Origin of the sequence: Pseudomonas sp. URMO17WK12:I12, assembly GCF_000514395.1 — a bacterium.
GTDB classification, from domain to species: domain Bacteria; phylum Pseudomonadota; class Gammaproteobacteria; order Pseudomonadales; family Pseudomonadaceae; genus Aquipseudomonas; species Aquipseudomonas mucoides.
On record NZ_AZVV01000022.1, the window covers coordinates 1 to 54,830 of the forward strand.

At 59.9% G+C, this 54,830-nt stretch carries 39 protein-coding genes, 1 rRNA gene and 1 pseudogene; 10 read left to right on the forward strand and 31 right to left on the reverse strand.

The genetic code is table 11. The features are described 5' to 3' along the window. Positions 1–461: 461 nt before the first annotated feature. The 5 genes from D882_RS0126255 to D882_RS0126275 all read right to left on the reverse strand — a co-directional run bounded on the left by D882_RS0126255 (position 462) and on the right by D882_RS0126275 (position 4,229). The gene (locus tag D882_RS0126255; RefSeq protein ID WP_027925997.1) at positions 462–710 is read right to left on the reverse strand and encodes a hypothetical protein; all 249 of its coding nucleotides are present in this window, start codon (positions 708–710) and stop codon (positions 462–464) included. A gap of 20 nt (positions 711–730) precedes the next feature. Continuing rightward, the gene (locus D882_RS0126260; protein ID WP_027925998.1) at positions 731–1,312 is read right to left on the reverse strand and encodes a hypothetical protein; all 582 of its coding nucleotides are present in this window, start codon (positions 1,310–1,312) and stop codon (positions 731–733) included. Next, entirely contained in the window at positions 1,309–1,875 is a 567-nt protein-coding gene (locus D882_RS0126265) for an RNA polymerase sigma factor (RefSeq protein ID WP_027925999.1), read from the reverse strand. Before D882_RS0126265 ends, D882_RS0126260 begins: the two co-directional genes overlap by 4 nt. Position 1,876: 1 nt before the next feature. Continuing rightward, on the reverse strand, positions 1,877–3,580 hold the full coding sequence (locus D882_RS0126270) for a VWA domain-containing protein (protein WP_027926000.1): 1,704 nt from the start codon (positions 3,578–3,580) through the stop codon (positions 1,877–1,879). Between the two features lie 88 nt (positions 3,581–3,668). Continuing rightward, positions 3,669–4,229, reverse strand: coding sequence for a YbhB/YbcL family Raf kinase inhibitor-like protein (locus D882_RS0126275; RefSeq protein ID WP_027926001.1), 561 nt, complete (start codon positions 4,227–4,229; stop codon positions 3,669–3,671). Between the two features lie 138 nt (positions 4,230–4,367). On the opposite strand from D882_RS0126275, the gene D882_RS0126280 reads away from it, so the two are divergent. Continuing rightward, a complete protein-coding gene (locus tag D882_RS0126280) occupies positions 4,368–5,897 on the forward strand; it encodes an apoptosis inducing factor family protein (RefSeq protein WP_027926002.1) in 1,530 nt (509 codons plus the stop codon). Positions 5,898–5,972: 75 nt separating this feature from the next. Here the strand turns inward: D882_RS0126280 and D882_RS0126285 are convergent, their stop codons facing one another. The 10 genes from D882_RS0126285 to D882_RS0126330 all read right to left on the reverse strand — a co-directional run bounded on the left by D882_RS0126285 (position 5,973) and on the right by D882_RS0126330 (position 14,815). Next, entirely contained in the window at positions 5,973–7,481 is a 1,509-nt protein-coding gene (locus tag D882_RS0126285) for a YdgA family protein (protein ID WP_027926003.1), read from the reverse strand. Between the two features lie 293 nt (positions 7,482–7,774). Continuing rightward, positions 7,775–8,410 (reverse strand): hypothetical protein, encoded by a 636-nt coding sequence (locus D882_RS0126290; RefSeq protein ID WP_027926004.1) that lies wholly within the window; start codon positions 8,408–8,410, stop codon positions 7,775–7,777. An 82-nt stretch (positions 8,411–8,492) separates the two neighbouring features. Then, complete coding sequence (locus tag D882_RS0126295; RefSeq protein ID WP_027926005.1) at positions 8,493–9,941, reverse strand: efflux transporter outer membrane subunit; 1,449 nt, start codon at positions 9,939–9,941, stop codon at positions 8,493–8,495. After that, complete coding sequence (locus D882_RS0126300; RefSeq protein WP_027926006.1) at positions 9,938–10,825, reverse strand: HlyD family secretion protein; 888 nt, start codon at positions 10,823–10,825, stop codon at positions 9,938–9,940. The genes D882_RS0126295 and D882_RS0126300 overlap by 4 nt, the downstream gene beginning before the upstream one ends. Further along, positions 10,822–11,031, reverse strand: coding sequence for a DUF1656 domain-containing protein (locus tag D882_RS0126305; protein WP_027926007.1), 210 nt, complete (start codon positions 11,029–11,031; stop codon positions 10,822–10,824). The genes D882_RS0126300 and D882_RS0126305 overlap by 4 nt, the downstream gene beginning before the upstream one ends. Further along, positions 11,028–13,100, reverse strand: coding sequence for an FUSC family protein (locus tag D882_RS0126310; RefSeq protein ID WP_027926008.1), 2,073 nt, complete (start codon positions 13,098–13,100; stop codon positions 11,028–11,030). Before D882_RS0126310 ends, D882_RS0126305 begins: the two co-directional genes overlap by 4 nt. Beyond that, positions 13,097–13,525: a MarR family winged helix-turn-helix transcriptional regulator gene (locus D882_RS0126315; RefSeq protein WP_027926009.1), complete on the reverse strand. Its 429-nt coding sequence runs from the start codon at positions 13,523–13,525 to the stop codon at positions 13,097–13,099. The genes D882_RS0126310 and D882_RS0126315 overlap by 4 nt, the downstream gene beginning before the upstream one ends. A gap of 126 nt (positions 13,526–13,651) precedes the next feature. After that, entirely contained in the window at positions 13,652–13,897 is a 246-nt protein-coding gene (locus tag D882_RS0126320; RefSeq protein WP_027926010.1) for a prevent-host-death protein, read from the reverse strand. Between the two features lie 93 nt (positions 13,898–13,990). Beyond that, on the reverse strand, positions 13,991–14,236 hold the full coding sequence (locus D882_RS0126325; RefSeq protein WP_027926011.1) for a DUF2789 domain-containing protein: 246 nt from the start codon (positions 14,234–14,236) through the stop codon (positions 13,991–13,993). Positions 14,237–14,353: 117 nt separating this feature from the next. Continuing rightward, positions 14,354–14,815 carry an aminoacyl-tRNA deacylase gene (locus tag D882_RS0126330; protein WP_027926012.1) on the reverse strand — a complete coding sequence of 154 codons (462 nt, stop codon included), beginning with the start codon at positions 14,813–14,815 and terminating at the stop codon, positions 14,354–14,356. A gap of 198 nt (positions 14,816–15,013) precedes the next feature. Here D882_RS0126330 and D882_RS0126335 point away from each other — a divergent pair, with 198 nt between their 5' ends. Both D882_RS0126335 and D882_RS0126340 read left to right on the forward strand, forming a co-directional pair. Then, a complete protein-coding gene (locus tag D882_RS0126335) occupies positions 15,014–15,547 on the forward strand; it encodes an NfeD family protein (RefSeq protein WP_027926013.1) in 534 nt (177 codons plus the stop codon). Between the two features lie 2 nt (positions 15,548–15,549). Next, positions 15,550–16,308 (forward strand): slipin family protein, encoded by a 759-nt coding sequence (locus D882_RS0126340; protein ID WP_027926014.1) that lies wholly within the window; start codon positions 15,550–15,552, stop codon positions 16,306–16,308. A gap of 11 nt (positions 16,309–16,319) precedes the next feature. Here D882_RS0126340 and D882_RS0126345 read toward each other — a convergent pair whose 3' ends face one another. From D882_RS0126345 to D882_RS1000000132770, 12 genes are all read right to left on the reverse strand, one after another. Further along, a complete protein-coding gene (locus tag D882_RS0126345) occupies positions 16,320–17,891 on the reverse strand; it encodes a glycosyltransferase family 39 protein (protein ID WP_027926015.1) in 1,572 nt (523 codons plus the stop codon). Between the two features lie 124 nt (positions 17,892–18,015). Next, positions 18,016–19,473 carry an efflux transporter outer membrane subunit gene (locus D882_RS01000000131440; protein ID WP_050590244.1) on the reverse strand — a complete coding sequence of 486 codons (1,458 nt, stop codon included), beginning with the start codon at positions 19,471–19,473 and terminating at the stop codon, positions 18,016–18,018. After that, on the reverse strand, positions 19,470–20,534 hold the full coding sequence (locus D882_RS0126355) for an HlyD family secretion protein (protein ID WP_027926016.1): 1,065 nt from the start codon (positions 20,532–20,534) through the stop codon (positions 19,470–19,472). Before D882_RS0126355 ends, D882_RS01000000131440 begins: the two co-directional genes overlap by 4 nt. Before the next feature lie 26 nt (positions 20,535–20,560). After that, the gene (locus tag D882_RS0126360) at positions 20,561–22,096 is read right to left on the reverse strand and encodes an MFS transporter (protein WP_027926017.1); all 1,536 of its coding nucleotides are present in this window, start codon (positions 22,094–22,096) and stop codon (positions 20,561–20,563) included. A gap of 132 nt (positions 22,097–22,228) precedes the next feature. After that, positions 22,229–23,149 (reverse strand): LysR family transcriptional regulator, encoded by a 921-nt coding sequence (locus tag D882_RS0126365; protein ID WP_027926018.1) that lies wholly within the window; start codon positions 23,147–23,149, stop codon positions 22,229–22,231. 196 nt (positions 23,150–23,345) lie between these two features. Next, the gene (locus D882_RS0126370) at positions 23,346–24,212 is read right to left on the reverse strand and encodes an ABC transporter permease (RefSeq protein ID WP_027926019.1); all 867 of its coding nucleotides are present in this window, start codon (positions 24,210–24,212) and stop codon (positions 23,346–23,348) included. Between the two features lie 20 nt (positions 24,213–24,232). Next, complete coding sequence (locus D882_RS0126375; RefSeq protein WP_027926020.1) at positions 24,233–25,093, reverse strand: ABC transporter ATP-binding protein; 861 nt, start codon at positions 25,091–25,093, stop codon at positions 24,233–24,235. Between the two features lie 5 nt (positions 25,094–25,098). Next, complete coding sequence (locus tag D882_RS0126380; RefSeq protein ID WP_027926021.1) at positions 25,099–26,124, reverse strand: ABC transporter substrate-binding protein; 1,026 nt, start codon at positions 26,122–26,124, stop codon at positions 25,099–25,101. Positions 26,125–26,141: 17 nt separating this feature from the next. Beyond that, entirely contained in the window at positions 26,142–27,029 is an 888-nt protein-coding gene (locus D882_RS0126385) for a TauD/TfdA family dioxygenase (RefSeq protein ID WP_027926022.1), read from the reverse strand. A gap of 216 nt (positions 27,030–27,245) precedes the next feature. After that, on the reverse strand, positions 27,246–28,613 hold the full coding sequence (locus tag D882_RS0126390; protein ID WP_027926023.1) for an HlyD family type I secretion periplasmic adaptor subunit: 1,368 nt from the start codon (positions 28,611–28,613) through the stop codon (positions 27,246–27,248). Continuing rightward, positions 28,603–30,759: a type I secretion system permease/ATPase gene (locus tag D882_RS0126395; protein WP_027926024.1), complete on the reverse strand. Its 2,157-nt coding sequence runs from the start codon at positions 30,757–30,759 to the stop codon at positions 28,603–28,605. Before D882_RS0126395 ends, D882_RS0126390 begins: the two co-directional genes overlap by 11 nt. Beyond that, positions 30,722–31,219: a hypothetical protein gene (locus D882_RS1000000132770; RefSeq protein WP_155953752.1), complete on the reverse strand. Its 498-nt coding sequence runs from the start codon at positions 31,217–31,219 to the stop codon at positions 30,722–30,724. The genes D882_RS0126395 and D882_RS1000000132770 overlap by 38 nt, the downstream gene beginning before the upstream one ends. Before the next feature lie 451 nt (positions 31,220–31,670). Here D882_RS1000000132770 and D882_RS0126405 point away from each other — a divergent pair, with 451 nt between their 5' ends. After that, entirely contained in the window at positions 31,671–43,604 is an 11,934-nt protein-coding gene (locus D882_RS0126405) for a retention module-containing protein (RefSeq protein ID WP_027926025.1), read from the forward strand. 149 nt (positions 43,605–43,753) lie between these two features. Further along, on the forward strand, positions 43,754–44,092 hold the full coding sequence (locus D882_RS0126410; RefSeq protein ID WP_027926026.1) for a hypothetical protein: 339 nt from the start codon (positions 43,754–43,756) through the stop codon (positions 44,090–44,092). A 49-nt stretch (positions 44,093–44,141) separates the two neighbouring features. On the opposite strand, the pseudogene D882_RS1000000133295 reads toward D882_RS0126410, so the two are convergent. The 3 genes and pseudogenes from D882_RS1000000133295 to lapG form a co-directional block, all read right to left on the reverse strand. Next, positions 44,142–44,387: pseudogene (locus D882_RS1000000133295) on the reverse strand (DUF6124 family protein); the annotation flags it as partial. Between the two features lie 385 nt (positions 44,388–44,772). After that, positions 44,773–46,719, reverse strand: a complete 1,947-nt coding sequence (gene lapD / locus D882_RS0126415; RefSeq protein WP_027926027.1) for a cyclic di-GMP receptor LapD — start codon at positions 46,717–46,719, stop codon at positions 44,773–44,775. A 14-nt stretch (positions 46,720–46,733) separates the two neighbouring features. Beyond that, positions 46,734–47,426, reverse strand: a complete 693-nt coding sequence (gene lapG, locus D882_RS0126420; RefSeq protein WP_027926028.1) for a cysteine protease LapG — start codon at positions 47,424–47,426, stop codon at positions 46,734–46,736. Between the two features lie 218 nt (positions 47,427–47,644). Between lapG and D882_RS0126425 the strand changes: the two genes are divergently transcribed. The 5 genes from D882_RS0126425 to D882_RS0126445 all read left to right on the forward strand — a co-directional run bounded on the left by D882_RS0126425 (position 47,645) and on the right by D882_RS0126445 (position 54,659). Continuing rightward, positions 47,645–48,355: a GntR family transcriptional regulator gene (locus D882_RS0126425; protein WP_027926029.1), complete on the forward strand. Its 711-nt coding sequence runs from the start codon at positions 47,645–47,647 to the stop codon at positions 48,353–48,355. A 683-nt stretch (positions 48,356–49,038) separates the two neighbouring features. Then, on the forward strand, positions 49,039–49,815 hold the full coding sequence (locus D882_RS0126430) for a DUF3050 domain-containing protein (RefSeq protein ID WP_027926030.1): 777 nt from the start codon (positions 49,039–49,041) through the stop codon (positions 49,813–49,815). Then, positions 49,812–50,741, forward strand: coding sequence for a diiron oxygenase (locus D882_RS0126435; protein ID WP_027926031.1), 930 nt, complete (start codon positions 49,812–49,814; stop codon positions 50,739–50,741). The genes D882_RS0126430 and D882_RS0126435 overlap by 4 nt, the downstream gene beginning before the upstream one ends. Positions 50,742–50,755: 14 nt before the next feature. After that, a complete protein-coding gene (locus D882_RS0126440) occupies positions 50,756–54,169 on the forward strand; it encodes a non-ribosomal peptide synthetase (RefSeq protein WP_027926032.1) in 3,414 nt (1,137 codons plus the stop codon). A 22-nt stretch (positions 54,170–54,191) separates the two neighbouring features. Beyond that, positions 54,192–54,659: an SRPBCC family protein gene (locus tag D882_RS0126445; protein WP_027926033.1), complete on the forward strand. Its 468-nt coding sequence runs from the start codon at positions 54,192–54,194 to the stop codon at positions 54,657–54,659. Positions 54,660–54,737: 78 nt separating this feature from the next. On the opposite strand, the gene rrf is transcribed toward D882_RS0126445, so the two are convergent. Beyond that, positions 54,738–54,830 (reverse strand): 5S ribosomal RNA (gene rrf, locus D882_RS1000000131695); the annotation flags it as partial.

The following is a 54,830-nucleotide window of genomic DNA, read 5'->3' on the forward strand; positions in this document are numbered from 1 at the left end:
CAAACTCTTCAGTTCAAACATCTTTGGGTTTTTAAGAAACCCTAAACTTGGCTCAGCAATCGTTGGTTACATCTTTGATTTCTCGCGGAGTAACTTGTGATGCTGATAATCTTGTTGACTATCAGTCTGACTCCACAAGCACCCACACGAATTGCTTGATTCAGTTGTTAAAGAGCGGTTGGTTAAGATCTTTCGTCTCAACCGAGGCGCGCATTCTACAGCAGCCTCTGTTGCTGTCAAGCGGTTATTTTCAGAAGTTTTCAAAGTTTCGCTTGGAAATCTTTAACAACTTCAACCACTTGCGCTTCCGATCACTCGGTAGCGGGAGGCGAATTCTACAGCGTTCCAATACTACGTCAAGTCTCTTTTTGAACTTTCTTTCCCCGTCCGAACGCCTGTACTACAAGAGGCCTTTTCAGCCCCCTCCCAAGCCGCATTGGCTGGGTAAACCAGCGACGCGACTACTCGGTCGTCCAGTCGAGATCGTCGTCCCACTCCTCATCGTCCTCAAAGTCCTCCTCATCAACCTCCTCCGCTTCCGGTTGGTTAAGGAGGAAATCCTTACGACTCTCAGTAATTGCCCGTCTTAGTTCCTCCCCCTTCACGGGGCAGTTGAGCATTTGGGCGATGCGATCGATTTTTTTCGCCACGGCTTCCTCCAACGCATCGGCTACGACCCGATAGTGCGCGCTTTCGGGCACGGATGCCAAATGGCTGACCGTCTTGCAACTCAGTTTCTGGGCATTTCCTTGAGTCGGGCCTCGACGTTTTCGTCAGGAAAGCGTTTGTGCAATGCCTTCATTAATGTATCTGCCGCCTGTACCTGACCGGCATTCTGCAGGCGCACCACCTCACGCAGTTGCTCATCCAGCGCTATTGCCGGCGCCGCTGCACGTTTAGCAATTTTCGCCTCTTCGGCCCTCTCGGCATTAATCGGCTCGCTCTGCGCGGGCGCAGCAACATCGGCCATCGGCGCCGCCGGGGCAGCCAGAGAGCGCGCAGCTTCTTTTTTGACGACCGGGGCGGATGCCTTGGGCGCCGTGACGAAGTCATAGCCCGGCGATTGCTCCGGCGTACGCTGCGCCAACGCCAGCATCAACGCGACACCCACAAGGCTGGCAAACGCAACCTGCCAGCGAGGCTTCTGGCACGCCTGAATCCAGCGCTGCCACAGGTTTGGCTTCGGCACCGGAGCTTCCTTATGGGCCACGGCAAGGATCAATGAATCCAGATGAGCCGGCGGTTCACCCGTCGCGTGCTCACGAAAGTGCTTCACCACATCATCTTCAGGTGCAGGACGGGCGTCAGTCATATCAGTACCTCCTCGGCCAGCAGCCGACGCAGTTTTTGCTGGGCGTAACGCAAACGGCTTTTGACGGTTTCCAGCGGTGCTCCAATGAGCATGGCGATCTGCGCCAGATCGAGATTGCCATGGGCACGCAGGAGGAAGACCTCACGCTGGTCAGCAGGCAGATTTTGCAGCGCCGTTTCCAAGCGCTGACTGTCGCGACTCAGGCTTAGCAGTTGCTCCGGATCGGTCGCCTCATCAATGACTGCATGAGCCTGTTCGTCATAGCTGTCGTGCAAGGGGTTGTGGACTCCGTGCTTACGCCAGTGATCGATCAGTCGATTACGGGCGATCTGGTAAAGCCACGTACGAAAGTTCGCCCGACCTTGTGGCTGACTGGTACTGCGAATCAGGCTCAGCCAAGTGTCCTGGTAAACCTCTTCGGCCAGCTCGGGTTTACCGCTGAGGCCGAGCAGGAATCGATAGAGGCCCAAACGATGGCGAGCGTACAAGATCTCGAACGCTGGCCCGTCACCTGCTCGATAACGGGCCAGCAGCGCTTCGTCGCCCGGCTCAAGAGCTGACATGTCAGTTGTAGCCTCCTTTAATAAGCGGCTCACTGTTCGATGCCGTCGTGGTGCGCAGGCTTTGTGCTAACGCTACCAACTGCACGAACTCGGCACGCAGCCCGAATCGATCCTCTCCCCGCGCACCGCGAGCCAGTGCTTGCGTGTCCCTCAAACTGAAATCACCGGTATACCGCCCATCTTTAAGCTGCTGGGAAAACGCGGCGACGGCCGCCGCAAACCTCAGGTCATCGCTGGCTTTGCCGGATTGACTGTCAGTGATGGGTCGCTCGATCAAGCGACTATTCCCACCTTCGGGCAGCTGATACCTCACTCGCAGCATCGCCAGTTCTCCGGAACTCCCGGAAACGGACGACTCAGGTTTGCCATAGCGCAAAGGCTCCAGCCATCCCTTCTCACCCTTGGGCACAATTTCATACAGCGCCGTCACCGTGTGCCCTGCACCGATCTCGCCCGCATCGACTTTGTCGTTGCTGAAATCCTCGCGCTTCAACGTCCGATTTTCATACCCCAACAGTCGATACTCGCTGACCTGAGCCGGATTGAACTCCACTTGCAGCTTGACGTTCTTCGCCACGACCGCGAGCGTTGAGCCGAGCTGATCCACCAGCACCTTGCGCGCTTCACGCAGGTTGTCGATGTAGGCGTAGTTACCGTCCCCGGCGTCGGCCAGTTGCTCCATCAGGTGTTCATTGTAGTTATCCACCCCAAAACCCAGGGTCGTCAGGGAAACGCCAGTCTTGCGTTTATCCACAGCCAGTTGCTTGAGGCTATCGAAATCGCTGATGCCGACATTGAAGTCACCGTCGGTGGCCAGCAGGATGCGGTTGATTCCCTTGGGGATAAACGCCTGCTGCGCCATTTGATAGGCCAGTTCGATGCCCGACGCGCCAGCGGTCGAACCGCCGGCGGTCAATTGATCGATTGCTGTACGAATTTTCGCCTTTTCGCGTCCGGAAGTTGGCTCGAGCACCACACGCGAATCGCCAGCGTAGACCACCAACGAAACACGATCCTGTTCGCGCAATTGATCAACCAGCAATTTCAGGGTGCTTTTGACCAGCGGCAGACCTTCGCGGCGGTCCATTGAACCGGACACGTCCACCAGAAACACCAGGTTCGCCGGGGCCAGTTCCGCTACCGCGCGGTCAGACGCCTTGATGCCGATGCGCAGCACGCGCGTATGCGGGTTCCAGGGTGACGATGCCACTTCAGTGGTCACGCCGAATGGCGAGCCGTCGGTGGGTAACGCATAGTCGTAGGGGAAGTAATTGACCATTTCCTCCAGGTGCACAGCGCCGTCGGGAGGCAAGCGCCCCTGATTCAGTAACCGTCGGACGTTGGCGTAAGCGCCAGTATCCACATCGGCACTGAAGGTCGAGACCGGCGCCTCGGCCACGCTGTGGATGGGGTTGTCCGCCAGCGCCTGGTATTGCTCTCGCTGTTCATCCCGATACCCCGGTGGGAATGACTCAGGTGCAACACTTGCGACCGTTGCCGGACGTGCGCTGCGCTTGGCCATCGACCTATCCGCCAGCGGCGCTTCACTGCGCACCACCCCAGCCGCCTTCATCTCGCTTTGAGCCGGTGGCGACACTTGCGCGGAATCGGGTGCGGAGGAAACGCCGCAACCGGCGATGGCCAGCAGCAACCCGGTGGTGAATCCCTGGGCGGCCGGGCGGAGGAAATGCAGAGGGAGGGACATGGGGGCTGACCTCAGGAGGAAATTGATCCATTCATCCTCTGAGACGAGCTCCCGTTCAGGTTCGGGTTAAACCGGCTGAAAATTAAACTCAGCGGTGGTAACGGCGCACCACGCTGCTGTTCCTCAGCACATGACCTTTGATTTTTTCCAGCAGTTGCGCACGCGTCAGGCCGGCAGGCAAGGCGTCTGGAGCGAGGTCCAGCGCATACAACTGAATAATGTAGTGATGGGCGCTGTCGCCAGTCGGTGGGCAGGGCCCCATGTAACCGGGGGTGCCTTTGCTGTTGGTGCCGCTGACACCTTCAAGGGCTGATTTTGCCCCGACGCCGGCAGGAATCTGGTGCGTGGTGGCCTTGATGCCGTAATGCACCCAATGATCAACACCTTGGCCCTTTTGGCCGTCCGGGTCGTGCATGACGATGGCATAACTCAGTGTTCCCGCCGGACCGGTGTTCCAGTTCAGCGCCGGTGACGCATTGTGTCCGCCACAACCCGGAGCATCGCTGGCAGCCGCCGAGGTAAACAGCCGGTCATCCGTTACACCTGGAATGTTCAGGGTGAAACGCTCCTGGGCCTGCGCCGGAAATTGCACGCAAAGGGCGACTGCAACGGCCGCCAGCCAAGGGTTCAGAGAGGTCAATCGGGTCATTCCGGAGCACCTTGTGCGGATAGGGCCGTCGTCGGCTTGCGAACTATAGCTGTACCGTTCGTGCGGTGGCAGTGGGAATTGGCTGAACCTCGCGTAAAGCGCCAAACTCTTAAGTGAAAGTCTGTCTGGAGAGCCATCATGGCACTGCACCGCGTTGCGCATTTCGCCGATGTGTCCGAGAGCCGGGGCCTTGAAGTCCGGGTTGCAGACACCAAAATCGTTTTGTTGCGAGTGGGCGATCAGTTACGCGCCTATCAGGGCGAATGCCCGCATGCCGGGGCACCGTTGGCGGAAGGCGCGCTGTGCCACGGACGCTTGATCTGCCCGTGGCACAAAGCGGCGTATCGGATTGAGGACGGGGCATTGTGCGAACCGCCGGCCCTGGACAGTCTCAAGCGCTATCCGCTGGAAGTACGCGAGGGCGAGATCTGGGTCGACGACCAGCCATTAGCCGATGCGCATACACCGCCGGCAGACGACGAACGGACATTTGTCATCGTCGGGGCCGGGGCGGCCGGTACGGCGTGTGCGGCGGCGCTGCGCGAAAAGGGCTTCGGCGGCCAAGTGCTGCTGATCGACCGCGAAGTCGATGCCGGCTACGACCGCACCGTCCTGAGCAAATTTGTTATCGCCGGGGAGATGCCGCCGGAAGAAATCCCGCCGCTGAGGGATGAGGCGTTTTATCGCGAACAGCGTATCGAGCGCATCAGCGGTGAAGTCGCCAGCCTGGACTCGTCGAGCAAAACCCTGCGGCTGACTGAGGGTCGATCGTTGAGGTATGACGCCGCGTTGCTTGCCACCGGCGGCAAGCCCAATCCTCTCACGCTGCCTGGCGCGGATTTGCCGCAAGTGTTCGTGTTGCGCTCAAAAGATCAGGCACGGGAGATTCTGCAGGCGGCAAAACCCGGCCAGCGCGCAGTAATCATCGGCGACAGCTTTATAGCACTGGAATCCGCGTCAGGCCTGCGTGAATACGGCTTGGAAGTGACTGTTCTGGCCCGGCATGCCATCCCCTTCGTCGCGCAATTTGGCGAAACCGTCGGCAAAGCGATTCGCGCCCTTCATGAGGCCAATGGCGTGGTGTTTCATACCGAAGGCGAAGCCTCTTATATAGAAGGCACGGAAAACGTCGAAGCGGTGTGCCTGGACAATGGTCAACGCTTGCCGGCGGACCTGGTGCTGGCCGGCATCGGCGTCACCCCCGCAACCGATCCGTTTACCGATCTGCCCAAGGAAAAAGACCGCTCGCTGAAGGTCGATGGCGCCATGCGCGTTAGCGACGGGGTGTGGGCAGTCGGCGATATTGCGACCTTCCCGCTCAACGGCCAGCCTCAGCGCATCGAGCATTGGCGCCTGGCTCAACAACAGGCGCGGATCGCCGCCGCGAATATGCTGGGCGCTGACGAGCATTACCTCGACGTACCGTATTTCTGGACCTGGCACTTCGGCAAAAACTACGACTATCTTGGCCATGCCGAAGCCTGGGACGAAGTGGAGTTCAAGGGTGATCCCTACCACCCGCCCTTTATAGGCCTGTTCGGCAAGAACGGCGTAGTGGCGGCTGCGGTTGCCTGCGATGAAGAACGGGCCATGGCGCTGCTCGCCGAACGCATGAAGCAGCCGCTCTCAATGGACGAAGCGTGGCAACTGATTCGGGACATGAGTTAGCAGGCAAACACCCGACAGCAAAACGCCCGGCCTCTGCGTGCAGCAGAAGTCGGGCGTTGTTTTGAACGACTGGTTTTATTCCTGGATTTCAGCACCACCACCGATTTTGCTCATCACGAAGCCCACAAACTCTTCTACGGTCATTTTCTGGCCGTTGAATTCCACCTGATTGTTGGCGTAGTGAAATTTGCTGACGATGTTGTTGCCGTCCAGTTTGGCGAATTGCGTACCGACCGCCATGCTGCCGAACATGTCGGCCGTGGCGGTCGCCTGGTCGGCGATGAGCTTGGCGTCGGTCTGACCATCAAGCTGGCTTTGCACGGTGAACACGTCGACGAGCATTGGCTTGGACACTTTTACATTGATATCCAGCAGTGCAATCAACTGTTGAGTCAGTTGATCGGGCGGCAGGTCCATGGTCGGTGGTTTGGTCAGGTCGAGCACCAGATTGGCGCGGCTTTCGCCATTGGTGGTGTTGAACGACAGGTTTTCCAACGCCACCTGCGGGCCGGCAGCCAGCAGTTTTTCAAGGCCTGTTTTGACCTGCGCTTCTTCGGCCGGGGTCAGGACCAGTTCTGGAGACGGCTGACCGGCCGCAGCGGCCTCGGCGGCGGCTTTCTCGTAAGGCTGCAGTTTGGTCTGGTAGACCTGCATCAGCGACATGGTCGCCGGGATATCGAGGTTCTTCAGGCTCATGGCCATTTGCGCGGAACCGACTGCCTTGCCGTTCACCGACACTTCACCCACTTTGTAATCGGCACGCCCCGAAGCGCTGGTGCCCGATTCCTCGGTCAGGTTTTTCATTTCAAATTTCTTCAGGCCCAGCACCGATTGCTTGGGACCGAAGGTGGATTTGCTGTCGCTCAGCTCGAGGGTGTTCTCGCCGGTGTAAAAACCGTAAGTGCTTTTTACCAGGTTACTGGCCATGGTCAGGCCATTGAGCTCGACCTTCACCGGGGTCTGATCTTCAGCCACGGTGGTCAGCGTCAGGCTGTCCATGTAGCCGTTGGCCTTGATCTTCTGGGCCTGGGCGCTGGCGGCGACTTCGAGGTTCAAACCGGAGAATTTCAGGTTGGACTTGTCATCCAGCGCGACATCCAGTGGCAGGAATTCGAGGGTGCCATTGGTGGCGTTGTCGTAACCGATGTTGACCACGCCGGTGAGCGGGGATTTGTCTTTGGCGGCAGCAAACCATTTCTCGGTGAGCGGGGTGCGTTCCAGTTCGTAGTGACTGGTGGCCATGACCGGCAACCACTTCAACGAGACCAGACGCGAGAACGGCAGCGGGCCATGTTCGATGTGGTCGACAAAGAGCAACTCAATCGGGGCTTCACCAAACATCTCGCCTTCGCCCTTGAGGCGGTAGTGCGCGGTGCTGCTGAACACATGACGCTCAAGCGACACCAGCTCCAGCGAGGCCGTGCCATTGGAACCGACCAGCGCAGCCTTCAGCTCTTTGTTGGCGTCGGCGATCGAGGTGTTCAACACGCCTTCGATTTTGGTCCCGGTGTACCAGGCTCCACCCGCGCTGATTGCACCGATGGCTACGACGATTCCAAGAAGCACGCCTGCTGATTTATTCATGAATGACCCAGTCAATGTCCGTTGTTTGAAGGTGTCGTCGTCTTCCCTGAACCCTTGAGGGGGTTGCGGCTCGACTCCGCTAAAAGTGGGGTGGAGATTAGCACTAGGCGCATCGGGCGGCCCAATGTTTAAAGGTTAAAGAGTGTCTATGGACTACTCGGGACGGTTGAGAGTTTCGGCGGATATGAAATCGCCATCGCGAGCAGGCTCACTCCTACAAAGGTTATGTGTCGTTCACAGAACCCTTGTAGGAGTGAGCCTGCTCGCGATGGCGTCATCCCAGCCAACACACATCAGGAATACTGCACTTCCATCTCATCCAGCTGATGATCAAAGCTCTTGAGCCGCGCCGTCCACGTATACACCAGCACCTCAAAGTCGCGGTTGATCACCGCCCCGCCGGTCACCTCCGAGCGCGGATCACAGACGTCGAGTTGATAGCGTTCCCGCGCCATCTTGGTGGCGACATCCGACAGCTCGCGGGCATTGTTGAGCCAGTGCCAGCCGTCCTCGGACACCTGTTTATCCAACGCCAGGCATTGCTTCTTCAAGGTTTCGAGGCTTTTTTCCAGCGGTGTGCCAGTGAGTTCGCCCATGACTTCCTGGAACGTGCGCCCCGGTTGCCAGTAGCTGCCCCAGAAATATTGGTCAAACACCGTTTCGACACGACGCAGCGCCACCTTGGTATCCCAGATCAGCACCAGGGTCTTGCCTTGTTCGAATTGTCTTTTTTTGATGCGCTGACCCTGGACGGAAGCCCAGGCCACCACCACGATCGCCATCACGGCGATGAGCGCGGTGGCGCTGTCGAGAAACACCAGCGCCTTGTCGATCTGGTGGGCCAGCATGATGCCGTAGAAATAGGTGGCCGACAGCAAAACCAATGCTGCAATAGCGCACCAAAAGCCAGGAGCATAAGGGTTTTTCATTATTTTTAATCCCCATGACCAACGCGAGCTTGATCGATGAAGTCGACTCGCGACTCCATCAAATCAAAGCATAGCAACGGCCTCAGGGTTTGCTGGCGTTCGTGCCTTGCGTTCGTCCGCTTTCCCAGCCGCCGCCCAAGGCGAGGAACAAATCGATCTGGCTGGCGGCCACCTGGGTGTTGGCAGCGGCGAGTTGCGCAGTGACGTCCGTGTAGGTGCGGGTCGCTTGCAGGTCCGCCAGGAATGATTCGCGCCCGGCCTGGAAGAAACGATGCGTCTGGTCCGCTGCCAGTCTTGCCGATTGCTCGGCGTCTGCCAGGGCGTCACGACGTTGCAACAACGCAGCGTACTGGGCCAGGCTGGTCTGGGTTTCGCGAATGGCGTTGAGCACCACCCCATCGAAATGCGCCAGCGTCGCCTGAGTCACCGCTTCGGCTTCGCGGATGCGTGCCCGGGCGCCGTTGGTCGGCACGTTCCAGGTCAGCGACGGACCGAAGCCCCAACGGTTGGTGGACGGGTCGCCGAGATCGTCGAGGATACCGACGGTGCCGATGGTCGCGCCGATGCTGATGTTTGGGTAAAGCTCACCCGTGGCGACGCCAATCCCGGCCGTCGCAGTCGCCAGCCGGCGCTCGGCCTGCCGCACATCGGGACGACGCTTGAGCAATGCGGCGCCATCGCCCACCGGAATCAATTGCGCGATTTTCGGCAGCTCGTGGCAGGTGGCGGTGCCGGCCGGCAGTTGATCCACTGGCTTGGCCAGCAACATCGACAGGCGATACAGCCCGGCCTGACGCGAGGCCTCATAGCGCGGCATGTCGGCGCGCAGGGATTTGAACTGGGTTTGCGAACGGGTGACCTGGGTTTCGTCGCCACGGCCGGCATCGCGCAGGCGCTGGATCAGCGTGGTGCTCTGGGCCTGCAGGTCGAGGGAGTGCTGGGCAATCTCCCGCTCCTCATTGGCCGCGCACACCTGGGTGTAGGCTCGGACCACGTCGGCCACCACGGTGATGCGAGCCGTATCGGCAGCTGCCTGCGTCGCATCGGCGTTGGCCTTGGCCGCTTCGATGCCACGCTGCAACGTGCCGAACAGATCGAACTGGTACGACGCGCTGATGCCGATATCACCGACGTTGGCCACCGGCACTTTTTCCGGAATCAGGAACGCTTGGCCAGACTCCTGCAATCGCTGGGCGCCCATCTTCACACCGCCGCTCCAGCCACCCGCCGCTTCTGCCTCATCGACCTGAGCACGGGAGCGCGACAGACTGGCCGCCGCAACGCGCAAATCGGTATTGGACGCCATGGCCTGTTGTATCAACTGGTCGAGTCGCGGGTCCTTGTACAGGCGCCACCAATCGGCCGGCACCGGGGCGGACACCACCGTTTTGCCGTCTACCGCCAGATCGCCCTGCAAATCGGGTCGATGGACAGCCGCTTCGTCGGGCAAATGGTAATCCGGGCCAACGACCTGACACGCCGATAGCAGCAAACCTAATCCGGCAACCGCCAAACCCGACGCCTTGCTCATTTCGCCGGCTCCTTCGGTTGATCGTCGATGATCGACACGGTCGCAGTCCGCCCGGCGATCATGCGGAAGTCCGCCGGCACATCGTCAAAGACAATACGCACCGGAATCCGCTGTGCCAGGCGCACCCAGCTGAATGCCGGGTTGACGTTGGGCAGCAGGTTGTTGCCGATGGTGCGGTCGCGGTCTTCGATGCCGGCGACGATGCTTTCCACATGACCACGCAGCCGCGCGCGGTCGCCGATCACGCGGATGTCGACGCTTTGGCCGACATGAATGCCGTTCAGTTTGGTTTCTTCGAAATAGCCGTCGATGTGGAATGAATTGCTGTCGACCACCGACAACACAGGTCGCCCGGCGGTGACGAATTCCTGGGCCCGCGGTGCACGGTCGTTGACATAGCCGTCGACCGGGCTGCGGATGGTCGAGCGGTCGAGGTTCAGTTGAGCGCTGTCCACCGCCACTTGGGCTTCCATCAACGCCACTTCGGCGCGAGCCACCCGGGACTGACTTTCTTCCAGTTGCTCGCCCGGCACCAGATTGCCCAGGCCACGGTTACGCTTGGCTTCGCGTTGCGCCTGAGCCAGGGTTTCCTGACGGTCGGCGACTGTCGCTTTAGCTTGGCGCAGGGCCAGTTTGAAACGGTCCTGATCGATGCTGAACAACACCTGCCCGCGTTTCACCAACTGGTTGTCGCGCACGTCCACTTGCTGAATCAGCCCGGACACGTCCGGGGCGATTTGCACGATGTCGGCACGGATATGCCCGTCGCGGGTCCACGGCGCAAACATGTAGTACATCACCATGCGCCAGACCACGACGACGGCGAAGGTCACGATCAACAGGGTCAGCACCACGCGCCCCAGGGTCAAAAAAGGTTTTTTCATGTCATCAGGTATCGACTGAGTGAGTCCACGGCGCCGAGCAGCAAAGCGTAGAGAGCCACGTTGAACAATGCCCGGTGCCAGACCAGACGGTAAAAGTGCAGGCGCATCAGCAACCCGTGCACCAGCAGGTACAACACATACGTAATGCCCATCAGTACCAGCAGCGTGGGCAGAAACACCCCGCTGATGTCCACATCACCGATCATAAAGGCGCTCCATCGATACCATGGGGCAGCGGTTCTTCGAGTTCGCCCACGCTTACGAATTCCACGCCCGGCAACAACGCCAGGCGCAGGCCGCTCAGGGCATGCAACAAATTCAGACGGGCATCCTCATCACAATTTGTGTCCAGTGCCCGGCGGGCGCGGTCGAGGGTCATCAGCAACGGGCCGGGGGCCGGCAGACGCTCATCCGCCTTCAGGCAGGCCTTGAAATACTCACCGACTTCCGCCACCACCTGATGCAGCAGCGCTCGCGGTACACCGTCCACTCGCGGCGTGTAAGCCAGCAGATCGAGCACGTTCAGCGCCACACGCACCTCACGCAACGCAATGCCGGTGTCCTGGCCAGTCATGGCCAGACGCGGCAAGTGCTGCATCAGACGATCGAGCACGTGTACGCCCAATTGCCGGTGTTCGGCCAGGTTCGCCGGTTTGCTGAGATTGACGATGTCGCGCCAACTGAAGCGGGTTAACCGCTTGGCCGCCAGCTCCGCACCGAACGGCCGGGCGATCAGGGTCCAGATAAAGGCAAACAATAGCCCGATGGGGCCGGCCAGGTTGGAGTTGGCGAAACTGAGGAAGTCCGCATCGTAGGCGCCCTGAATGCTGATAAACGACGAGGTGTTGACGAGGGTCAGGAGCATGCCCAGGTAAAATTGCGGCTTGACCGTCAGGGTGCCGATGCAGATAAACGGCACGGCAAACGCCAACACCAGCATCGGGAAATCGTGCAGGTTGGGCAGCACCAGAAACAGGTAAAGGCTGGCCAGCACCACCGACATCGCGGTCCAGAAGAAGAATCGGTAAATCTGCGGTGCCGGGTCATCCATCGAGGCGAAAAAGCTGCACGACACGGCGGCCAGAATCACTGCCGAGCCGCCATCGGTCCAGCCAAGCAGAATCCACAGCACCGAGGCAACGATGATCGCGGTGACCGTCGAGGCCGCCGAGTAGAGCATCAACCCACGGTCGAGAAACGGTGACAGGCGACCGAGGCGCCAGTGGCGATACACGGCGCGCCAGCTGTCCGGGCTTTCGCACTGGATGGCGTATTGCAGGCTGCGGCAGTCTTGCCACACATCAATCCACTCGCCGAGGCGATACAACGCATTGGAGAACAGCAGCTGTTTGCGATCGTTAAGCGCTTCGGCGGACGGTTGCAGGGCTTCAAGCTGTTCTTTCAGCGCCTGCCAGCGCGCGAGGTCGGCGTCTTTGTGATTGAGCCATTCGGTCGCAGCGGCCAGCAACGGTGCGAACTTCTCCACCAGCTCGGGCGTACGCCGCTCAAGGGCATACAGCGCGTCGTCGAGGGCGTCGATCACCGGCAACAGGTGAATCATGCGCCCACGCAATTCCTTGGTGTTGCGCACGGTTTGCCGGTGCGCGCCCTCGTGCGGCAACTGGCCGATCATTAATTCCAGGGTATTGAAGGTCGTGACCATGGCGGAGCGCAGCGCACTGACTTCGTCCGGCTGCACCTGGCGGCTGAGGAAACGCAGGCTGTACGTCGAGGCATCGGCAAACCATTTGCTCACCGAGTCGTTGAACACCGGCGCCAGCCGCCGCGGCCAGAACATGGCGCCGACCACCGCTGCCACGGCGATGCCGAGGAAGATTTCTTCCGTCCGCGCTTCTGCCACATCCCAGACGCCTAACGGGTTGTTCACCACTGGCAAGGCGATCAGCGGCAAGGTGTAACCGGCGAGCATCAAGGCGTAGTTGTTGGCGGTGCGCAGGTGCAAGGACAGGAACAACAGCGTCCCGGTCCACAGCGCAATAACCACCACCAAAACGTAGGGACTCTGGACAAACATCGGCACAAAAAGCACCGCGGCCGCCGCGCCGAAAAAGGTACCGATGGCACGGTACAGCGCCTTCGAACTGGTAGGACCGACAAAGGGGCTGGACACGATGTAGACCGTGGCCATCGCCCAATACGGACGCGGCATTTGCATGAGCAGGGCGATGTACAACGCGATCATCGAGGCGGCAAAAGTACGCACACCGTAGAACCAGTCTCGCGCCGCGGGCATACCGCTGAAAAATCCGCTCAAGGGTTGACCACCGACGGCGAATTCGCCGCTTCAAAGGCTTTCAGTACCCGAAGCGTAGCTTCCAGATCGCTTTGGTCGATGCCTTCAAGCACTTCATGGCGCAATCGCACCAGCTCGATTTCGACGGCCTGCACCAATTCGCGACCGGTGGCGGTCAGGCTCAGGCACTTGGCGCGCCGGTCATGGGCATCTTCGGTACGGCAGACGTAGCCCGAATGACACAACTGATCGAGCAAACGCACCAGGGACGGACTCTCCATCCCCGCCGCCTGCGCCACCGTCACCTGCCGCACGCCCTCGCCCAAGCGCCCGATCATCAACAACGGGACGGCGCAGGCTTCGGAGATTCCATAGTTGACCAGCGTGGTCTGGCAGATCTTCCGCCAATGCCTGGCGGCCACCACCATGGAGCTGCTGATGTTCATCTGGAGAGCGTCGAGGTTCTTCGGCACGAGGGGAAATACACACTGTTAGTTTGCTAACTATCAATATCGCATTTGGGGGGAAAGGTGGTCAAGTTTTGAAACAATTCACCTGCGGATTGAACACTTCTACAGAGCATCAAGGCTCACAGGCACGGAGTCTTCACCACTGCGGGCAAGAACAAGCACCGCCAAATCGAAATCATCCAGACGCTCCAGCATCGCGCCATACAAATCTGCCGAAATCGGATACGCCTGGATTCTGTTGTTCTCTAGAACTGCGATTGGCTCCTGTTGCGCCTCCCGTACCCCATCACCTGCGTTCTGAGCAAACACGGAGATGCCGATGACCTTTTCTGCCAACAACCGCTGCATGAGCTGATCTCTTCATAGAATCTGTTTTCATGAAATTACTTCAGCCAGGCCCATAACCTTCAAAAAACCTGTGACGCGTTTTTTCAATTGCTTCTACAGCCCCCGCCCCTTCCTCAACAACACATCCAACTGATCCACCACCTCCGCCCAATCCGCATCCTCCAAAATATCGTTACGCAAAAAATCCGCCTGGCTCTCGCTCCAGAAAAACGCATCGGCAAGGTGCAGTTCGGGCTTGAGCGGTGAGTGGGTGGTGATGAATTTATCGATGCTCTCGGCGTCATCCTCCAGGCCGAGTTGCTTGAACAGGTTGGGCAGGGTGTGGGTTGGGGATTCCATGTCGGGCTCCTTGAGAAATGAAAAATCAATCGCGAGCAGGCTCGCTCCCACCTAAAAACCCGGTCAAAGGTGGGAGCTAGCTTGCTCGCGATGGCGGTGGTACTGACAACACAACACTCACTGACTCAATTCCCGCACCTCGGCATGCGGCACCATTTTCAAGAATTGCGGCATGTCCATGTGCAGCAAATTGATGTGATTGCCAGCTTCCAGATAGATGTCTTTCTGCCGGGTTACCAACGGGTCAATGACCACATCCAGCCCATAGGCCTCACCCAGCGCCGGCACGGCACCGCGTTCGCAATCATCGAACAGGTGCGGCAGATTGCTTTCCCGCGAGACCTGCCATTCACCGCTGCTGCGGACTTTGCTCAGGTCCAGGTGACGGCTGGCAGGCAACACGGCCATCAGGTAATGGCCGTGGTGATCGTCGAGGATGACCGACTTGGCCACCCGCTCGGCAGGAACACCCGCGAGCCGCGCCGTTTCCAGGCTACTGGCCGAATGGGGATGGGTGACGATGTCATATTCGCAGTGTGCCGTTTCCAGGCTTCGCTGCACGGTTCTTGCCATACGCATGATGCACCTCGGTGTCCGCAACAGTGACGAGCGGACGATGGTTGACGCGTTTCTTCGTACTGAAAGTCTAGGCCTGATGATGCATTTCGGCGGGAAATCCGCCCATCGGACGCCACCGTAAAGTGAGCAGAATTCAGAGATGCCAAGGCTCAACTAAACTGTATACAGAGCCACCTGATGACTCTCGCGGAGGGTCACGTGAAGATTCGTTGCTGTGCCGTTGCACTGCTGTTGGCGATGAGCGGATCGGTGTTCGCCGCCGATACCGTTGTGCTGCTGATGCCAAATCCCATCGGGATCTGGTTGATCACCTTCGGCATCGCCTTTCTGATCGCCGAGGCCGCGTTGCCCAACTATGGCGTGATCGGTTTGGGCGGCATTGTGATGTTCGTGATCGGTGCAGTGATTCTGACCAACACCGAAATACCTGTTCCCTTGATCATCGGCCTGGGGCTGGTGAGTGCCCTGCTCCTGATTTTCCTGCTGATCCGCGCCCTGAAAACCCGACCGCGGCGTAACGTCACTGGCGATGCAGAGCTGCTGGGCAGCGTGACGCCGGTCCTGTCGTTGCTGCCCGACAACGCCTGCAACGGCTGGGTGCATCTGCAAGGGGAGCGCTGGCAGGTTTCAAGCCCGACACCGCTGCAGCCGGGGCAACACGTCCTGGTGGTGGCGCGAAAAGGATTACTGTTGCAAGTGGCCGCGGCTGACGCGGTGCCGGTGGGAGAATAAACATGGGCCTGCAAGTAGGTTTCGCCGCGCTGCTGCTACTGCTGATTGCACTGGCGGGGTCGACCTTCCGCATCCTGCGCGAATACGAGCGCGGCGTGGTGTTCCAGCTCGGACGCTTCTGGCAGGTTAAGGGTCCCGGCTTGATCCTGCTGATCCCGGTGGTCCAGCAAATGGTCCGTGTCGACCTGCGAACCATCGTCCTCGACGTTCCCCCACAAGACGTCATCACCCGCGACAACGTCTCGGTCAAGGTCAACGCGGTGCTGTATTTCCGTGTGCTCGATCCACAGAAAGCGATTATCCAGGTCGAAGACTTTCTGGCGGCCACCAGCCAATTGGCCCAGACCACTCTGCGAGCGGTGCTGGGTAAACATGAGCTCGATGAACTGCTGGCCGAGCGCGAACGGCTGAACATCGACATCCAGCAAGTGCTCGACGCCCAGACCGACGCCTGGGGCATCAAGGTTGCCAACGTCGAGATCAAACATGTGGACCTCAATGAGTCGATGGTCCGTGCCATCGCCAAACAGGCCGAAGCCGAACGGGAGCGCCGGGCCAAGGTGATCCACGCCGAGGGTGAATTGCAGGCCTCGGAAAAACTCATGCAGGCCGCTGAAATGCTCGGCCGTCAGCCTGGGGCCATGCAGTTGCGTTACATGCAGACGCTGAGTTCGATTGCCGGGGACAAGAGCTCGACCATTGTCTTCCCGCTGCCGATTGAACTGCTCAAGGGGATGGCGGATTTGTCGTCAAAGCCTTAATACCAAGACTTTCAATGCAGCACAAACAAGCGCGCATTAGCCCCGCCCGCCTGCGTAATACCGGCGTTCTTCCAGCCCACGGGCAGCGGTGCGAACTCGTCCGGCACACCGACGGTGCCGATCAGCCACACCCGACCGGTGCCCTTGGGCAAGTTGTCGAGGCGGTCCAGATAAATGTCCTGGGTGACCAGCGTGCCAAATCCATAGCCATTGGGTCGGCCCGACCCGCCGTTGGCTAACGGTGGGGTGTACAGCAACGGTTTAGCGTCGGTGCGATTGTAATAAACATAGGCGAGGTACCAGAGCATATCGCTGGTGACGATCTGGTCGCCCGCAACGAAGTGCTGGTTAACGTAGTCGACCATCACATTGATTTGATCGTGGGTATCGACCGTAGCGTTGTTTTTCAAGCCGACCAGTTCGACGCCGACAAACAACACCAGCACTGCCAGCGCCAGCATTCGAAAGCCTGAATACAGGCGATCAACAGCCAGCGCGACAATCATCGGCAACCCCAGTGCATAGGCCGTCAGGTAACGCTCAATGAACACCGGCGAGATAAACGACACGGCGAACACCAACAGCATTGGCAACGCCGTGTAGATCACCAGCAGGATACTGCCGCGAATGACGCTACGATCCCGCGCCAATGCCACGCCGGCAATGGCCAGCAACGCCAGCGGCAGCGCGATAAAAATCAGCGTCGGCAAGTTTTCGCCATCGTCCTGGGTCAGCAACGACCAGATCATCGACGGCAACGAGCCGAACGTGACCGGCAACTCCCACCCCACATCACCATTGGCTTTGAGCAGGTCCATGTGCTGGATCAGATCAATCAGGTTGGGTACCCATGGCAGGTAGATCAGCACGATTGCTACGTTCGCCAACCACCAGCCGGGGCGTTGAATAGTGCGCACGCGATACGCTGGCAGTACACGAATCAGCCCCAGGTACAGCCAGTGGCACACCACGCACAGGGCGGTGAAATAATGGGTGTAGAACGCCGCACTCATCAGCAGCACATACGCCACCAGATAGCGTGTACGCCGGGGATGCCTGATCCAGTAGACCAGCGCAATCGTCGCGCCGATCAGCCACAGGCCCAGCAGCGAGTACATCCGCACTTCCTGGCTATAACGCACCGCCGTCGGCAGCAGCGCCAGGAGAAAACCGGCCAATAACGCAGCGCGCCGGGTGGCGATCAAGTCCATCAACCAGACGCCGAGCCACACCGTAATGATCCCGGGCAGAGCGCTGAGACAGCGAATCGAAAAAATGCCGTCGCCGAACACTTCGATCCAGCCATGCAGCAGCATGAAATACAGCGGCGGGTGCACGTCATGGGCAGCGTGCACCCATATTTCGGCCAATGAGTAGTGGCTCATCAGCAGGCTCGACCCTTCGTCGCCCCAAATGGCCGCCGCCGTCAGGTCGTAGAAACGTACCAAGGCTGCCAACGCCAGAATCGGCAACAGCCGGTGCTCCTGCGCCCACCGCAACCAACGCTGTACCACCGCCCAGCCGCCAGGCACCGCGTGCGGATCCTGGGTACCGCCAAGCGAAGTTTCTCTGCGCGCTTCCATTGCCTCCCCCTGCAACCGGCCCGACATCACGAAGCCTATGGATCACTTTAAGGCGGCGCAGGTTCTTCGTCGATGCTGGCTTTGCGACCAGTGACGTAAGTCAGCTTGCAGATCCAGGTCTCAATCAGTTACTCGCCAACGGATACACCGACTCCCATCCCCCACCCAACGCCTTGTACAACCCGACCATCGCCAGCGAAACCCCGGTCGAACTCTCCACAAACTGCTCCTGCGTCGCCAGCAATGCGCCTTGTACCGTCAGCACATTAACGAAGTCCACCACGCCTTCCGTGTATTGCTGCTGCGCAGTGCGCAGGGCGATCTGGTTTTGGCGGACGGCTTCGGCGAGGCTGTCGCGGCGCAGTTGGCTGGCGTTGTAGGCGGCCAGTTGATCGTCGATTTCATGCCAGGCGCGCAGCACGGTTTGCTGATAGGCGATGGCCGCTTCCTGTTGCTGGGCTTCGCGCAGGTTCAGCACACCGCGCAGGCGACCGCCGTCAAACAGCGGCAGGCTGAATTGCGGGCCGATGCCGAATGAACGCGAGCCCCACGAACCAAAATCGCTGAGCTGCATGGCTTGCGAACCCAGGTTGCCCGACAAGGTGATCCGCGGGTAGAAGTCACCCTTGGCCACGCCGATGTTCGCGGTGGCAGCGTGCAGTTGCGCCTCAGCCTGGCGAATATCCGGACGGCGTTCAGCCAGCTGCGACGGCAAGCCGATCGCGACCTGGCGCGGGGTTTGCGGCACCGGCCCATCTGTGGATAACTCGGCGTGCAGCGCTTGCGGCGGTTCGCCCATCAACAGGCTCAACGCGTTGATCAGTTGCGACTGCCGCTGCTCCAGCGCGGGCAGGCGCGATTCGATGGCGGCAACTTGGGCGGCAGCCTCGGCGACATCCAGGTCAGTGGCAACGCCGTCGGCCAGACGCAGTTGCGAAAGTTTCAAACTGTGGCGGGCGACATCGAGGTTTTGCTCGGTAACAGCCCGAGTGCTTTGCACGCCGCGCAGCTGAATGTAGTCCTGAGCGGTTTCCGCGAGTACCGACAGCAGCACGCCGCGACGATCGTTTTCCGCGACTTCCAGCGTGGCGTCGGCGGCTTCGGTTTCGCGGCGTACACGCCCCCAGAAATCAAGTTCCCAGGAGGCGGAGAAGCCGGTGTCCCACAGGTTGAATGCCGAATCACCGTTGTGCCCCGAGGGATCGTTCAAGCCTTCGCCGCTGTTGCGTTTGCGCCCATAGCTGCCCGTCGCGGCCGTGTTGGGGTAACGGTTGGCGGTGATCACCTGGCGCGCGGCACGGCTTTGCTGCAAGCGGCTGCTGGCGAGTTTCAGGTCGAGGTTGTCGGTCAGGGCGCGCTGGGTCAGGGCGGAGAGTTTTGGGTCGTTGAAGACTTCCCACCAGCGTTCGTTCATGTCGGCGGTGACCGCTTCACCGGCGGCGGGTTTGGCCGGTTTTGACCATTCGGTGATTTGTCGGGCTTGAGGTTTGTGGAAGTCGGGGCCGACGGTGCAGGCTGACAGGCTCATGATCAGCAAGGCGCAAAAGGTCAGTTGAGGCCACCGCTCAACAAAAATCTTCATCGCTGAGCCACCTCATGCGACACGGCACTCGCCGTATCAATACTCGCCTCCACCGACATCCCCACGCGCAGCCGCGAGGCCAATGCCTGCCCAGGTTCGAGGACGATTTTCACCGGGATCCGCTGCACAACCTTGGTGAAGTTACCCGTGGCGTTGTCCGGCTTGATCGAAGCAAACGTCACGCCCGTCGCCGGGGCGATGCTCTCGACGCGACCGTTCAGCGCCTCCCCGCCGAGGCTATCAACCCGCACCTGCACACCCTGCCCTGGCTGAACGTTAGTCAGTTGAGTCTCTTGAAAATTGGCCACCACGTAAGCCTGCGCCAGCGGCACTACCGCCAGAATCTTGCTACCCGGTGTCACATAAGCGCCGACTCGCACGGCGCGCTCGCCGACCATGCCGTCCTGCGGCGCGACAATGCGCGTGTAAGACAACTCATAGCTGGCGATCTCCAGCGCGGCTTGCGCCCGTTTCAGTCCGCCTTCCGCCGCATCGCGCTGGGCCGTCAGGATGTCCACCTGCTTGCGCTCCGCCGCCAGCACCGCCATCGCGTTGGCCAACCGCGCATTGGCCTGATCGATGCGCGTGCGCGCTTGCTGAGCATTCTGCACCGTGCCGGCCCCAACACCGGCCAAGTGGTCGTAGCGGTTCAACTCATGCTCGGCGAACGCCATTTCAGCCTTGGCCGAGACTACCGAGGCTTGAGCCTGAGCGATCACTGAGGCCTGGCGCTCAAGGGTTGCGCGGGCATTTTGCAGTTGCGCCCTGGCCACCAGGGTTTCGGCGTCCGCCGCCTGAGCCGCAGCGCGCAGATCACGATCATCGATCAGTGCCAGCAACTGCCCGGTCTTGACCTGCTGGTTGTCTTCCACCAGCACCTCCTTGATAAACCCGGCCACGCGCGGGACCACCAGCGTGAAGTCCGCCGAGACAAACGCGTCATTGGTTTTTTGCTGCGTACGCGGACCGAAAAGGCCGGGCGTCAGCAGGCAAATCAGCACACTGACCGCCACTACTACGGCGACACCGACAGCTATCTTTTGCTTGGTTTGAGTCGTCATAAAAACCTTCTGTTTCAGTAAAGCGTTCAAGTCGGCGCGCGCGGTGGATACATCCGCGTCGGCAGCCAGAAAATCAGCAGGATCAACGCCAACGCGACGCCCGCCATGCACAGGTAAAGATCGGAAGAAGTCAGCACCACGGCTTGCTCGTGCAGGCGATGGGCGAGGCCCGCGCTGTCGCGTTCGGCCAGGGGCGAGTTGCCGAGGTTGTCCACCAGCATCGTCGAGTGAAAATGCAGCCTGGTGGTGGTCAATGCCTCGATGACGCCGGTCGCAATTACCGCTGACAGACCTTTCACCGTGTTGAACCAGGCCGAGGCGAACGGCCCTTCCATCGGCAAGATGCTGCCGGTCGACAGCATCAACAGCGGCAGGACGGCCATGGGCTGACCGAATATTTGCAGCAGTTGCAGCGCGTAGAAATCGTCGCGAATCCATGCTGACGTCAGCTGCGAACCACCGACGCACGACAGCGCCAACAGGCTCAAACCCGCGCCCAACACCCAGCGACAATCGACCCATCGCAGGTTGCACAACGCCGCCACCAACGGCAGCGCAATCAACTGCGGCAACGCCGCCAACAGCGTGATCGGCGCCGTCTGCACGGGCCGGTAACCCTGCACCTGAGCGAGGTAAGAGGACGGAATGATGATCACCGCCAGCAGTATCACCAGCACCCCGGCCAAGGTGAGCAAAGCAAACGAGAGGTTGCGGATGCCAAGCATCTGCATCTTGAAAAACGGTATCGGCTGCGACCATTCATTGATCAAAAACAGCACCAGCAACAGCAGCCCACCACCGAGCAATCCACAGATCAGGCTCGACTCGAACCAGTCCAGCCGATTGCCCTGCAAGATGCCGATCACCAGCATGCAGATCGCCGGAAAACCCAGCAGCAGTCCGCGCCAGTTGAAGTGCTTGAAGCGCTCCAGACGTAGCGGGTCCTGGGGCAAACCATAGGCCACCGCGCCCAGCGCCAGCAGACACGGCACGATGATCTGCCAAAACGTCCACTGCCAACCGACATACTCGGTCCACAACCCGGCCAGTGGTGTACCGAGACCGGGGCCGAACGTGGCGGTCAGCGCATAACCGGCCAGGCCATAGAGCTTCACATTGGCCGGCAGGAACCGCAGTGCGACGGTCATCAGCATCGGTGGCAATGCACCGCCGGCCAGGCCCTGCAACGTGCGCATGACCAGCAGGCTTTCGTAGTTCGGGGCGAATGGACACAACAGGCCCAACACCGTGAAGACGCTGATGGCGCACAGGGTGAATCGCCGCAGGGAGAACGTCACCGCACACCACGGCGCAAACGCCATGGCCGCCACCGAGGTCGCGGTGTAACTGGCGACCAGCCAGGTGCCTTCGTCGTAACCGATGGCCAATGCACCGCGAATATCCGCCAGCGCTACTTTGGTCACCATCTCGTTCAAGCCCGACACCAGCACTGCCAGCAACACCCCCACCAGACCGATGATGATCCGCGGGCCGAAGACCGGTGGCACGACGGCGGCGGGCGGGGTCACGGCGAGGGGTGCCGTGACGGTGAGGGAAGTCATTACGGCTTGCTCCGGGGGTTGAATACCGGGGCATTTTAAAAAGCGTGTGGCCTGACGAAAACTGACTTATCGACAGGTTATAAGTGCGCTAGACGCAACAATACAAAACCCCCTGTAGGAGTGGGGGTTGCTTCAGATGGGTTGTGCGGCCTGCCATGTTTCGTCGCAGCAGGTTTTGAGGGTTTCACGCAGCCAACGGTGAGCTGGATCATTGTCAAACCGTGGGTGCCAGGCCTGGGTCAGCATCAGGGTGGGCAGCGGAATCGGCAGGGTGAACGAGCGCAGTTTCAAACCCAGGCGTCGCACGCTCAGCAACGCCTCTTGGGGCACCGGCAGAATCAGATTGGAATCCGGCAACGCGAACATTGCCGCATGAAAGCTCGGCGCGATCACCGCCACCCGCCGCTCCAGCCCCAATGCGTTGAGAGCCGTGTCGATCGGCCCGCGGGCAATGCCACGGCGCGACATGCTGATATGCGAAAAACCGGCATAGCGCTCGGCGGTAATCTCTTCGTCGAACAGGGGATGGTCCTCACGCACCAGACCGACGAAGTGTGTCGAGAACAAGTTCTGCACTTTCACTTCCGGCATGACCGGACGATTGTTGCTGACACTCAAATCGATCCGCCCTTCACGCAGCGCTTCATCATCGCCATCGCCTTCCGGCACAAAGCGCAACTCACAGTGCGGCGCCTGGCGCTCCAGGGTGTCGAACAGTTTGCCGCCATAGACACCGACGAAAAAATCATTGGCGCGGATACTGAACCGGCGGCGCAACGAACCGAGGTCCACCTCATCGGCGGAACGAAACAGCAAGGCGGCCTGCTCGACCACGTCACGCACCTGCTCGCGCAGTTCCAGCGCCTTGGGCGTTGGCACCAGACCGCGCCCGGCGCGCACCAGGATCGGGTCGCCGATGGCTTCGCGTATGCGCGTCAGCGTTCGGCTCATCGCCGCCGGGCTGAGGTTCATCCGCCGCGCAGCGCCAACCACGCTGCCCTCATCGAGCAAGGCGTCGAGGGCGACCAACAGGTTCATGTCCGGGAGTTGCATGCTGAGCACTCGTGGCTGATCTGGATTGATTCAGACGCAATGCTAGCAAACATCTCTCAAATGATGTGTTGGCTGGATTGGCCCCATCGCGAGCAAGCTCGCACGATGGATTACATTGACCGACCATTTTGCGAACCATACAAAACCCTGTGGGAGCGAGCTTGCTCGCGATGGCTCAGACCAAACACCACAACTCTTACCGCTGCATCCCCCAGCGCTTAACGGTCACCCGCTCCAACGAATCAAACACCAGGTTCTCCACCAGCAACCCAATCAAAATCACCACCGCCAACCCGGCAAACACCTTGTCGGTGTACAGCTCATTACGGTTCTGAAAAATGTACCAGCCCAACCCACCCTTGCCGCTGGTCGCGCCAAACACCAACTCCGCTGCAATCAACGTACGCCAGGCAAAGGCCCAGCCAATCTTCAACCCGGCAAGTATCGACGGCAGTGCTGCCGGGATCAGGATAAACAGCACAAACCGCATACCCTTTAACCCGTAATTACGACCCGCCATGCGCAACGTTTCCGAGACCCCGAGAAAACCGGCATAGGTGTTCAAGGCCAACGCCCACAGCACCGAATGCACCAGCACAAAAATCAAACTGTTCTGCCCCAGGCCGAACCACAACAGCGCCAACGGCAACAAGGCAATCGCCGGCAACGGGTTGAACATCGAGGTCAATGTGCTCAGCAGGTCCCGACCGAACTGGGTCGACACCGCCAACGTGGTCAAGGCAAACGCCAGGACGATGCCGATCAGGTAGCCCTTGAGCAACACCACCAGCGAAATCCAGATCTTGCCCAGCAACTCACCACTGAGCAAACCGTCATACAGCGCGCTGGCGGTTTGCAGAAAACTCGGCAGCAGCAGGTCATTGTTCTGAACGCGGGCGACCACTTCCCACAGTACCGCCAGCAATATCAGGATCAGGCTTTTACGAATCCAGCCCTGTTGCCAGAGGCGCTGACCGAGGGGTAATTCACGCTCCAGCGGTACGCTGGTCAGCGGCTGCAAAACCGTTTCGAACGCTTCACGCGCAGATGATAAATGGCTCATCGGGCACTCCTCTCAATGGCTCAATAAGCGATGCGAATGTCGGAGAAATCCAGCTCACGCTCGGTTTCCGGCGACTGACCTTCATCGAACAACAACCGGTGAATCCGTCGCGCCGACTCCTGAAACGCCACGCCGCCAAGGCTGTGCAGATCGTATTGGTGGCTGTGGACTTCCGCCCGCACCCGACCCGGATGCGGCGACAGCAACAGAATGCGATTGCCCACCACCAACGCCTCTTCGATGGAGTGGGTGACGAACAGCAGCGTGAAACGCACCTCTTCCCACAGCAGCAGCAATTCTTCCTGCATCTTGCGGCGGGTCAGCGCATCGAGCGCGGCGAAGGGTTCGTCCATCAGGAGGATTTTCGGTTGCATCGCCAAGGCGCGAGCGATGGCGACTCGCGCTTTCATGCCACCGGACAAGGTATGCGGATAAGCATCGGCAAACGCCGCCAGCCCGACTTTTTCGAGGTAGTGCAGCGCCCGCTCTTCAGCTGCTTTACGCTTCAGGGTTTTCGATGCCAGCAGCGGAAACATGACGTTCTGTTTCACGGTTTTCCACGGCGGCAGTTGATCGAACTCCTGGAACACCACGATGCGGTCCGGCCCCGGCGCATGCACGGTTTGCCCTTGAAGACGGATCTCGCCCTCACACGGCGGAATGAACCCGGCTACTGCCTTGAGTAAAGTTGATTTGCCGCAACCGGACGGGCCGAGCAGCACAAAGCGGTCCGCCGGATCAATTTCAAAACTGACTTGATGGGTCGCTCGAACCACACGCTGCGGCGTGCGGTATTCGAGGCTGACGTTGTCGACCGACAGCAGCGCCTGGGCTGCAACGTTCGGTTTGCTGACCGTGTGGCCTTGCAAAGGGGCGTTCATTTCGATCAGCTCCCTTGCAGTGGCTTGGCGTCCTGGAAGAAATAGTCCTTCCACGAATCCGGTTTGTTTTTGATCGCACCCACGCGGTAGAGGAACTCGGCCAGTGGATACGTATTCTTCGGCGTGACGCTGAATTCGAACTGCGGGTTGTCGATGATTTTCAGCAACGCGGCGCGGTCGATTTTCGCCTTGGTGACGCGGATGTAAGTGTCGGCGGCAGCGCCTTTGTCGTTCTGCGCGAATTCGGCCGCTTCGGTCAGCGCCGCGATGAAGGCCTTATAGGTTTTCGGGTTCTCGTCTCGGAATTTCTCGGTGGCGAACAGCACCGTCGGCGAGTTCGGGCCGAGCACGTCATAGGAGTTCAACACCACGTGGACGTTGGGGTTGGCCAGCTCCTGATCCTGGAATGGCGGGTTGGAGAAGTGCCCGGACAACTCGGTGCCCCCGGCCACCAACGCAGCCGTAGCGTCCGGGTGCGGCACTGCAATGGTGTACTTGTCGAGGCGATTGAATTCCTTGTCACCCCACTGCTTGGCGGCCGCGTATTGCAGGAAACGTGACTGCACCGACACGCCCACCGCCGGCACCGCAATCCGGTCCTTGTCGGTGAAATCGGCGATGGTCTTGACCTTGGGATTGTTGCTCACCAGGTAGTAAGGGAAGTTGCCAAGCGAGGCCACGGCTTTGACGTTCTGCTTGCCGTGGGTGCGATCCCAAATGGTCAGCAACGGACCGACGCCCGCGCCTGCAATATCAATCGAGCCCGAGAGCAGCGCATCGTTGACCGCCGCGCCTCCCGACAGCTGAGTCCAGTCGACCTTGATGTCGATGCCTTCCTGCTTGCCGTACTTCTCGATCAGGTTCTGATCGCGCACCACATTGAGCAACAGGTAAACAATGCCGAACTGCTCGGCGATGCGGATTTCACCTTCGGCGTGGGCCGCGGTCGGCGCCACCAGGCTGCCGGCGATCAGGCTGAAACCCAGGCCGATAGCGGCCGCCAGCGGTGCAAAGGGAAAACGTTTGGACATGTGAGTTCTCCGATAAATCAGAAAGGCGCGTCGCCCTGAATGGTGGTGCGGTACAGCTTGCGGCGCAGATGGCTGGGGCATCCGGCGGCGAGGTGGATCAACGAACGGTTGTCCCAGAACACCAGGTCATGCGGTTGCCACTGATGGCGGTAGATGTTTTGCGGCAGCACGCTGTGGGCGTAGAGCTCGGCGAGCAGTTGCTGGCTCTCGTCATCCGGCAACCCAACGATGCGGGTGGTAAAGCCTTCGCTGACGAACAGCGCCTTGCGCCCGTTTTCCGGGTGCGTACGCACGATCGGGTGGACCACTTCGACAACTTGAGCGAGCTGTTCAGGCGTCAGGGTCGGGCGCCAGTTGCCTTCGAATTTGGTTTCGCTGTAGCGCGCCGTGTAAGAGTGCGCCGCGGATCGGCCTTCAACCGCTTTGCGCAACGCATCGGGCAGGTTGTCCCAGGCTTTGTGCATGTCAGCGAACAAGGTGTCGCCGCCCTCGGATGGCAGCTCTTGGGCGTGCAACATCGAGCCCAGGCTGGGCAGTTCTTTATAGGAAAGGTCCGAATGCCAGAACTTGCCAGCGTCACCTAAGCCGATGGATTGGCCGTTTTCGATGATGTTGGAAACGATGAGGATTTCCGGGTGGCCGGCCAGCAGGAATTGCTTGAGCACGTGGATCTGCAACACGCCGAATCGACGGCTGAAGGCAATCTGCTGCTCGGGAGTGATGCGCTGGTCGCGGAACACCACGACGTGATGATCCAGGTGCGCGCGATGGAGGCGGGTGAAGTCCTGGTCATTGATCGGGAGAGACAGGTCGAGGCCGATGATTTCGGCACCGACGGCGCCCCTGAACGGGCGGATGTCGAAGGTTTGTGGCGCGATGCGGTTGGTAGCAGAGACAGCTGACATAAAAAATCACTCCCACGCACGGCACGCTCAAGGGCGCGCGCGTCGATCAAGAAACTCACGGAGGTCCCGTGTTGGTTCGTGTCGTGCGGCGCGCCGATTGGTCGGCAGGTACGCAGGAGAGTGACTTTATAGGTATAAGAATTGAAATTTAAATACCGTTAGTGAATAACGATATGGCTTTTAGGGATGTGCTGTTTTTCAGGCCGCCATCGCGAATTATCGCTCGTGCAACGCCTCAGCCCGCGCCCGAATAATCGGCTTGAGCAAATAGCTGAGCACTGACTTCTTGCCGGTGATGATATCCACCGACGCCACCATCCCCGGAATGATCAGCAACGGCTTTTCATCCGTGCCCAGGTGGCTGCGATCGGTGCGCAGCTTGATGATGTAGTACGTGGTCTTCTTGTCTTCATCGGTGATGGTGTCTGCACCGATCTGCTCAAGCTTGGCCTTCAACCCACCGTAGATGGTGTAGTCGTACGCCGTGAACTTCACCGTCGCCTCTTGCCCCGGGTGCAGGAAGGCGATGTCTTGCGGGCGAATTTTCGCCTCGACCAGCAAGGTGTCGTCCAGCGGCACGATTTCCACCAGGTCGCTACCCGGCTGGATCACGCCGCCAATGGTGTTCACCAGCAGCTTGTTGACGATGCCGCGAACCGGAGATGCCACCAGCGTTCGGCTGACCCGGTCTTCCAGCGCTTTGCCGGTGGCCTGGGCCTTGTTCAGGTCGGTGCGTGCTTCGTTCAGTTGAGTCAGGGCTTCGCTGCGGAATTTACCGCGTGTCTCGTCAATCTTGCGCTGCACTTCCTTGATCGCCGATTCGGCGCGAGGGATCGCCAGTGTCGTGGCATCCAGTTGTCCACGCGTTTCGACTTCGGCACGCCGCAGGCGCAGCACTTCAACCGGCGACACCGCGCCCTGGGCCACTAACGGCTCGGACATGTTGATTTCCTGGCGTTGCATACTCAGTTGCTGGCGATACTGCGACTGTTTGGAGGTGAACTCACGCAGCTCTTGCTGACGCTGGATCAACTGCTCCTGCAAACCACCGATTTCATCGTGCAGTTGCTGACGACGGCTCGTGTACAGCGACTCTTCGCTGGCCGCCTGAACGGGCACGGCTTTGAGCACGTCCGCCGCGAAATTCAGCGGACGGTCGTCGACTTCCGCGCTCAAGCGTTCAACCCGCAGTAGCATCGACAAGCGATCCGCTTCGGTCTCGCCGACATTGGAAGCGAAGCGCGTATCGTCGAGGCGAATCAGCGGCGCACCGGCCTCAACGATCTGCCCTTCTTTGACGAACAGCTCGGAGACGATACCGCCCTCAAGGTTCTGGATTTTCTGGATCTTGGACGATGGAATCGCCTTGCCGTCGCCCTTGGTGACCTCGTCGATCACCGCGTAATGGGCCCAGAGCATCAGGAACACGAAGAAAGCGATGATCGCCCAGATCGTCAACCGCACCACGCGTGGGGCGTCTTCGATGAGGGCTTTGTTGACCTCGGGCAGTGGCTGGCCATGCAACGAATCGGAGCCTTTGAAGTAACGACCGATCGAATTTTTGAACCCCGACTTAAGCAACACTGATCTGCCCCTTCTTCAACGCTTCCATCACGGCGGCTTTCGGGCCATCGGCAAGAATTTGTCCACGGTCGATGACGATCAAGCGATCCACCAGCGACAACAGCGAAGCCCGGTGCGTGACCAGCACCACGGTTTTACTTTCCACCACGGCCGCGAGGCGTTGTTTGAGGCGTTCTTCGCCGGTGTTGTCCATGGCACTGGTCGGCTCGTCGAGCAGCAGGATTGGCGGATCAAGCAACAGCGCCCGGGCCAGCGCGACATTCTGGCGCTGACCGCCGGACAGGTTCTGCCCGCGCTCACCGACTTGCAGTTCGTAACCTTGCGGGTGCAGACGGGCAAACTCGTGCACGCCGGCCAGTTCGGCGGCCTGCAGGACCAATTCGTCTTCTACATAACGCGCGCCCGACACCAGGTTATCGCGCAAGGTACCCGCCAGCAGCTGGATGTCCTGAGCCACGTAGCCGATGTTGTGGCGCAACTCACTGACGTCGATCTGACGGATGTCGACGCCATCCACCAACAGCGCGCCGTCATCCGGTTGGTACAGGCCCACCAGCAGTTTGGCCAGGGAGCTTTTGCCCGAGCCGCTGCGACCGATGATGCCGATTTTCTCGCCCGGCTTGATGATCAGGTTGATGTTCTTCAGCGCCGGATTCTGCTGTTGCGGATAGGTGAAGCTCATCTGCCGGCATTCGATGGCACCTTGCAACACCTTGCGGCTCAGCGGGCGCTCTTCGAAATTGCGCTCTTGCGGCAACTCCATCATTTGATCGACTGAGGTCATGGTCACCCGCGCTTGCTGATAACGGGTCAGCAGGCCGGACAGCGAAGCCAGCGGGCTCAGCGCACGACCGCTGAGCATGTAGCAGGCAATCAGGCCGCCCATGCTCAGGTTACCGGCGATGATCTGGTACACACCGAAGACAATCATGATCACCCCGGCCAGTTGCTGGATCAGCAAGGTGATGTTCATCGCCAGGCCAGAGAGCATTTTCACCCGCAGTTCGAGGCGGCTGAGGGTGCCGATGGTTTGTTCCCACTGATACTGGCGTTCGCTTTCGGCGTTGTTGACCTTCACCGCGTCGAGGCCGGCGAGGGTTTCGATCAGGCTCGACTGACGCTCTGCGCCGAGGGCCATGGTTCGTTCCATGGTCGCCACCAGCGGTTTCTGCAGCGCGTAGCCGATCAGCAGGGCAATCGGGAACGCCAGCACCGGGATCCATACTAGGTGTCCGCCGAGTATCGCGATGACCATGAAGATCAGCAGCGTAAACGGCAGGTCGATCAGGCTGGTCAGGGTCAGCGAGGCGAGGAAGTCGCGCAGGCTCTGAAACTCATGGATGTTCTGGGCGAAGCTGCCGACCCGCGCCGGGCGGTATTTCATCGCCATGCCGACAATGCGCTCGAACAGAGTGGCGGAGATGATCAGGTCGGTTTTCTTGCCGGCCAGGTCCAGACACAGACTGCGCAGGCTCTTCAGAATCAGGTCGAACAGGTAGGCACCGGAGATGCCGATGGCCAAGACCCACAGGGTCGATTCCGCCTGGTTCGGCACCACGCGGTCGTACACATTCATCACAAACAGCGGCGCGGCCATGGCGATGATGTTGATCAGGAAACTGGCGGCGATGGCGTCGGCGTACAGCCAGCGCGAACGCTTGAGGGTGTCGCGGAACCACGAACGCGCACGCGGAATCAGCGTGCCGTGATTGACGTCGAATTTGTGCTGGGGTTGAGCGAAAAACACTTTGCCGGTGTAGTCGTCGGCGAGCAATTCACGACTGACGACACTTTCGCCGCCATCGCATTCACTCAGCAGTACGCGCGCCTGGTCGTCACCGTGCCAGCCGAGCAGGACCGCACTGCGGCCATCCTTGAGCAACAGCAATGCAGGCATCGCAATCGCCGGGATCTGCTCAAGCTTGCGTTGCAGCACCCGACCTTGCAGGCCGGCGCGAGCGGCGGCGCGAGGCAGCAACTCAACGCTCAGGCGTTGCTTGGGCAATGGCAGGCCGGTGGTCAACATCGCGGCGCTGGCCGGTTTCTGGTGCAGCGTGCACAGGGCGAGCAGGCCATCCAGTAACGGATCGTCATGCAACGCGCGTGGATCATGGATGAGTTGAACTCGACTGACTTCTGATTCCACGCTCGACACTCTTGGCTAACGGTAAAAAGGGAGGACTCAATTCATCCCGGAAAGCGGAACCTGGCTTCACGTCGTTCTGCACAACGGATGCCAACGGTGCAACCACTCCCTGGCGCTTGAGCAACCGGCTCATGGTCGCCTTGAATCGGTGATGAGTAAATAACTGAATGTTTTTGAGCTCGGCGGCTTGTTGACGCACCACTTCACTGGACGTCGAGAAACCGTCAAACGCCATTGGCGAGAGGCGCTGGCGCGACGCCTGCGGAGCAAAATTTCCCCGGTGATTATGGGTCGATGCTGTTCGCGTGGTGACGCTATTCAGTGTCTTCATGACAATTACCGCCCAGCAGATCGCCCCTTGGAAGTATCCCCCTTTGGCCGTCTTTAACTGATAATCCGCGCCCAATCGATTATTAACACCTGCCTGGACTTCCGGATGGACTTCCAGTGCCTGTCGCATGGCCTGCGCAAAGCTCTGTACCCGAACAAAACCGGTGCCTGGAGCGATGGGGCGAAGCCTTGAATCAGTGCAGACGAACGGTTTCTATTTCCCTGAATTACTTGTCGTAAATCACTGTGAAACATACGAACGCATCGGAAAATGACCACCCGAATGACCGTATGTCGGAAAGTTTAAAATTGGACCCGGATCACACTCGACGGGACCGCTCGTTACTCAAATATCAATGTGACATTACTGAGACGAGTGTTTAGGATGGCACCCGCAAGGTCAATAGTTTGGCATATAGTCAATAGCTAAAAAATATAGACAATTTATTGACGAATATCCGCGTCAAACTTGCGTCTACTCTTGCTTTAAAAGTTTGCCCGGACAGGTCCGGCCGAGTGCCGTCATGTCCCTGTAAGTCACGTGTGCAAGTCAACTGAATGTTCCACCCGGAGAGTCTTCAATGAGCAGTGTTGTTGCCATCGTCAAAAGCATTGTCGGTCAAGTTTTCGCGGTGTCCCCAGAGGGCGTCCGTCGTGTACTCGTTGAAGGCGATCGGTTGCTGACAGGGGATCAGGTAGACACGGGGGCAGCGGGTGCCGTGACGCTCGAACTGGCTGACGGCCGGACCCTGGACCTGGGTCGCGACACTCAGTGGAGCGCCAGCGCTCCGGACTCCAGCACCGACCTGGCAGAAGCCACCGCACAGGCCGCGCCATCGGTTGAAGAATTGCAGCAAGCCATCGTCGCCGGCGCCGACCCGACCAAAGACCTTGAAGCCACCGCGGCCGGCCCTACGGCTGCCGGCACGGGCGGCGCGGCAGGTGGCGGTCACAGCTTCGTGATGCTGGATGCCACCGCTGGCCGGGTGGACCCGACCGTGGGTTTCCCAACGGCGGGTTTTGGCACCAGCGCATTGGCGGCACAGAACCCCCTCGACGGACAAACGGCCGACACCAATCCGAACCTGCAACGTGAATCGACCCTGAGCCTCAGCGCCACGCCGACCATCACCGAAGCCGGCGGCGTACTGGTTTACACCGCGACCCTGACACAGGCGCCGCTGACCGACCTGAGCATCACCTTGTCCAACGGCTCGGTGATCGTGATCCAGGCCGGCCAACTGACCGGCACCGTCAGTGTGCCGTTGGCGCCGAACGACACTGTTTATAACGACCCGACCCAAATCGATGTGACCGTCACCGGCACCACGGGCGGCAACGGCATCATCGTCACGCCGCCGACGACCCCGGCCGTGACTCAGGTCACCGACACCGTCGACACCACCACGGTTAGTTTGACCGCAGGCGCCAGCGTTACCGAAGGCGGCGTGATCACCTACACCGCGACGCTGACCAACCCGGCTCAAACCCCGGTGACCATCACGCTGTCCAACGGTTCGACCATCACCATCGACGCCGGCAACACCACGGGCACCGTTAACGTGCCGACCGCTGCCAACGATGTCTATAACAATGGCAGCACCGTCACCACCACGATTACCGGTGCAACCGGTGGCAACTTCGAAAACCTGGTCCCGAGCACCACGCCGGCGGTCACCACCATCACCGACTCCCGCGACGACACCGGCCTGAGCCTGTCGGCATCGACCGAAGTGGCCGAGGGCGGTCAGATTCTGTACACCGCAACCCTGACCAATCCGGCCGGTACGCCAGTCACCGTGACCTTGAGCAACGGCGCGGTCATTACCATCGCGGCGGGCGCGACCACCGGCAGCGTGAGCGTCCCGGCGCCGGCTGATGATGTCTACAAAGATGCTGGAAAAGTCGAAGCGACCATCAAGGACGCCACCGGCGGCAACTTCGAAAACCTGGTGACCAGCCCGGCAGCGGCGGTGACTGAAGTCACTGACACCATCAACACGTCGACAGTCAGCCTGACGGCCAGCGGTACTGTGGCCGAAGGCGGCACCGTGGTTTACACCGCGTCCGTTACCGCACCCGTCACTGGTTCGCCAGTGGTTGTGACCTTGTCCAACGGCCAGACCATTACCATCCCGGTCGGATCGAGCAGCGGCAGTGTGAATTTCACCGCGCCGAACGATGCCCTCGCCGGTGGCGGTTCCTTGAGCGTCAAGATTGATGACGCCAAGGGCGGCAACTACGAGAAGCTGGACGTTGACGGCAAGTCGGCGGACACCTCGATCACCGATACCCAGGACACCACCACCGTTAGCCTGACCGCGACCGATTCCGTCGCTGAAGGCGGTTCGATTGTTTACACCGCGACCCTGACCAACGCCGCCGGCACGCCAGTAACCGTCACCCTGAGCAATGGCGCGGTCATCACCATCGCGGCCAACGCAACCAGCGGTTCCGTGACCGTTAAAGCACCGGCCGATGACGTCTACAAAGACGCCGGCAAAGTCGAAGTCACCATCAAGGACGCCACTGGCGGCAATTTCGAAAACCTGGTCAAAGACCCCACGGCTGCGGTCACCAGCGTCACCGACACCCTCGACACCTCGACCGTCACCCTGACCGCCATCGGCAGCGTGGCCGAGGGCGGCACCGTGGTTTACACCGCATCGGTCGGTGCTCCGGTTACCGGTTCGCCCGTCATCGTGACCCTGGCCAACGGTCAGACCATCACCATCGACGTTGGCAAAAGCAGCGGCACCGTCAATGCCGTGGTCTCGAACGATGTGCTAAATGGCCACGCACCGGTCACCAACTCGATCACCAACATCAGCGGCGGCAACTACGAAAACCTGGTCGCCGACAAGACACCGGTCAGCACCCGCGTGACCGACACCGTCGACACCACCACCCTGTCGCTGACGGCCACCGGCAACGTCAACGAGGGTGGCTCGATTGTTTACACCGCGACCCTGACCAACCCGGCCGGCACGCCAGTGACCGTGACCCTGAGCAACGGCGCGACCATCACCATCGACGCCGGTAAAACCACCGGCACTGTCAAAGTCGATGCGCCGAAGGACGACGTCTACAAAGACGCCGGCAAAGTTGAAGTCACCATCAAAGACGCGGCCGGCGGCAACTTTGAAAGCCTGGTCACCAACCCGGCGCCAGCCGTGACCAACGTGGCGGATACCACCAACATCACACGCCTGACCCTCAGCGCGGACACGGCGGTACTTGAAGGTTCGCACATTACTTACACCGCGACCCTGACCCACGCCGCGCAAACCCCGGTAACTGTCACGCTGAGCAACGGTGAAACCATCACCATTGCCGCGGGCAAAACCAGTGGTTCGGTGACCATCGCGGCGCCAAGCGACGACGTCTACAGGGACACCGGTTTGCTCACCGTGAAGGTGACCGACGCCACCGGCGGCAACTTCGAGAACCTCGTCGTCAGCCAGGCACCCGCAATCACCATCGTCTTTGACACCATCAACACCACATTGCTGTCTCTGTCGGCCAGCCACACCGTCAGCGAGGGTGGCCAGATCACCTATACCGCCACCCTGAGCAACCCGACAGACACGGCCATGACCGTGAAGTTGAGCAACGGCGCGGTCATCCAGATCGCCGCTGGCGCTTCCAGCGGTTCGGTCGAGTTTGCTGCACCGGCTGACACACCGTACGTCGATGGCGGCAAAGTCGCGGCGATCATCGTCAGCCAAAGCGGTGGCAACTTCGAAAACGTCGCGGTCAATTACGCGCCTGCGGTCACCACCGTTGCTGATACGAAAGACACCACCGGCCTGTCACTGAGCGCCACCGGCACGGTCGCCGAGGGCGGCTCGATTGTCTACACCGCGACGCTGACCAATGCCGCTGGCTCTGCCATGAGTGTGACGCTGAGCAACGGCGCCGTGATCAACATTGCCAAGGGCGCCACCACCGGCTCAGTGAGTTTCGCCGCGCCCAAGGATGATGTGTACAAGGACGCCGGCAAAGTCGACGCCAGCATCACCAAAACCACCGGTGGCAACTTCGAAAACCTGGTGGCCGACAAGACGCCAGCTGTCACTAACGTGACCGACACCATCAACAACAGCACCGTATCCCTGACCGCCACGGCCCACACGGTCGAAGGCGGCACCGTGGTCTATACCGCGTCCGTCACCGCGCCCGTCACCGGTTCACCGGTGGTTGTGACCTTGTCCAACGGCCAGACCATCACCATTCCGGTCGGCGCCAGCAGTGCAAGCGTGCATTTCAAAGCACCTAACGATGCCTTGGCTGGCGGCGGATCGCTGAGCGTAAAAATCGACGGCACCACCGGTGGCAACTACGAAAATCTGGTGGCGAACAAAACGCCGGCGGTCACCTCAGTGACCGATGTAAAAGACACCACCACGGTTAGCCTGACCGCGACCGATTCCGTCGCTGAAGGCGGCTCGATCGTTTACACCGCCAAACTGACCAACGCCGCCGGCACGCCAGTCACCGTCACCTTGAGCAATGGCGCGGTGATCAGCATCGCTGCGGGTGCGACCACTGGCTCGGTGACCGTCAAGGCACCGGCCGATGACGTCTACAAAGACGCCGGCAAAGTCGAAGCGACCATCAAAGACGCCACTGGCGGCAACTTCGAACACCTGGTGAGCAGCCCGGTAGCAGCGGTGACTGACGTCACTGACACGATCAACACCTCGACGGTCAGCCTGACGGCAACGCCTGCCACGAACGAAGGCGGCAACGTGGTGTACACCGCGTCCGTCACTGCACCCGTCACTGGCCAGGCCGTGGTCGTCACCTTGGCCAACGGTGAAAAAATCACCATCGCCGTCGGTGAAAGCAATGCCTCGATCACCGTCAAGGCGCCGAACGATGCGCTGGTCGGCCACGAGCCGCTGATCAACTCCATCAAGGAGGTGACCGGTGGCAACTTCGAGAATCTGGTCGCCGACAAAACCCCGACCTCGACCGCCATCAGCGATACCGTGGACACCACCAAGGTGACCATGACCGCCAGCGACTACGTGGTCGAAGGCGGCAACATCACTTACACCGTCAACCTCAGCAATGCCGCTGGCACTGACATGACGGTCAAGTTGAGCAACGGCGAGAGCGTCCTGATCAAGGCCGGCGACAAGTCGGGCTCCATCACCGTTCCGGCGCCGGGCGATGACGTCTACAAGGACGGCAGCAAGATCACCGTCGGCATCGCCAGCACCAGCGGCGGCGATTTCGAGAAGCTCGACGTCAGCCAGACCACGCACACCACCACCGTCAATGACACCATCGACACCACGACGCTGAAGCTCAGCGCAGACGTGAGCACCGTCGGCGAAGGTGGCCAGATCATCTACACCGCCACCCTGAACCACCCGGCTGACACCGCGATGACCGTGACGCTGAACAATGGCCTGGTGATCAATATCAAGGCCGGCGAATCCAGTGGTTCGGTGCCGTACACCGTGCCGAATGACATTTACACCGGCGCACCGGACGTCCGCGCAGCAATCGCCGACAGCACCGGCGGCAACTTCGAAAAACTCGACACCGACCGCTCCGCCGTCGTCACCAAAGTAACCGACACCGCCGACACCACCAGCCTGACCCTCAGCGCCAGCAGTTCGGTGCAGGAAGGTGGGCAGATCGTCTACACCGCGACCTTGTCCCATGCCGCCGGCAGCGACATGACCGTGAAACTGAGCAACGGCGCGATCATCACCATCCTCAAGGATGCGGTGTCCGGCCAGGTCAGCGTGGACGCACCGAAAGACGACGTGTACCTGGACGCCGGCAAAGTCACCGCCAGCATCGATCAGGTCAGCGGCGGCAAGTTTGAAAGCCTGGTGCCGGACAAGTCGCTGGTGTCCACGGACATCACGGACACCCTCAACGACGTGGTCGCCAAACTGACGGTGGATAACTCCAGCATCACCGAAGGCGGCAAAGTCACCTACACCGTGACCCTGACCAACGCCGATGGTTTGCCGGTCAACAATCACGGTGACCTGACCTTTACATTGACTGACGGCACCGTGGTCAAAGTTGCGGCCAACCAAACCAGCGGCAACACCGTGGTGACCACCCAGGACAACCACTACGTCAACCAGCCGGTGACTGTGGTTAATCAACTGACTGGCGTCTCGGGCACCAACAACTTCGAAAACCTGGTACTGAGCACCGACAAGACCAGCGTCACCGTCATCGACAACGACCACGCGCCAGTGTCCGCCGGCGGTGCTGTCACCGGCCTCGAAGATTCGACCATCACCCTGAGCTGGAACGACTTCAAGGTCACCGACGTCGATAATGACAGTCCACTCGGCATCACCATCACCCAGGTATCGGGCGGTGGCACGCTGCTGTTCAACGGTGTGCAGGTCACCTTGGGCCAGACCATCAGCCAGGCGGATATCGCGCTGGGCAAACTGACCTTTGTACCCGCCGCCAATGAATCGGGCGCCGATGGTTACGGCGGTACCGGCGTTGGTAACAAGGCGTCGGATTACGCGCAGATCCAGTTCAAACCTACCGACGGCTTCAACCAGGGCGCGGAATCGACCTTGAAAGTCGACATCACCCCGGTAGCTGACGCGCCAACGCTGAACGTCGCGGGCAACAACGTAACCTCGACGGGCTTGATCAAAGAGGTCTGGACCGGCCTGTCAGGCCTCGGCACCGATGGCAGCGGCGCGGCAACGGGCACACTGAAAAGTGTCATCGATGGCGCCGGCACACCGAATTCCAGCAGCACCGTGAGCAACGTGCAATCCGGTGGCGATGTGGCCCAAGGCACGGCGTCGAAAACCTCCGGCCTGATTTACCTCGAAGCCGGCAAGACTTACACCTTCAGCGGCACCGGCGATGACAGCTTGCTGGTGACCATTGGTGGCAAGAACATCGCGGCCACTACGTGGGGCGCAGGTGCCAACCTGAACGGTTCGTTCACCCCGTCCACCAGCGGTTACTACACGCTGGACATCTACCACCACAATCAGAACGGTCCGGGCAACTATGACGTCAACCTGTCGGTCAACGGCAGCCCGGCCATCGACCTGAGCAGCGCTGGCGTTCCGCTGTATACCGGCGTCGCGGATCTGGCCGCTTCCGGCGTGACGGTGTCCGATTTGCACGGCACCAACGGCGAAGGCTACTACGACGGCTACGCACTCAACACCGGCGCAGAAGGCACCAGCATTCACCTGTCCGCCATCAGCACGGCGCTGACCGATACCGACGGCTCTGAAAGCCTGAGCGTGAAGATCAGCGGCATCCCGGCGGGCTCGGTACTTACTGACGGCGCGGGCCATACCTTCACCGCGACTGCGACCTCAGGCGAAGCCAATGTCACCGGCTGGAACCTCGGCTCCCTGACCGTGACCCCGCCGGCGAACTACAACGGCCAGTTCAACCTGACCGTGACCTCGACGTCCACCGAGACCCTCGGCGGTTCCGCGCCAAGTACCGCGACGATCCCGGTCACGGTTTATCCGACGGCCTACGTCAGCGAAGTGGTTGCGACCCTCACCGTGGATAAAACCACCGTGGCCGAAGGTGGCCAGATCACTTACACCGTGACCCTGTCCAACAAAGACGGCATTGCAATCAGCAGCCACGACGAGCTGACCTTCAAGCTGTCCGACGGCACACTCATCAAAGTGCCCGCCAACGCGGCGTCGGGCTCGTTCACCATTACCGCCCCTGACGACATCCTGATGGGCGGTCAGCCGACCATCGTCAACAAGCTCGAAAGCGTTAGCGGTGCTGACAACTTCCAACAACTGACCCTGGCGCAGAATTCGTCGCAAACCACCGTGACCGACGAGTCAGGTTCGGGTACCTCAATCGACAACCATGGCGACAAAGTCGGCATCACCATCGTCGGCAACGGCGCGGTCCTGGAAAACCAGGCGCCGAGCTTCACCATCAAGCTCGACAAGGCCCAGGATGTTGCCCTGACCGTGAAACTGAGCGACGGCCAGACAGTGACCTTCGCCGCAGGCGAAACGGAAAAAGTCCACACCCTGGCGCCGCAAGGCGAAGACGTCTACAAAGACGGCGGCACCGCGACGCTGGGCATCAGCGGCGCAACTTCCGGTGGCACTGCGCTGGAAAATCTGGTGGTGGGTAACCCGGCATCGGTGGTCATCACCGACACCATTAGCGAAGTCATCGCCAAGCTGACCGCGACCCCGAGCGTGAATGAAAACGGCACTATCACCTACACCGCGACCCTGACCGATGCCAAAGGCACCTTGGTCACCGCTCACGATGCGCCGGTCACCGTCACCCTCGACAGCGGCAAGACCATCACCATCGCCGTCGGCCAGAGCTCCGGCACCTTGCTGGTGACGGCCGATAACGATGTCTACAAAGGCCAGACCACCGTCACCGAAGGCATCAAATCGGCGGCCGGTGGCAACCTGGAACTGATTTCGCCAAACACCGACAAAGTCACCACCACGGTCAATGACGTCAACGACGCCACCACCGTAAAACTGACCGCCACCCCGAGCGTCGATGAAAACGGCACCATCACTTACACCGCGACGCTGACCGACGCCAAAGGCGCCTTGGTCACCGCGCACGATGCGCCGGTCACCGTCACCCTCGACAGCGGCAAAACCATCACCATCGCCGTCGGCCAGAGCTCGGGCACCTTGTCGGTAACCGCGGGCAACGACGTTTACAACGGCGCGCCAAGCGTCACTGAATCCATCAAGAGCGCCAGCGGCGGCAACCTTGAAGCCCTCGGCGCAGACAAGACCAGCGTCTCGACCACGGTCGGCGACTTCAAGGACACCACCACGGTCAGCATCACCGGCAGCGCCTCGGTGACCGAAGGCCAGACGGCCAATTACACGGTCAGCCTGACCAACCCGGCGCAGACCGAAGTGACGCTGAAAATCGTCTACAGCGGCACCGCGGCCGACGGTTCGGACTTCACCGGGGTGTACACCGTGAAGATTCCGGCCGGCGCCAGCAGCGCCAATTTCAATGTCGCAACGCTGGACGACCGGATCACCGAAGGCACTGAAAACTTCGTGGTCAAGATCGACTCGGCCACCGGCGGCAACTTCGAGACGCTGGCGGTCAGTGCGACCAATGGCAGCGTCAGCACCTCGATCATCGACAACGATGCGCCGCCGGTGCTCGACCTCGACGCCAATAACTCCAGCGGCGCCACCGGTGCCAACTACAACGTGACGTTCACCGAAGGCACCACCGGCCAGGGTGTATCGATCGGCGACACCGATCTGAAAATCACCGACCCGGACAGCACAATGCTGACCGGCGCAACCATCGTGCTGACCAACCGTCAGCCGGGCGATGCGCTGAACCTGGGCAACAGCGTCAATGGCATCACCATCAATGCCAACAGCACGAATGGCACGGTCACGCTGACGTTGTCCGGCAACGCGACACTCGCCGACTACATGCAGCAGATCAAGAACATCAGCTTCACCAACAGCAGTGAAGACCCGAGCACCGTGCCGCGGATCATCACCGTGACCGTGACCGATGGCAGCAACTACTCCAACACCGCGACCACCACGGTGACCGTCGTCGGGGTGAATGACGCACCGACCGCCGCACCGGTCAACGTCACCGGCACCGAAGACACCCCGCTGATCCTGAACTGGTCGACCTTCGGCGTCAGCGATGTCGACACCCCCGCCGCCAGCCTCGGTGTGAAAATCACCGGCCTGCCGGGCGAAGGTAAATTGCAGTACCTGAACGGCTCGACCTGGACCGACGTAACGGCCAACCAGACCCTCAGCAAGACTGATATCGACGCCGGTAAAGTGCGTTTCATGCCGGATGCCAACGAGTCTGGCGCCAATGGCAACAGCGCCGGCATGGGCAACAACAAGGCGGACTACGCGCAGATCCAGTTCCAGCCAACCGATGGCTCGCTGCAGGGCAACACCGGCACGATCAAAATCGACATCACTCCGGTTGCTGACGCGCCAACGCTGAACGTCGCGAGCAACAACGTCACCTCGACAGGCTTGATCAAGGAAGTCTGGACCGGCCTGTCGGGCCTCGGCACCGATGGCAGCGGCGCGGCTACGGGCACGCTGAAAAGCGTCATCGATGGCGCGGGCAAACCGAACACCAGTGGCACAGTGACCAACGTGCAGTCCGACGACAGCGTCGCGGCAGGCACGGCGTCGAAAACCTCCGGTCTGATCTACCTCGAAGCGGGCAAGACTTACACCTTCAGCGGTACTGGCGATGACAGCCTGCTGGTGACCATCGGCGGCAAGAACGTTGCGTCGATCACCTGGGGTGCGGGGGGTAATTTGAACGGTTCGTTCATCCCGACCACCAGCGGTTACTACACCCTGGACATCTACCACCACAACCAGAGCGGCCCGGGCAGCTATGACGTCAACCTGTCGGTCAACGGCGGTGCGGCAGTCGACCTGAGCAGCGCCGGCGTGCCGCTGTACACCGGTGTGGCGGACCTGGCCGCGGCCGGCGTGACGGTGTCCGATTTGCACGGCACCAACGGCGAAGGCTACTACGACGGTTACAAACTCAACACCGGCGCCGAAGGCACCAGCGTTCACCTGACCGCGATCAACACAGCGCTGACCGACACCGACGGCTCCGAAAGCCTGAGCGTGAAGATCAGCGGCATCCCGGCGGGCTCGGTGCTCACCGATGGCGCCGGCCACACCTTCACCGCCACCGCGACCTCAGGCGAAGCCAACGTCACCGGCTGGAACCTCGGCACCCTGACCGTGACCCCGCCGCCGTACTACAACGGCCAGTTCAACCTGACCGTGACCTCGACCTCCACCGAGGCGTTGGGCGGATCGGCACTCAGCACCGCGACGATTCCAGTCACGGTTTACCCGGCGGCTTACAACGCCGTTACCGCAACGTCCGGTAGTGACAACATCACCGGCACCGACGGCAACGACATCATGGTCGCCGACATCGGCGGGCTGACCGTGGTGCCGGGCACCAACTACAACATCGCGTTCATGGTCGACAGTTCGGGCAGCATGAGCTCGTCGTCGATCAACGCCGCCAAGGACTCGCTGACGTCGGTGTTCAACACTCTCAAGCAGAGCATGGGCGGCAACTCGGGCACCGTGAACATCTTCCTGGTGGACTTCGATACCCAGGTCAACAAATCGGTATCGGTCAACCTGAACGATCCGAACGCCCTGACCTTGCTCAAATCGGTACTGGACTCGATGTCGTCCGGCGGTGTGACCAACTACGAAGATGTGTTCAAAACCACGGCCAACTGGTTCCAGAGCGCTGACGCCGTGGCCAACACCGGGGCGAAGAACCTCACCTACTTCATCACCGACGGCCAACCGAACTACTACCAGAGTGGCGAACAGACCAACCCGACGCTGTACGGCAGCGTGAAGCTCGATGACGTGGTGAACACCCGCAATTACAAGCCGGGAGATACCTTCTCCACGACCATCGACAGTACTCACAAACTGACCATCGACAGTGACGGGAATGCGACGCTGTACACCTTGAACGGCTCCAAGAACTGGAAAGCCAGCGACGTGGGAACCATACACGCTCAGGGCGACGGTACTTACGAGGTGTCCTACACGACGGGCAGCGGCAGTGATCAGACGATTGTCGATAACTCCTCTTCCAGTTTTGCGCTGCTGAGCAATGTGTCCAACGTTGAAGCCATTGGCCTGAACAAGGGCGTTACCCTCGTCGACTTGAGCCCGTACGACTCGAACCATACACCGCAAACCAACATCGATCCGAAAGACCTGGCCAACTCGATCGTCGGTCATACCGAAGCGACACAACCAGGTTCCGACACGGTCAATGGCGGCGACGGCAACGACATTCTGTTCGGCGACCTGGTGAGCTTCAACGGTGTTGCCGGTGAGGGTTATCAGGCGATGCAGGCGTTCGTCGCCCAGCAGACCGGCGTGGACGTCAGCAAGGTCACCACCAGCAACGTGCACCAGTTCATCACCGAGCACTACACCGTGTTTGATGTGTCCGGCGCCCACGACGGCAACGACACGCTGTTGGGTGGTGCGGGCAATGACATTCTCTTCGGCTCGGGTGGCAACGACAGCCTCGACGGCGGCAAGGGCAATGACATTCTGCTCGGCGGCACCGGTAACGACACGCTGATGGGTGGTTCGGGCAACGACATCCTCATTGGCGGTTCGGGCGCCGATACCTTTGTGTGGAAGTCGGGCGACACCGGCAACGACGTGATCAAGGACTTCAAGGCCAACGAAGGCGACCGTATCGACCTGCGTGATCTGTTGCAGGGCGAGACCGGCAGCACCATCGACAACTTCCTGAAGATCAGCACGGTGGATGGCGTGTCGTCGCTGCAAGTCAGCTCCGGCGGCAAGTTCAACTCTGGCGACGCGGCAGCCGCAACACCGGACGTGACGATCAAACTGGAAGGCAACAATTGGTCCAGCGCCAACATCCACACGCTGATTGCCGGCAGCGATCCAACCATCAAAGTCGACCACAACAACAGCTGATCCCACGAAAAACGGCCGCCCTTATGGGGCGGCCGTCACGTTTGTGCCTTTCTCCACGGTGACGATTTCGTCGCCGCACCGCATACTCGCGTCCAGTTGGCCTATGCTGCTGACAGCATGAGGCTGGTTCATTTCTGAGGGATGCTCACATGTTCTACGTGCAACGCGATGCGCAAGGCCAGTTAGTGCGCGTGGAAGCCGCGGCCTACGCCGAGGCCACGGAAACACTGCCGGCCGACCACCATGAGATCCAGGCCTGGTATGCCAACGAAGTGGTGGAAACCAACCTCAAACAACTCAAGCAGAGCGACCAGGAAATGATCCGGGTACTCGACGACTTGATCCAGGTGCTGACCAGCAAAGGCGTGATCCGCGTCACCGACCTGCCGCCGGCGGCACAAGCCAAATTGATGGACCGGACCCAGGCCCGTGAGGCGTTGGGCGGGTTGAGTCATTTGATTGATGATGAAGAGACGGGGTTGATTTAACCCCGCACACTGATCGATCCCACGCGGAGCGTGGGATCGATCATCCGCGCTAAGCCTTGACCGAACCCGGCGCCAACTCTGGCGATTCAAGGTGGTCCAGCGCTCGCTCCACCAATAATGAACCCCATCTGCCATTCGGCCAAGCGCCAGCGCGACGCAGCGGCGTGAGCCTTCGACATCGTCTGCCAGCGCTGATGGAGCGCAGGTCTTCAGAGGCGTTGGCCAGGAGGGTTTCGGTGGGGATGTCGGGGGAGACGGTGAAGAGGTGGCCTCTGCGGGGAGAAGGCGGGTTGGGGGTTACTTTGAACATGGCGTAGTCTCAATGATTACAAAGAGGCTGACCCGGTTCGCTTGCACGCGAATAAGGTGGCCGCTATGTGCGGGGTGCAAGACCGAGTAAACCACGCCCTAAACCTCGGCAGACCCGAAGGTCTCCCGCACACAGCCGCCATAAAGCAATCGCAACAAGCATGAAAAATGCCTGATGAACGGCCAGAGGCAGTGTTTGGATGTGGTTTTTACCCGGACTTGCACGTCCGTGTCACCGATTACTCAGTGACAAGGCCAGACTAGACCTGCGCATTACCCGGAACAAGTTCACCAAAACCGACGCAACTCGAAGGAAATCTCCTAGGAGTTTTCCTTCAGATTTCCCGGTGACTGCGATAAGGGCATCAGCCTCACCGCCAAGGCTTGGGCTCACCGAACAACTGCCCCTGAACCCCATAGATCCCCATTTCCCGAATCACCGACAACTCCCCTTCGGTCTCGACCCGCTCGGCAATCAGCGGCAAATCGATGCTGTGCGCCGCGCGCTGGATTGCCTCGATGAACAGGCGCTTGTCGCTCTCCTGATCAATCGCCCGAATGTAGCCGCCATCGATCTTCAAGTACGCCAACCCCAGCCGCGCCAGGTTGCCGATCATGCTGAAACGCCCGCCAAAGCGCTGCAGGCTCAGGGAGAAACCGAGCTCTCGCAGGCGCCGCGTCAGCTCTTCCAGCTTCGCCTGCTCTGGCAATTGTTCCTCGCCAATTTCCAGGGTCAGGCGCGGCCCCAGATTGGAATTCGCGCGCAGAATCTCGAAGATTTTATTCAGCGTTTGCGGATCGCCCAACGTCGCCGACGACAGGTTCAACGCCAGCGACTCTTCGTGGTCCGCCATCTGTTCCAGCACCAACTCCAACATCAGCCGATCCAGCCGCGCAGTCCAGCCAAAACGCTCCAGCCATGGCAGGAAGCGCCCGGCGGGAATGGTCTGGCCCTGCTCGTCGACCAAGCGCGAGAGCACTTTGTAATGCAGCACCAGTTGCGTGTCCTGACTGGCCACAACCGGTTGGAAATACAGCTGGAAGCGCCGCTGATTCAACGCCTGATCCAGCAAGTTGTTCCAGGCATGATGGTCATCGCCGACACTGGCCGACGCGCTGTGATCCAGGCACGCCCAGCTCGGCTCGCCCTGACTTTCGGCCTGCGCCAGCGCCTGGTCACCCAGCCCCAGCACCGCTTGTGGTGAGTCGCCATGAACAAACGGCGCCAGCCCGATCGAAGCCACCGTGGCCACGTCGGTGGCGCCCGTCGCATGCAGGCTGGCCAAGGCACTGTCGAGGCTCTGCGCCAGCTGCAACGCTTCTTCGCGCACCAACCCCGGGGCCAGCACAGCGAATTCGCCGCCGCGAATCCGCGTGACGAGGTTCTGGGTTTCCGGGTACTTGGTACACTCGCGGGACAACTGCTCGCCTACCGCTTTCAACAACTGGTCGGTGCGCTGGCCGCCTAACCGCTGGTTCAAACCGGCCAGGTCCTTGACCCGCAACAACAGCAGATAACCGGAACTGGCCTGCTCCGGATTGCTCACCCGAGCGTTTAATTGCATCTCGAAATAACGACGGTTGGCGAGTCCCGTCAGGTTGTCCTGATAGGACTCGACCCGCAGTTTTTCACTGCGTTCGGCCTGCTCCTGGAACAGTGCCTTGAGCTTCTCGACCATCTGGTTCATCGCCTGCACCACGCGGCGCAGCTCCGGGGTGCGTGGCAGCTCCGGCAGGCTGAGAAATTCACGACGCGCGATGGCGTGGGATTGCTGGACCATGTAGTCCAGCGGTTTCAATTGCCGACGCAACAGCAGCGCGCCCAGTACCGCACTCACGGCGCCGCAGACCAGCAACCAGCCAAGACTGCCCAGCGCGCTCTGCCACAGCTTGGCCAACGCGAACATCGGGTGGCTGACCACCTCGACCCGCGCCGCCTGCTCCCAGCCACGGCTGACAATCGCATCGCCGCCAGCGGCTTCGAGGCCAATCATTTTGACGAACCAGTCCGGCACGTTGTTCACCGCCGGAATCCCGCTGCGCTCGACGATGGTTTTGTCATTGCTCAGATCAACGACGCGGATACTGGCGTAGTAGCCGCTGTCGAAAATCGAACTGACCAGCAACTCGACCATCGCCGGGTCGTCGATGTTCGGCGTCAGGGACAGCGCCAGCGCCGTCGCGGCGTCCTGAGCGTGGGAACGCAACTGGTTGACGTACTGGGTGCGCGAGCTTTCCAGGCTGACCATGAAGCTGCCGGTGAAGGCGACCACCAGGAACAGACAGATAGCGATCAACAGCTGTTTGAACAAAGACATCTGAGCGCGTGCTCCTAGTTTGTCGTTTCGACCGGGAAACCTTCGGCCTGCATTTTCTTCAACACGTCCTGCCAGCGGGACAGGCGTTTGGTGTCACCGACCTTTTTGTTGCCCTTGGCGCCCGGCAAATACAAACCTTCTGCATTGAAAGAGTAGACCGGTAACAGATCGGTTCGTTGACTGGCCGGTTTTATCTCGTTGATCAGACTGTCGAGCACCAGCGGCATGGCCTCGGGGCTGGAATAGTAGGTCAACACCATGTGCGCCCGGTTCTGGCGCAACGCCTTGACGTAGGTGATGCGCAGCTTGTCACTGGACACGCCGAGGTGGCGCAGGCTGAAATACTTGGCAATCGCATAGTCTTCGCAATCGCCGGCGCCCTTCCACAACGCTTCGATGGGCGTTTCCCAATAATCGACGTCGTGCCACAGGTCGATGTCCTCGACGTAGCGCACCTGATTGTTGAAGAACAGGTTGACCACTTTGAGCTGTTCCAGCTCGCTGACCTGCTTCTGCGTGGCCAGTAAATGCTGCCAGGCGTCTATCCGTTGCTGCCCTTCACCCAACGGCCCGTACAGGGCCTGGGCGCGACGGCTGATCAGCGAAAAGTCCCAATCGGCCTGCAAGCCGCCCAGCATGACGCCGGTCAGCAGCAGCGCGCAGCACAGCCAGCGCAAGATCCGTGGGATTGCGAAACGTACCGCCAATGCGAGGCATCCAGAGCAGGCAAATGGAATTCGCCCGATGGTGCAGGTTAGCCCGACAAAAGACAATGGCACGGTGCAATCACGGGCGACGCGCTAGACTTTGTATTGTGAATGTCATTAAAAGGTTGCGATTGAAAACCTGACTTGTTTGACAAGCCTCATCGCAGTCACTAGTGTCCAGTTGGATCCAAATATTTCAGTCGAATAGGGTGCGAGTAGTGTCACACAAGACCAACCCTCTCAGCAGTATCAAGGTCAGCGGGTCGATACCCGCTCACCTCGCACGTTCGGTGATCGAAGAAACGCTGCGTTCGGCGATTCTCGATGGGCGCATCCCTTGCGGCACCGCGTTGCGCCAGCAAGACCTGGCTGACCTGTTCGGCGTCAGCCGTATGCCCGTGCGCGAAGCCTTGCGCCAGCTCGAAGCCCAGGCGCTGCTCAACGTTGTCGCCCATAAAGGTGCCGTCGTCGCACCGCTGGTCCAGGGCGACGCCGTGGAAACCTATGCGCTGCGGATTCTCCTGGAATCGGAAGCCCTGCGATTGTCGATTCCATTGCTCGAAAAAGAAGACCTGGAAGCCGCTGCCCGTCATATCGATGATATGGAGACCGAGCAGAACTACAGCGAGATTGGCCGTCTCAATCGCTTGTTCCACATGTCGCTGTACTGCAAGGCGCCTAACCGCCGCCTGTTGGGCCTGATCGAAGAAGGGTTGAACGAAGAAGAACGCTTCCTGCGTTTCAACCTCGAAGCGATGGGACTGGGCAAACTGTCCCAGGACGATCACCGGGAGCTGTTGCTGGCCGTGGAAGATCGCGACATCGAGCGCGCAGTCAAGCTGCTAGAAAATCACCTCAACCGCGGTGTAGAGGTCATTACGCGCTATCTCGCCAGCCCTGAAGCACTGAACAAGAAAACCACCCGGTAAATCGTGCCATCAAGCCTGAACGAGCAGATCGGACTGCTCGTTTCGCTGACCACGTCGGCGCTCAGCCCCTCGCTAAAGCCTTGCCCTCGATTTTTCCCTTCCCAAGCCCAATAACTGTACCGAGAGGATGACGCCTCGGTGATAGCGGCTGCCGTGATTTACGCTCACTCTTGGACGGCCAACAACCAATGAACGGGCGACGCTGCGCACCTGCGCAACAGTCCCCGCCACAAGAACCTACGGAAGGAGTCTTGTCACGGGAAAGGAAGCATCGGCGTTGATCCCAGCCAACTTCCACCCTCTAAAGTCACGTCATTGATTCAACCAAGAAAGTTGCTTCGAGTGAGGCATTCACTCTTTATTTCAATTCTGACTTTAATTAGTTGGAAGGAGCAACTACGCCTGAATAAAACTTCAAACCGCAGTTTTATTGGAGCTTGTCGCGCCGAACAAACTTGAACTTTCATTTAATTAAAAAATGACTTGCCGGAAACTTTATTCGTGTATTAGTTTTTGCTCGCCGCACTGAGCAAAGTCCTACAAGGCTTGCCCTGTGGACTCATAGCCATTCAAACCGACTAATCAGTTCGAGGCACTTGCTCGCCCACTGAAAACTTTAAACGCCAGGCACTGATTGATCGCAACTTCCTTAACGCCATCTCAGATCACTTATAGGCATACTCATGAAAGCGAATAAAGACCGTCTCATCCAGAAGAAAGCAGAACTTAGTGCACACCCGATCTTTTCTGAAATACATTCGCTGGCGGTACTTCAGCGCTTCATGGAAACCCATGTATTTGCAGTCTGGGATTTCATGTCGCTGACCAAACGTCTGCAACAGGAACTGACCTGTGTTCAATTACCTTGGCTGCCGCCTCGAGACTCGCAGGCCGCACGCCTGATCAACGAGATCGTGCTGGGTGAGGAGTCCGATGACCGTCCGGCCCAGGGTCATTACAGCCACTTTGAATTGTATCTGGATGCGATGCGCGAAGTCGGCGCCAGCACCGTCGCCGTGGAGCGCTTTGTTGCGTTGCAACAAGAAGGCGTGAGCTACGACGTCGCGTTGCAAAGCGTGGACGTCGACCCGGCCGCCGCGCAGTTCGTGCGGCACACCTTGCACACAGCATTGCATGCACCGGGACACAGCGTTGCAGCGGCGTTTTTGCATGGTCGTGAGAGTGTGATTCCGCAGATGTTCCAGCGAATTCTGGACGATTGGGGCATCGGCATCGAGCAAGCGCCGACCTTCCGTTATTACCTGGAACGGCACATCGAAGTCGATTCCGAAGACCACGGCCCGGCGGCGGAAAAGCTTCTCGCCCGGTTGGTTGATGGCAATCCGCAACGGGAAGAAGACGTCTACGCCAGCGCGATTGCTGCCGTAGAAAGCCGCATTGCCCTGTGGGACGGTCTGCGCCTGAGCATGGGCGAGCCTTTGCGTGAGGTGACTGTATGAACGCTGCCGATTACCAATCCTTCGCCGACGCCTGGGAGAGCCGCGCGACCATCCGCACTCGCCCACGGCGAGTGCTGGAAAACGATGACAAGCTGATCTATCCCTTGAGCCGTCAGCCGCTGGTGCTGAGCGAAACCTTCCTGCGTGAATGCCCGGAACAGCGGGACTTCGCCTTGGTGCAGACGCTCTACAAATTCATCAACGACGTGGTGATTTTCGAAACCGAGATCGTCGACAAGACTGCGCGCAGCATCGCCAAGAATCGCTTCGCCGTGGCGTTCCCGTTCGCTTGCCGATACGACGCCATGACCGTGGTGGTGGACGAGGATTACCACGCCTTGGTGGCCATGGATTTCATGCAGCAGACCATCGCCATGACCGGCATCACACCGGTCCTGTTGCCAGACGAAATCGAGCTCAGTCGCGCTATCCCGGCGGCGGTGGCGCTCGCGCCGGAACACTTGCGCAGTGCCGTCGAATTGATCTGCGTGGCCATTGCCGAGAACACCGTGACCGGCGATGTCGCGGCGTTCGCCAAAGACGACACGGTCAAGCAATCGATCAAAGGCCTGATGGCCGATCACTTGCTGGACGAAGGTCGCCACTCCGGCTTCTGGGCGCGGCTCGTGCGTATCTACTGGCACACCGCGAGCGAAGACGATCGCCATTGCATCGCACAGATCCTGCCGGTGTTCATCGGCCATTACCTGACCAACGATATCCAGAAGTCTTTCGACTTCCGGCTGATCGAGTCTTTGCAGATCAGCGACGCGGCGCGTCAGGCCCTCAAGGGCGAAGTCTCGGGGTTGGCCTTCCCGATCAATCGCCATCACCCGCTGGTCGCCAACATCGTGCGGTTTTTCCGCAGCAGTTCGCTGCTCGATTCACCGTGCGTGCAAGACGCCCTCAGCGACTACCTGGTTTAACGAGGAGAACCTCCATGAGACGTCTCGACATTTTGCTCATTGGTCAAAGCCAGGCCTTGACCGCCCTGGCGCTGGAGCTTGAACAACACGGTCATTCGCTGGTGCGGTTTTTCGACACACTTGATAAGCAACCGTCGTTTGATTTGCTGATAGACGACGCGTCGATGCCTTTCGGTCATTCTGGTGAGACACCGCGATTGACGCTTCAACTGGGTATCGGCGGGTCGGAGGCTGGTAGCTTGCCGTCGCTGGACCTGTTGTGCTCGTACAACGAGGCATTGTTCACGCGTGTGCCGATCGCCGACGAGCCTTACGGCAACGGCCAGGCATTGCGCCTGCGAGCGGTAGCGGAGCTGGTGGATCACGTCGCGCTGCTGGTCAGCCGCTTCTCCCGGGATGCCGAGTATTTTCTGCACGCACAACCGGCCGCGCCGGCTCACTTTGAGCGTGTGGACACGTTGGTGTGGCTTGAACACCTGGCATTCGTCCATCAACTCAACGTCACCGCTCAACCCTGGCTGCTGGAACTGGGGCAGATCCCGATGATCGAGCGCCTTGAACAGCGCCTCCTTCAATCCGCCGAACGACCCGCGCTGAGCATCGACGGTACGACGCTGAGCTATCGGCAACTGCATGCCCATAGCCGTGCTATCCAACAGCAGTTACAGCCGCTGCTCGATAAGCATCAGGGGCCGTTGGTGGTCGGGATCTGCCTGCCGAAATGCAGTGCGCTGTATGCAGGGATTCTGGCGATTCTCGGCAGCGGCGCGGTGTATTTGCCGTTGGAGCCGAGCCATCCGCTGCAACGTCAGCAGTACATACTTTCAAACGCCGGGGCCGTGTTGTTGCTGCATGACGGCCAGCATCCGCTCGCCGAGGACATGCCGGGGCTGGACATCAGCCGCATCGACCTCGACGACGTGGACCTCGAACAACCCTTGATGCGTCAGCGACCTGACAGGGATGCGCCGTGCATGGCGCTCTATACCTCGGGCACCACCGGGCATCCCAAAGGCGTGTTGCTCAGTCAGGCCAACCTTGCACACTTCACTACGTGGTACGCCGACTACGTACAACTCACCGAACAGAGTCGGGTACTGCAGTTTTCATCGCTGAGTTTTGACTCGTCGCTGATCGATATTTTCCCGACGCTGTTGCAGGGCGCCGAGCTGATCGTGCCCAGTGACGATCAACGCCGTGATCCCTTGCAACTGGTCGAGCTGATCCGCCACCAGCAACTCAGCCACGGTTTTTTGCCGCCGGCACTGCTGAGCATTCTGCCGCTGGATCAGTTACAGGGGCTGGATCATGTGATGACCGGCGGCGACGTTTGTGAACCGTACGTGATCGAACAACTGTCGCGCCAGGGCAAGCTCTACAACTTGTATGGCCCGACCGAAGCCACGGTGCTGATCACCGCGCGACAATTGCGTCCCGGCGACAGTAACCGGACCCTCGGCGCACCGATTGCCAACAGTCAGGTGCTGATTCTCGATGAAGAGTTTCAACCCGTTACCGACCACACCGTAGGTGAGTTGTACATCGTCGGGCCGGGGGTGTGCCTGGGGTATCTGAACAACCCGCAGCAGACCGCCGAACGCTATCTGAACCTGAGTTTGCCAAGCGGCCAAAGCCTGCGCGCCTATCGGACTGGCGATATGGCGAAGTGGACGAGCGACGGCATCGAGCTGTGTGGGCGGCGAGATAACCAGGTGAAGATTCGCGGCTTTCGGGTTGAACCGGAAGAGATCGAACGCTGCCTGCGCGACAGCCTGTTGTACCGCCAGGTGGCGGTGGTCATCGACAGCCAGCGGCGCATTCTGGCCTTCCTCGCACAGCCTCAGGAAGACTGGCCCGGTGCCGCTCGCGAAGCCTTGAAGGCTCACGCGTTGCAGTTCTTGCCGGACTACATGCAGCCCGGTGCCTGGACCGAACTGCACAGCATGCCCTTCGCCAGTAATGGCAAAGTCGATCGCAAAGCGTTGCTTGCCATGCCGGTCAACGTCCTGGAAAACACCGCTCGACGCTTGCCAGTCAGTGCCGATGAGGCTTTGCTGCTGGAGATCTGGGCCGAGTTGCTGGAGCTTCCGGCCAGCGATATTTCTACCGACGAAAGCTTCTTCAATCTGGGCGGTCACTCGATCCTGTTGTCGCGCATGTTGCTGCGATTGCGTGAGGAGTTCGGGCGCAGTATTTCGATCAACCGCTTCATTGAACTGCCGACCATTACGAAGTTGGCGACCTTGGTGCGCGGCTCCGGCACTGAAGAAGTGCTCAGCGAAAAGGCCCTGGCGGATGCCTTCCGTGAGTTGGATATTCAGCCGCTGCCTGTCAGCCGAATGGGCGACGTGCATAAGGTGATTGTCACCGGCGCAAACAGTTTTGTCGGTGTGCATATCGTCGAGGCACTGCTGGGTTGGGGCGCCACTGAAGTCGCGTGCCTGGTGCGCGATGGCGGTGGGCAATCAGCGGCCGAGCGCTTCGCTCATGCGCTGCGCGAGAACCGTCTGGAGCATCTGGATCTGAGCCGTGTACGGGTTTATGCGTCGGACATGACTCGTCCGTTTCTGGGGCTATCCGATGAGGTTTACGCGCGCCTCGATCGAGAGTTCGGCGCGCTGGTGCACAACGCTGCCAACGTCAATCACGTACTCGATTACGAATCACTGGCGCGAGACAACGTCGAACCGATTTTCGAGTGCCTGAAGTTGTGTGAAGGGCGCAGCAAGAAAGTCTTCAACTTCGTCTCGACGCTCTCGGCGTCCAGCACGATTGCCGCCGACGGCCGAGTGCTGGAATTGCCAGCGGCGCAGACCCCGCCAATCTATATCAAGAATGGCTACAACCTCTCCAAGTGGGTCGGCGAACGGATTCTTGAACGAGCTCGCGAGCGTGGGGTGCGGGTCAATCTCTATCGCCCCGGCAACATCAGTTTCAACAGCCTCACGGGTGTCTGCCAGCCGCACAAAAACCGTTTGATGTTGATGCTCAAAGGCTCGATCCAGCTCGGCCAGGTGCCGGAGTTCGCGCTGAATTTCGACCTGATGCCGGTGGACTTTCTCGCCCGATTCATCGCCTTCCATGCCAGCCGCTATCAGCCGGAAAAGGCGGTGTTCAACCTGCACAACCCCGAGCCGTTGAGCTGGGACGACTACGTGGCGTCCTTTCGCGAGGCCGGGCGGGAATTCTCTATGGTCAGCGTCGCGCACTGGCAGCAGCAACTGGGCCGGGTCGACAGCGACAACGCGCTGTTCGGTGTGCTCGGTTTTTACCTCAACGGCTTCGAGGAAGACATCGGCGACATCTCGATGATCGGCCACGCCAACGCCCAGGCAGGCGTGCGACAGATGGGCGCGCACTACCCGGAAAAGACCCCGGCGCTACTGCGGCGTGGTTGCGACTACCTGAAAGAAATCAACTTCATCTGAATCAACCAAACGGAGCAAAACCATGAGCACTCTGCAACCCGATACCCTGATCAAAAATCCTGAAGGCTGCCACGTGGTGTCCTCGGTGGAAGTGCCGGTGGAAGCCACGAAAGTCTGGGCAATCGTCGGCAACTTTGCCGGCTTTGATCAGTTCATTCCGGCACTGTCGCACATCGAAATGACGGGCGAAGGCGTATCGTCCTTACGCAAAAAATTCTTCAAGGACGGTAACCTGGTGGTCGAGCAACTCAACTCGCGGGATGACCACGCGTTGAACATGACCTGGACCACGATCTACAACACCTTGGGCGTGGCCAATTTGTGGGCGGCGATGAGTGTTGAGCCGCTGGGCGTGGGCAAGTCCCGTGCGACCTGGACCATCATCGCCGAACCGGTGCAGAGGGGTGCTGAGGCTCTGCCGGGGTTCAAGGCGTTTGTGCAGGGGTTTGCTGATGATGCGATGAATAATGTGTTGAAGCTGTTTGTATAAGTCTGAGCTTGATCGATAACTTAGCCTGAAACGACAAAACCCCTGTCTGCGTTAGCAGACAGGGGTTTCGGAATTCAATCTTGACGATGACCTACTCTCACATGGGGAAACCCCACACTACCATCGGCGATGCATCGTTTCACTGCTGAGTTCGGGATGGGATCAGGTGGT

Coding starts and splice junctions, on each gene's coding strand:
- D882_RS0126260 (WP_027925998.1), bottom strand. CDS start 1,312: ATGACTGACGCCCGTCCTGCACCTGAAGATGATGTGGTGAAGCACTTT.
- D882_RS0126265 (WP_027925999.1), bottom strand. CDS start 1,875: ATGTCAGCTCTTGAGCCGGGCGACGAAGCGCTGCTGGCCCGTTATCGA.
- D882_RS0126270 (WP_027926000.1), bottom strand. CDS start 3,580: ATGTCCCTCCCTCTGCATTTCCTCCGCCCGGCCGCCCAGGGATTCACC.
- D882_RS0126275 (WP_027926001.1), bottom strand. CDS start 4,229: ATGACCCGATTGACCTCTCTGAACCCTTGGCTGGCGGCCGTTGCAGTC.
- D882_RS0126280 (WP_027926002.1), top strand. CDS start 4,368: ATGGCACTGCACCGCGTTGCGCATTTCGCCGATGTGTCCGAGAGCCGG.
- D882_RS0126285 (WP_027926003.1), bottom strand. CDS start 7,481: ATGAATAAATCAGCAGGCGTGCTTCTTGGAATCGTCGTAGCCATCGGT.
- D882_RS0126290 (WP_027926004.1), bottom strand. CDS start 8,410: ATGAAAAACCCTTATGCTCCTGGCTTTTGGTGCGCTATTGCAGCATTG.
- D882_RS0126295 (WP_027926005.1), bottom strand. CDS start 9,941: ATGAGCAAGGCGTCGGGTTTGGCGGTTGCCGGATTAGGTTTGCTGCTA.
- D882_RS0126300 (WP_027926006.1), bottom strand. CDS start 10,825: ATGAAAAAACCTTTTTTGACCCTGGGGCGCGTGGTGCTGACCCTGTTG.
- D882_RS0126305 (WP_027926007.1), bottom strand. CDS start 11,031: ATGATCGGTGATGTGGACATCAGCGGGGTGTTTCTGCCCACGCTGCTG.
- D882_RS0126315 (WP_027926009.1), bottom strand. CDS start 13,525: ATGAACATCAGCAGCTCCATGGTGGTGGCCGCCAGGCATTGGCGGAAG.
- D882_RS0126320 (WP_027926010.1), bottom strand. CDS start 13,897: ATGCAGCGGTTGTTGGCAGAAAAGGTCATCGGCATCTCCGTGTTTGCT.
- D882_RS0126325 (WP_027926011.1), bottom strand. CDS start 14,236: ATGGAATCCCCAACCCACACCCTGCCCAACCTGTTCAAGCAACTCGGC.
- D882_RS0126330 (WP_027926012.1), bottom strand. CDS start 14,815: ATGCGTATGGCAAGAACCGTGCAGCGAAGCCTGGAAACGGCACACTGC.
- D882_RS0126340 (WP_027926014.1), top strand. CDS start 15,550: ATGGGCCTGCAAGTAGGTTTCGCCGCGCTGCTGCTACTGCTGATTGCA.
- D882_RS0126345 (WP_027926015.1), bottom strand. CDS start 17,891: ATGGAAGCGCGCAGAGAAACTTCGCTTGGCGGTACCCAGGATCCGCAC.
- D882_RS01000000131440 (WP_050590244.1), bottom strand. CDS start 19,473: ATGAAGATTTTTGTTGAGCGGTGGCCTCAACTGACCTTTTGCGCCTTG.
- D882_RS0126355 (WP_027926016.1), bottom strand. CDS start 20,534: ATGACGACTCAAACCAAGCAAAAGATAGCTGTCGGTGTCGCCGTAGTA.
- D882_RS0126360 (WP_027926017.1), bottom strand. CDS start 22,096: ATGACTTCCCTCACCGTCACGGCACCCCTCGCCGTGACCCCGCCCGCC.
- D882_RS0126365 (WP_027926018.1), bottom strand. CDS start 23,149: ATGCAACTCCCGGACATGAACCTGTTGGTCGCCCTCGACGCCTTGCTC.
- D882_RS0126370 (WP_027926019.1), bottom strand. CDS start 24,212: ATGAGCCATTTATCATCTGCGCGTGAAGCGTTCGAAACGGTTTTGCAG.
- D882_RS0126375 (WP_027926020.1), bottom strand. CDS start 25,093: ATGAACGCCCCTTTGCAAGGCCACACGGTCAGCAAACCGAACGTTGCA.
- D882_RS0126380 (WP_027926021.1), bottom strand. CDS start 26,124: ATGTCCAAACGTTTTCCCTTTGCACCGCTGGCGGCCGCTATCGGCCTG.
- D882_RS0126385 (WP_027926022.1), bottom strand. CDS start 27,029: ATGTCAGCTGTCTCTGCTACCAACCGCATCGCGCCACAAACCTTCGAC.
- D882_RS1000000132770 (WP_155953752.1), bottom strand. CDS start 31,219: ATGCGACAGGCACTGGAAGTCCATCCGGAAGTCCAGGCAGGTGTTAAT.
- D882_RS0126405 (WP_027926025.1), top strand. CDS start 31,671: ATGAGCAGTGTTGTTGCCATCGTCAAAAGCATTGTCGGTCAAGTTTTC.
- D882_RS0126410 (WP_027926026.1), top strand. CDS start 43,754: ATGTTCTACGTGCAACGCGATGCGCAAGGCCAGTTAGTGCGCGTGGAA.
- lapD (WP_027926027.1), bottom strand. CDS start 46,719: ATGTCTTTGTTCAAACAGCTGTTGATCGCTATCTGTCTGTTCCTGGTG.
- D882_RS0126430 (WP_027926030.1), top strand. CDS start 49,039: ATGAAAGCGAATAAAGACCGTCTCATCCAGAAGAAAGCAGAACTTAGT.
- D882_RS0126435 (WP_027926031.1), top strand. CDS start 49,812: ATGAACGCTGCCGATTACCAATCCTTCGCCGACGCCTGGGAGAGCCGC.
- D882_RS0126440 (WP_027926032.1), top strand. CDS start 50,756: ATGAGACGTCTCGACATTTTGCTCATTGGTCAAAGCCAGGCCTTGACC.
- D882_RS0126445 (WP_027926033.1), top strand. CDS start 54,192: ATGAGCACTCTGCAACCCGATACCCTGATCAAAAATCCTGAAGGCTGC.